General features: G+C 67.1%; 42 protein-coding genes and 1 pseudogene (2 of these 43 cut by a window edge). 16 read left to right on the plus strand and 27 right to left on the minus strand.

The annotated features are described in order from the left end of the window. Nucleotides 1-186, minus strand: the 5' end (the start) of a protein-coding gene (gene gltX / locus ACKN61_RS18075) for a glutamate--tRNA ligase (protein WP_408950693.1). The gene continues 1215 nt to the left of window position 1, outside the view; the window shows 186 of its 1401 coding nt (coding positions 1-186); it begins with the start codon at nt 184-186; its stop codon lies beyond the left edge, outside the window. Between the two features lie 268 nt (nt 187-454). On the opposite strand from gltX, the gene lpxH reads away from it, so the two are divergent. Next, on the plus strand, nt 455-1189 hold the full coding sequence (gene lpxH, locus ACKN61_RS18080) for a UDP-2,3-diacylglucosamine diphosphatase (protein ID WP_408950694.1): 735 nt from the start codon (nt 455-457) through the stop codon (nt 1187-1189). A 146-nt stretch (nt 1190-1335) separates the two neighbouring features. On the opposite strand, the gene ACKN61_RS18085 is transcribed toward lpxH, so the two are convergent. The 9 genes from ACKN61_RS18085 to serA all read right to left on the minus strand — a co-directional run bounded on the left by ACKN61_RS18085 (nt 1336) and on the right by serA (nt 14044). Beyond that, the gene (locus ACKN61_RS18085; RefSeq protein WP_408950695.1) at nt 1336-3603 is read right to left on the minus strand and encodes a TonB-dependent receptor; all 2268 of its coding nucleotides are present in this window, start codon (nt 3601-3603) and stop codon (nt 1336-1338) included. 288 nt (nt 3604-3891) lie between these two features. Then, the gene (locus ACKN61_RS18090) at nt 3892-4707 is read right to left on the minus strand and encodes a ferritin-like domain-containing protein (RefSeq protein WP_408950696.1); all 816 of its coding nucleotides are present in this window, start codon (nt 4705-4707) and stop codon (nt 3892-3894) included. Nucleotides 4708-4714: 7 nt separating this feature from the next. After that, nucleotides 4715-6184: an amidophosphoribosyltransferase gene (gene purF / locus ACKN61_RS18095; RefSeq protein WP_031372999.1), complete on the minus strand. Its 1470-nt coding sequence runs from the start codon at nt 6182-6184 to the stop codon at nt 4715-4717. 33 nt (nt 6185-6217) lie between these two features. Further along, nucleotides 6218-7057, minus strand: coding sequence for a CvpA family protein (locus ACKN61_RS18100; protein WP_408950697.1), 840 nt, complete (start codon nt 7055-7057; stop codon nt 6218-6220). A 102-nt stretch (nt 7058-7159) separates the two neighbouring features. After that, the gene (locus tag ACKN61_RS18105) at nt 7160-8257 is read right to left on the minus strand and encodes an SPOR domain-containing protein (RefSeq protein WP_408950698.1); all 1098 of its coding nucleotides are present in this window, start codon (nt 8255-8257) and stop codon (nt 7160-7162) included. 174 nt (nt 8258-8431) lie between these two features. After that, entirely contained in the window at nt 8432-9721 is a 1290-nt protein-coding gene (gene folC / locus ACKN61_RS18110; protein ID WP_408950699.1) for a bifunctional tetrahydrofolate synthase/dihydrofolate synthase, read from the minus strand. A 61-nt stretch (nt 9722-9782) separates the two neighbouring features. Continuing rightward, a complete protein-coding gene (locus ACKN61_RS18115) occupies nt 9783-10712 on the minus strand; it encodes an energy transducer TonB (RefSeq protein WP_408950700.1) in 930 nt (309 codons plus the stop codon). Between the two features lie 1122 nt (nt 10713-11834). Next, nucleotides 11835-12479, minus strand: a complete 645-nt coding sequence (locus ACKN61_RS18120) for a histidine phosphatase family protein (RefSeq protein WP_057918854.1) — start codon at nt 12477-12479, stop codon at nt 11835-11837. Nucleotides 12480-12481: 2 nt separating this feature from the next. After that, nucleotides 12482-14044: a phosphoglycerate dehydrogenase gene (gene serA / locus ACKN61_RS18125; protein WP_031374243.1), complete on the minus strand. Its 1563-nt coding sequence runs from the start codon at nt 14042-14044 to the stop codon at nt 12482-12484. Nucleotides 14045-14457: 413 nt separating this feature from the next. Here serA and ACKN61_RS18130 point away from each other — a divergent pair, with 413 nt between their 5' ends. The 3 genes from ACKN61_RS18130 (at nt 14458) to ACKN61_RS18140 (ending at nt 15504) form a co-directional block, all read left to right on the plus strand. After that, nucleotides 14458-14685 carry a DUF6289 family protein gene (locus ACKN61_RS18130; protein ID WP_031374244.1) on the plus strand — a complete coding sequence of 76 codons (228 nt, stop codon included), beginning with the start codon at nt 14458-14460 and terminating at the stop codon, nt 14683-14685. Between the two features lie 249 nt (nt 14686-14934). Further along, nucleotides 14935-15162: a DUF6289 family protein gene (locus ACKN61_RS18135; protein ID WP_408950701.1), complete on the plus strand. Its 228-nt coding sequence runs from the start codon at nt 14935-14937 to the stop codon at nt 15160-15162. Between the two features lie 36 nt (nt 15163-15198). After that, the gene (locus ACKN61_RS18140) at nt 15199-15504 is read left to right on the plus strand and encodes a hypothetical protein (protein WP_408950702.1); all 306 of its coding nucleotides are present in this window, start codon (nt 15199-15201) and stop codon (nt 15502-15504) included. A 491-nt stretch (nt 15505-15995) separates the two neighbouring features. Here ACKN61_RS18140 and ACKN61_RS18145 read toward each other — a convergent pair whose 3' ends face one another. From ACKN61_RS18145 to ACKN61_RS18155, 3 genes are all read right to left on the minus strand, one after another. Continuing rightward, the gene (locus ACKN61_RS18145; RefSeq protein WP_408950703.1) at nt 15996-18206 is read right to left on the minus strand and encodes a S46 family peptidase; all 2211 of its coding nucleotides are present in this window, start codon (nt 18204-18206) and stop codon (nt 15996-15998) included. A gap of 290 nt (nt 18207-18496) precedes the next feature. Next, complete coding sequence (locus tag ACKN61_RS18150) at nt 18497-20587, minus strand: S46 family peptidase (protein ID WP_408953853.1); 2091 nt, start codon at nt 20585-20587, stop codon at nt 18497-18499. A 309-nt stretch (nt 20588-20896) separates the two neighbouring features. Further along, on the minus strand, nt 20897-23050 hold the full coding sequence (locus ACKN61_RS18155; RefSeq protein WP_408953854.1) for a S46 family peptidase: 2154 nt from the start codon (nt 23048-23050) through the stop codon (nt 20897-20899). A 147-nt stretch (nt 23051-23197) separates the two neighbouring features. On the opposite strand from ACKN61_RS18155, the gene tdh reads away from it, so the two are divergent. The 4 genes from tdh (at nt 23198) to ACKN61_RS18175 (ending at nt 27104) form a co-directional block, all read left to right on the plus strand. Beyond that, nucleotides 23198-24232 (plus strand): L-threonine 3-dehydrogenase, encoded by a 1035-nt coding sequence (tdh, locus tag ACKN61_RS18160; protein ID WP_031374186.1) that lies wholly within the window; start codon nt 23198-23200, stop codon nt 24230-24232. 578 nt (nt 24233-24810) lie between these two features. Beyond that, nucleotides 24811-25002: a hypothetical protein gene (locus ACKN61_RS18165; RefSeq protein ID WP_408950704.1), complete on the plus strand. Its 192-nt coding sequence runs from the start codon at nt 24811-24813 to the stop codon at nt 25000-25002. A 478-nt stretch (nt 25003-25480) separates the two neighbouring features. After that, nucleotides 25481-26686, plus strand: a complete 1206-nt coding sequence (gene kbl, locus ACKN61_RS18170; protein ID WP_408950705.1) for a glycine C-acetyltransferase — start codon at nt 25481-25483, stop codon at nt 26684-26686. Between the two features lie 28 nt (nt 26687-26714). Further along, nucleotides 26715-27104, plus strand: coding sequence for an HNH endonuclease (locus ACKN61_RS18175; protein ID WP_408950706.1), 390 nt, complete (start codon nt 26715-26717; stop codon nt 27102-27104). On the opposite strand, the gene ACKN61_RS18180 is transcribed toward ACKN61_RS18175, so the two are convergent. The 5 genes from ACKN61_RS18180 to ACKN61_RS18200 form a co-directional block, all read right to left on the minus strand. Next, on the minus strand, nt 27101-27901 hold the full coding sequence (locus ACKN61_RS18180; protein WP_408953855.1) for a pseudouridine synthase: 801 nt from the start codon (nt 27899-27901) through the stop codon (nt 27101-27103). The two genes, ACKN61_RS18175 and ACKN61_RS18180, sit on opposite strands and share 4 nt — an antisense overlap. A 64-nt stretch (nt 27902-27965) precedes the next feature. Continuing rightward, nucleotides 27966-28493, minus strand: coding sequence for a hypothetical protein (locus tag ACKN61_RS18185; RefSeq protein ID WP_031374238.1), 528 nt, complete (start codon nt 28491-28493; stop codon nt 27966-27968). A gap of 315 nt (nt 28494-28808) precedes the next feature. Then, nucleotides 28809-29897, minus strand: a complete 1089-nt coding sequence (locus ACKN61_RS18190; RefSeq protein WP_408950707.1) for an OmpA family protein — start codon at nt 29895-29897, stop codon at nt 28809-28811. A gap of 390 nt (nt 29898-30287) precedes the next feature. Continuing rightward, a complete protein-coding gene (locus tag ACKN61_RS18195; protein ID WP_408950708.1) occupies nt 30288-31376 on the minus strand; it encodes an OmpA family protein in 1089 nt (362 codons plus the stop codon). Nucleotides 31377-31606: 230 nt separating this feature from the next. Then, complete coding sequence (locus tag ACKN61_RS18200) at nt 31607-33064, minus strand: bifunctional 2-methylcitrate dehydratase/aconitate hydratase (protein ID WP_408950709.1); 1458 nt, start codon at nt 33062-33064, stop codon at nt 31607-31609. Nucleotides 33065-33290: 226 nt separating this feature from the next. On the opposite strand from ACKN61_RS18200, the gene ACKN61_RS18205 reads away from it, so the two are divergent. Next, nucleotides 33291-34082: a class III extradiol ring-cleavage dioxygenase gene (locus ACKN61_RS18205; RefSeq protein WP_223620359.1), complete on the plus strand. Its 792-nt coding sequence runs from the start codon at nt 33291-33293 to the stop codon at nt 34080-34082. A gap of 982 nt (nt 34083-35064) precedes the next feature. Here ACKN61_RS18205 and ACKN61_RS18210 read toward each other — a convergent pair. Then, on the minus strand, nt 35065-35979 hold the full coding sequence (locus ACKN61_RS18210; RefSeq protein ID WP_223620358.1) for a LysR family transcriptional regulator: 915 nt from the start codon (nt 35977-35979) through the stop codon (nt 35065-35067). Between the two features lie 101 nt (nt 35980-36080). Between ACKN61_RS18210 and ACKN61_RS18215 the strand changes: the two genes are divergently transcribed. Continuing rightward, nucleotides 36081-37334, plus strand: a complete 1254-nt coding sequence (locus tag ACKN61_RS18215) for an MFS transporter (RefSeq protein ID WP_408950710.1) — start codon at nt 36081-36083, stop codon at nt 37332-37334. Between the two features lie 222 nt (nt 37335-37556). Here the strand turns inward: ACKN61_RS18215 and ACKN61_RS18220 are convergent, their stop codons facing one another. Continuing rightward, nucleotides 37557-38462, minus strand: a complete 906-nt coding sequence (locus ACKN61_RS18220) for a LysR substrate-binding domain-containing protein (protein ID WP_408950711.1) — start codon at nt 38460-38462, stop codon at nt 37557-37559. A 134-nt stretch (nt 38463-38596) separates the two neighbouring features. Between ACKN61_RS18220 and ACKN61_RS18225 the strand changes: the two genes are divergently transcribed. From ACKN61_RS18225 to ACKN61_RS18235, 3 genes and pseudogenes are all read left to right on the plus strand, one after another. Next, the gene (locus tag ACKN61_RS18225) at nt 38597-39841 is read left to right on the plus strand and encodes an SGNH/GDSL hydrolase family protein (protein WP_408950712.1); all 1245 of its coding nucleotides are present in this window, start codon (nt 38597-38599) and stop codon (nt 39839-39841) included. Nucleotides 39842-39867: 26 nt separating this feature from the next. Then, nucleotides 39868-40899 (plus strand): annotated as a pseudogene (locus tag ACKN61_RS18230) (aldo/keto reductase). Nucleotides 40900-40952: 53 nt separating this feature from the next. Beyond that, nucleotides 40953-41969 (plus strand): zinc-binding alcohol dehydrogenase family protein, encoded by a 1017-nt coding sequence (locus tag ACKN61_RS18235; protein ID WP_408950713.1) that lies wholly within the window; start codon nt 40953-40955, stop codon nt 41967-41969. 91 nt (nt 41970-42060) lie between these two features. Here the strand turns inward: ACKN61_RS18235 and fusA are convergent, their stop codons facing one another. The 4 genes from fusA to ACKN61_RS18255 all read right to left on the minus strand — a co-directional run bounded on the left by fusA (nt 42061) and on the right by ACKN61_RS18255 (nt 50045). Further along, nucleotides 42061-44124, minus strand: coding sequence for an elongation factor G (gene fusA / locus ACKN61_RS18240; RefSeq protein ID WP_408950714.1), 2064 nt, complete (start codon nt 44122-44124; stop codon nt 42061-42063). 680 nt (nt 44125-44804) lie between these two features. Next, on the minus strand, nt 44805-47606 hold the full coding sequence (locus ACKN61_RS18245) for an AAA family ATPase (RefSeq protein WP_408950715.1): 2802 nt from the start codon (nt 47604-47606) through the stop codon (nt 44805-44807). After that, nucleotides 47599-48591 carry a hypothetical protein gene (locus ACKN61_RS18250; protein ID WP_408950716.1) on the minus strand — a complete coding sequence of 331 codons (993 nt, stop codon included), beginning with the start codon at nt 48589-48591 and terminating at the stop codon, nt 47599-47601. The genes ACKN61_RS18245 and ACKN61_RS18250 overlap by 8 nt, the downstream gene beginning before the upstream one ends. Beyond that, nucleotides 48588-50045 carry a hypothetical protein gene (locus ACKN61_RS18255; RefSeq protein WP_408950717.1) on the minus strand — a complete coding sequence of 486 codons (1458 nt, stop codon included), beginning with the start codon at nt 50043-50045 and terminating at the stop codon, nt 48588-48590. The genes ACKN61_RS18250 and ACKN61_RS18255 overlap by 4 nt, the downstream gene beginning before the upstream one ends. 171 nt (nt 50046-50216) lie before the next feature. On the opposite strand from ACKN61_RS18255, the gene ACKN61_RS18260 reads away from it, so the two are divergent. From ACKN61_RS18260 to ACKN61_RS18270, 3 genes are all read left to right on the plus strand, one after another. Continuing rightward, nucleotides 50217-52265 carry an FAD-dependent oxidoreductase gene (locus ACKN61_RS18260; protein ID WP_408950718.1) on the plus strand — a complete coding sequence of 683 codons (2049 nt, stop codon included), beginning with the start codon at nt 50217-50219 and terminating at the stop codon, nt 52263-52265. 742 nt (nt 52266-53007) lie between these two features. Beyond that, nucleotides 53008-53505 (plus strand): cell wall hydrolase, encoded by a 498-nt coding sequence (locus ACKN61_RS18265; protein ID WP_408950719.1) that lies wholly within the window; start codon nt 53008-53010, stop codon nt 53503-53505. Nucleotides 53506-53705: 200 nt separating this feature from the next. Then, nucleotides 53706-54317: a glutathione S-transferase N-terminal domain-containing protein gene (locus tag ACKN61_RS18270; RefSeq protein WP_408950720.1), complete on the plus strand. Its 612-nt coding sequence runs from the start codon at nt 53706-53708 to the stop codon at nt 54315-54317. A 397-nt stretch (nt 54318-54714) separates the two neighbouring features. On the opposite strand, the gene ACKN61_RS18275 is transcribed toward ACKN61_RS18270, so the two are convergent. The 3 genes from ACKN61_RS18275 to prpB all read right to left on the minus strand — a co-directional run. Further along, nucleotides 54715-55230, minus strand: a complete 516-nt coding sequence (locus ACKN61_RS18275) for a hypothetical protein (RefSeq protein ID WP_408950721.1) — start codon at nt 55228-55230, stop codon at nt 54715-54717. Nucleotides 55231-55522: 292 nt separating this feature from the next. Beyond that, nucleotides 55523-56674, minus strand: a complete 1152-nt coding sequence (prpC, locus tag ACKN61_RS18280; RefSeq protein ID WP_057972057.1) for a 2-methylcitrate synthase — start codon at nt 56672-56674, stop codon at nt 55523-55525. A 228-nt stretch (nt 56675-56902) separates the two neighbouring features. Beyond that, nucleotides 56903-57671, minus strand: partial view of a methylisocitrate lyase gene (gene prpB / locus ACKN61_RS18285; RefSeq protein WP_031373152.1) — the 3' portion only. 119 nt of this gene lie beyond the right edge of the window; the window shows 769 of its 888 coding nt (coding positions 120-888); its start codon lies beyond the right edge, outside the window; its stop codon occupies nt 56903-56905.

The following is a 57671-nucleotide window of genomic DNA, read 5'->3' on the forward strand; positions in this document are numbered from 1 at the left end:
CTGCATCGCCTCCAGGATCGCGTCGATCGCGGCCTGGGTGCTGCGCTCCTGGTCGGTGTCCTCAATGCGCAGGATGAACTGACCGCCCGCGCGGCGCGCCTCCAGCCAGCAATACAGCGCGGTGCGCGCGCCGCCGATGTGCAGATAACCGGTGGGACTGGGGGCGAAACGGGTGCGGCAGGTCATGCGGGGCTCGGTGAATCCTGGGAGACCGGGGATTTTAACGGAGCCGGGGCACGGGCGTCGGGAAAAGCCGCGGGCGAACGCCACGACCCAGGCTGGCAGCAAGGAGCCGAGCCGGGTGCGCGCACCTGCGTCACCGCCTCCCAGTCCCGCGATTGCGGTGAAACCCAGGCCCCGCATCGATCCGGTTCCCGCCCTGCACTCGCTCGTCCATCGCCCGGCCAGCTCCCCCACAGCGCGCCCCGGCAACGACCCTGGCTAAACTAAGCCCATGACGACCCTCTTCATCTCCGACCTCCATCTCGACGCCGAGCGTCCGCAGATCACCGAACTGTTCGGCCGCTTCGTCCGCGAAGAAGCCCGCGGCGCCGATGCGCTGTACATCCTCGGCGACCTGTTCGAGGCCTGGGTCGGCGACGACGACCCGTCCGAGACCGGCGCCTTCGTCGCGCACGAACTCAAGGCCCTCGCCGACAGCGGCGTGCCGGTGTATTTCATCCGCGGCAATCGCGACTTCCTGCTCGGCCAGGACTACGCCCGGCGCGCCGGCATGACCGTGTTGCCCGACCCCGCGGTGGTGTCGTTGTACGGCCACCCGACCTTGATCGGCCATGGCGACCTGCTTTGCACCGACGATGTCGCCTATCAGCAGTTCCGCGCCCAGACCCGGCACCCGGCCTGGCAGGCGCAGTTCCTGTCGCAACCGCTGGCGGCGCGTCTGGCCTTCGCGCAACAGGCGCGCGCGGCGAGCAAGGCGCATCAGGCCGGCCTGCGCGACGACGGCCGCATGGAAACCATCACCGACGTATCGCCGGCCACCGTCGCCGAGACCTTCGCGTGTTACGGCATCGACCGCATGATCCATGGCCACACCCACCGCCCCGCCGTGCACGAGCTGGACGTCGCCGGACGCGCCTGCCGGCGCATCGTGCTCGGCGATTGGTACGAGCAAGGCTCGGTGCTGCGCGTCGATCGCGACGGCGCACGCCTGCAGACGCTGGACTGAGCGCATCGCTTACGGCTCCGCCGCAGAAACGAAAACGCCCGGACGCGTAGTCCGGGCGCTCGCATAGGCGCTTGAATCGAACCCGACCCAAGCGCCCCGCCGCATCGGAACCGATGCGGCTTGGAAGCTACTTCTCGGGAAGCTGCTTAGAAGCGCACCTCGGCGGTCAGGAAGGCCTGGCGCGGCGCGCCCGACTGCACGGTGTAGTTCAGGCCGCGCGGATCGGAAGCGACGAAACCGTTGGTGCCGAGGCTGCCGAAGTACTGCTTGTCGAAGGCATTGGTCAGGTTCAACTGCAGCTTGAACGCATCGGCCCAGGACAGCTCCTTCCACTCGTACGACGCCGAGGCATCGACCACCCAGAAACCCGAGACCGCCGAATCGTTGAGGTAGGTCAGATAACGCTTGTCGGTGTACTTGGCGCCGAGCTGCAGCAACAGGCCGTCGCGTTCCCAGCGCACTTCGGTGGCGTACAGACGCTTCGGCGCATCGACCACCTGCTTGCCCTTGGTGCGGACCAGGGTGGTGCCGTCGAGATAATCCGACTCGTACTGCGAATCGTTGAAGGCCAGCGAGTGGTACCAGCTGAAGCCGGCGAACGGCTTCCACACCACGGTCACTTCGGCGCCGCGGCTCTCGACGTCGCCGACGTTGGCGAAGCTCGAGGCGCAGCCGACGATGCCGGCGCAACGCGCGATGGCGAGCAAACGATTCTCGAAGTTGACCCGGTACACCGCCACCGAGGCCTCGATCTGCTCGCGGCTGGTGCGCAGGCCCGCTTCCAGGGTCTTGGAGCTTTCCGGTTCCAGCGAGGCGACAGCGGCATTGAACGCGGCCTGCGAGGTCGAATGCGGGCCGTTGACGCCGGTACGGAAGGCCGACAGATTCTCGCTGTAGGAGCCGAAGATTTCCTCGTGCTCGCTCAGCTGCCAGCGCGCGCCGAGCTGCGGCAGGAAGTTGTCTTCCGAAACCAGCTTGCCGCTGGCGCGGCTGGCGCCGCCGATCAGAGTCTTGCCGTCGGTCTCCACGCGCAGGCCCTTGAAGCCGGCATCGATCGCCAGGCGGCCGCCGATGAACTCCATGTGGTCCATCACGTAGTACTGGCGCGTGTCGGTATCGAAGCGCTGGCGGAACACGCGCGCGCTGGGGTTATGGTAGAAGAAGATCTCGTTCGGCGGCTCGTTGCGCTGCAGGTCGTAGAAGTTGCGCTGCACGCCGTGGGCGTTCTTTTCCAGCCACAGGCCGGCCTGCAGGCGGTGGTCGCCGATCTGCCAGGTCAGGCTCGGCATGATGCCGGTGCGTTCGATGTCGTACTCGGTGGTACGCATGCGCAGCGGCACGGTCGGCGAGACCGAGTACGGCGTCGCCCAGTGACCCTGGCCCTTGTTGTTGTGGTAATACGCGGTAGCCGCCAGCACCAGGTCGTCGCTGACGTTCCAGTCGGCGCTGAGGTAGGCCAGGTCGTCGTCGCGCACGCCGCGGGCGATGTAATACGCATCGTCGAGGCTGGTGACGCCGCCGCTGAACTTGCCGTTGGCGGCGTCGATCGCGCGCTGCCAGTCGTTGGCGTAGTTGTCCCAATCCATGCCGAGGCGGCGCGCGGATTCGAGCGAAAGATCGGCGTAGTCGGTCTCGCGGCGGCGCGAGGTCGCGGCGAAGCCGGTCACTTTGACGTCGTCGTTGGCGTAGACGAACTTACCGTTGAACTGGCCGTTGCGCTGCGGGCCGTCGCCCTTCCACTTGTCGGTGGTGTGGAACACGCCGCTGAGGTAGGCGCTGAAGCCGTTGTGGTCGCCGGTGTCGATGCGCGCATAGGTGCGGCTGGTGGCGTCGCTGCCGACGGTCTGGGCCAGGCGCAGGCCGTACTCGGCCATCGGGTCGGCGCTGAAGAAGCGCAAGGTGCCGCCGAGGTTGCCCGAGGACGCGGTGTCGATCGCGCCGCTGCCCTGCGAAAGTTCCGCACCGGACAGGTTTTCGGCGGCGATCGCGCGGCTGATGTGCAGGCCGTTGTGGTTGCCGTAGCTCATGTCGCCGAGCGGCACGCCGTCGAGGGTGAAACCGAGCTGCTGCTGCGAGAAGCCGCGGATGCTGAGCTTGCTCGACCACTCGTAATTGCCCCAGGGATCGGAGCTCTGGAAGTGCACGCCGGGCAGCTTGGCCATGACCTTGAGCGGGCTGGTGCCGGCGGCCACGCGCTGCAGATCCTGCTTGCCCAGCGATTGCACCTGGCGGGTCTGGCCGGTGCCGACCACGGAGACCGCATCGAGGGTGGTGGCGTCGTCGACCGCGCCCGCACCGACCGCGGCGGTGGCCGGATCGACAGCGGCAGTGGTGGCGGTTTCTGCGGCGAGGCTGTTGCCGGCGTACAGGCAGAACAGAATCGAGGCGGCGAGGAGCGTCGTCTTCGTCGTCATTTCAGGGGAACTTCCAAATCAGAGTGGCCGCCGCGCGTAATGCGCAGTCCGCTCTTGGGCGGCGTCAGAGCGAAGCCCGGAAGTCTGTCGACTCGGTGTGAACGGGATATTGCAGAACGGCGTCAGTTGATCGAGTCGGCGCTGACACTGTGCGCAGATTGCACGCGCAGCTGGCTGCCGTGGAGCGATGCATTGGCGCCTGCGGCGCTGCCCTCCCCCCAGCCCTCCGGTCAACGGGAACGGGTGCCAAGCGGGAGATGGGCTTTAGTTACAGGGGCCGACGGAGGCTCAACGCGCGGCGAAGGCTTCCAGCATGCGCAGTTCTTCGTCGTCGAAGCCGGCGGCGCTGCGCGCATCGAAATTGAACGGGCCGTACAGCACGGCGCGCGCGTATTCGGCGAGCAGTTCGCGGAAACGCGGCAGCGGGTCGATGCCGGCGCGTTCGCAGTACCAACGGTACCAATGCGAGCCGGCGGCGACATGGGCGACTTCTTCGCGCAGGATGGTTTCGAGGATCGTCACCGTCGCCTCGTCGCCGAGCGAGCGCAGCTTGACGATCATGCCCGGGGTCACGTCGAGCCCTCGCGCTTCCAGCACGCGCGGCACCAGGGCCATGCGCGCCAGGCCGTCGTGCGCGGTCTTCTCGGCCATTTCCCACAGGCCGTTGTGGGCATCGAAATCGCCGTAGTCGTAGCCGAGTTCGCGCAGGCGGTTGCGCAGCAGGCTGAAATGCCGCGCCTCGTCGTTGGCCACGCCGACCCAGTCGGCATAGAACTGCGCCGGCAGGCCGCGGAAGCGATAGACCGCGTCCCAGCCCAGGTCGATGGCGTTGAATTCGATGTGGGCGATGGCGTGCACGAATGCGGCGCGGCCGTCGGCCGTGCCGAAGCCGCGCTTGGGCAACTCGCGCGGATGCACCAGCGCCGGCCTGGCCGGCCGGCCCGGCATGCGGATCGGCTCGGGCGGCGGCGCATCGTCGGGCAGTGCGAGCTCGCCGCGGGCGAAGGCCTGCGCGGCGGCGAAGGTCATCTCGACCTTCGCCTCGGGGGTGGCGGCGTCCAGGCAGGCGCGCGCGGCGTCGAACAGCGAAGTCACCGCGCGCACTCCGGGCTCAGGACGCTCGACGCGTCTTCTTGGCCTCGTCCGAACGCAGTTGCTGGATGCGCTCGAAATATCCGGGCTCCACGCCGGTGACGTATTCGCCGTTGAAGCAGGACGAGTCGAAGTGGTCGATGCGATGCTTCGGCCCGGACACCGCCTGCTCCAGGGCGTCGAGGTCCTGGTAGATCAGCCAGTCGCAACCGAGCAGAGTCTGCACTTCCTCGTCGGTACGGCCGTGCGCGACCAGTTCGTCGGTCGAGGGCATGTCGATGCCGTAGATGTTCGGGAACCGCACCGGCGGCGCCGCCGAGGCCAGGTAGACCTTGCGCGCGCCGGCGTCGCGCGCCATCTGCACGATCTGCCGCGAGGTGGTGCCGCGCACGATCGAATCGTCGACCAGCAGCACGACCCGGTTGCGGAACTCCAGCGGAATCGGGTTGAGCTTGCGCCGCACCGACTTCGCCCGCTCGCCCTGGCCCGGCATGATGAAGGTGCGGCCGACATAGCGGTTCTTGATGAAGCCTTCGCGGTACTTCACCCCGAGCGTATTGGCGATTTCCAGCGCCGAGTCGCGCGAGGTATCGGGAATCGGGATGACCACGTCGATGTCGTGGTCCGGACGCAGGCGCTGGATCTTCTCGCCGAGGGTCTGGCCCATGCGCATGCGCGCCTTGTGCACCGAGACGTCGTCCATCATCGAGTCGGGACGGGCGAAATAGACGTACTCGAAGATGCACGGCGCGTGCTGGCGCGGCTCGGCGCAGATGCGGCTGAACAATTCGCCGCGCGGCGTGATCACGATGCCTTCGCCCGGGCGCACGTCGCGCATGCGCTCGAAGCCGAGCAGGTCGAGGGCGACCGACTCCGACGCCACCGCGTATTCGTCCTGGCCGCCGGTGTTGCGCTTGCCGAGCACCAGCGGGCGGATGCCGTGCGGGTCGCGGAACGCGACCAGACCCAGGCCGAGCACGGTGGCGACCACCGCGTAACCGCCGACGCAGCGGCGGTGCACGCCTTCGATCGCGGCGAACGCGGACTCGGCGGTCAGCGCGCGATGACGGTCGAGCTCGTGGGCGAAGACGTTGAGCAACACTTCCGAGTCGGACTCGGTGTTGACGTTGCGGCGGTCCTGCTCGAACACCTCGCGCCGCAGCATGTCGGTGTTGATCAGGTTGCCGTTGTGGGCCAGCGCGATGCCGAACGGCGAGTTGACGTAGAACGGCTGAGCCTCGTCGGAGCCTTCGCTGCCGGCGGTGGGATAACGGCAATGGCCGATGCCGACGCGGCCTTCGAGCAGGCGCATCGCCGTCTCGTTGAAGACGTCGCTGACCAGGCCGTTGCCCTTGTGCACGCGCAGGCGCGCGCCGTCGGCGGTGGCGATGCCGGCCGCATCCTGGCCGCGGTGCTGCAGCACCGTAAGTCCGTCGTAAAGCTGAGCGGCGACATCCGTGTTGCCGACGATACCGAGAATGCCGCACATAGCGCTTGATCCTGCTGAGAGTCGTTGTTGTTGCTAATGAACGCGTTTTTCGTCTTTGCTGCGGTCGGCGCCGACCTTGGCCGGGTCGCCCTTGATCTGCGTCGCCGTGGCGCCTTGCTGGCCCTTCTGCGGCAGCATGTCGCGCACCGCCTCGGGCAGCACGTCGGGCAAACCGTTGACCAAGCCATCGGGCAAGGCCCCGGCCATGCCGCCGGACGAGCCCTCAGGCACGGCCTGCGGCAGCGAATCCAGACCGCCGCCGCTCGGCATCATGTCCGACAGTCCGCCCGGCAATCCGCCCGGCAATCCACCGGACAACTTCGGCAGCTTGTCTTCCAGATTCTTGGCCTGCGCCTGGACCGTCGCTTGCAACGAGGTGCCGCGCCCTTCCAGGTCGACCTTGCGCGCCATGCCATCCGGCAATGCGGCGCGCATCAATTCCGCGCCCGGCATCAGCATCGCGGCGATGATCGAACCACGCCAGGCGGGTTCGCGCGGCAAGGTCGTCATGCCCAGCACCACCAGCAAGGCGCAGGCGAAGAACACGCCGCGCACCGCGCCCAGGCCCAGGCCCATCAAACGATCCATCTCCGACAAGCCGGCCGAGTGCGCGATCCGCCGCACCACCATGCCGAACAGGCCGACGCCGATCCACACCGCCACGAAAATCAGCGCATAGCCGCCGAGGTACGACAGCCAGCCCATCTCGCCGTCGCCGAGGCTGCGCCCGACTTCGCCGCCGAACACGTAGGCGGCGATGCCGGCCAGCAGCCACGCCGCCAGCGACACCGCCACGCCGATCAGACCGCGCAGCATGCCGAGCAGCGCCGACAAACCGACGATCAACAACAAACCCCAATCCAGTGCTGTCATAGCGTGACGCTCCCTCTCGTCGCTGGCGCACGCTCGAGCGGCGCGCCCTGCATCGGCGCGCCTTGCACCGATGTATTCAACTGCAGGTCACGCCGCGAACCGTCACGGATGCGGCTTGACCAGTGCGTCGCCGACGCCGAGCTTGCCGGCGACCTGCGCCTTCAACTTGTCCGCGTCGGCGCGATTGACCACCGGGCCCAGGCGCACGCGGTTGAGCGTGCCCTTGTCGGTCCGGACCTGTTCGACGAAGGCGCTGAAGCCGGCGGCCCGGGCGCGATCGCGCAGCTTGTTGGCTTCGTCGACATTGCCGAACGCACCCAACTGGACCGCGAAACCGGTGCCTGCGGCGGCCGGCTTCAGCGCGGGCTTGGCGGGTTCGACTGGCTTGGTCGCGGGTGCAGGCTTGGTCTCAACCGGCTTGGTCGTCGCCACCGGCTTGGTTTCGGCAGGCTTGGCCGCAACCGGCTTGGTTTCAGCAGGCTTGGTCGCGGCCGGCTTGAGTGGCTCCGGCTTCGACGGCGGCAGCGCCGCCGGCTTGACCGGTGCGCTTTCGGCCAGCGGCTTCGGCGCGCTCACCGACGGTGCCGATGCGGCCGGCGCGGTGGTGGCGACGGCCGGATCGGCGGCCTCGGCCGCGTCGGCGTTGAGCACCACGACCTTGGCGTTGACGTCCTTGCGGACCTTGGTCGAACCCAGGCGCGCCGCCTCGGCGTCGGCCTGGGTCGCGAACGGCCCGATCCGGACCCGATACAAAGTGCGGCCGCCGGCGCCGGCGGCGGTTTCCTGATAACCCGGCAGGCGTGCGGCGTGCAGTGCGGCGATCACCCGGTCGGCGTCGCTGGCGCTGGCGTAACTGCCGAAGCTGACCGCGTAGTCGCCGCCGGCGGTGGACGCCGGCTGCATGGCCTTGGCGCCGGCCGCGGTGTCCACGGTCGGCAAGGTGTCGCTGTCGGCCGAGGCCGGTTGCGAGACATCGGCCGGTTCCATGCCCACCACGCCGCCTTGCGGCGCATCGCCCGGCGTCACCAGCGGCAGTTCGCGGGTCTCGGTTTCGCCCGCAGGCGCGTCCGGCAAGGTCAAGGGAACATCGGAGGCGCCGCTTTCGGGCGCGGGCCCTTTGATCAGCATGGGCAGGAAGATCACCGCCAGTGCGACCAGGACCATCGCACCGATCAATCGCTGTTTCAGGGCAGGTTCCATCGCTACTCGATCACTCGCAGGGCCGGTTACCGGCGCGAATTATACCCCCGCGGCGGGCAGGCACCGGTGTGCATGCCTGGCCCGGAGCGTTGTATTCAGAATCGCCGATTGCGAAAGGCCGGTACCGCAAGGCCTCCGGCGCCGTCACGAAAGCACGGCGCGTAACGGCCCGGCTCAATTCGCCGCCAGCCAGGCCAGTGCCGCCGCCGCCGTGTGGAAGGAACCGAACACCAGGATGCGATCGCCGGCATTGGCTTGTGCCCGCACCGCGGCCAGCGCGGTGGCGACGTCGGCATGGCGGCTGCCCTCGCCGGCCGCGGTGTCGCGCAGCCGTTCGGCGAACGCCTCCACACCGACTCCGCGCGGACCGCTGTCGGCCAGCCCGGCCAGGTGCCAGGCGTCGATGCCTGCGTGCAAGGCCGCGACCACGCCGGCCACGTCCTTGTCGCCGAGCGCGGCGAACACGGCATGGGTCCGGCCCGGGGCCGGCGCGGCCGCCAGCCAGGCAGCCAGTTCGCGCGCCGCCTGCGGGTTATGGCCGACATCGACCACGATCTCGACGCCATCGCGCTCGAAACGTTGCAGGCGCCCGGGCACGTGCGCGGCCGCCACGCCCTCGGCGAACTGCTGGCGCGTGGGCGACTTGCCCAAGGCCCGCAACGCCGCGACCGCGACTGCGGCATTGCGCATCTGCGCCGGCGCGGCCAGGGCCGGCATCGGCAGCTCGACGCGGTAACCGACCTCGCGCCAACGCCAGCGCGGCCCCTCATCGGGCTTATCGGCGTCCGGCGGCAGGGCTTCGAAGAAGAAATCGCAGCCCGCGCGCACCGCCGAAGCGCCGATCGCGTAGGCATGGCGCAGCACGCTCGACGGCGGGTCGTCGTCGCCGAGGATCAACGGCTTCCAGCCGCGGGCGATGCCGGCCTTCTCGAAGCCGATGCTCTCGCGGTCCGGGCCCAGGTAATCCTGATGATCGATGTCCACGGTGGTGATCACCGCCACGTCCGGGTCGACCAGGTTGGACGCGTCCAGGCGCCCGCCCAGCCCGACCTCGAGGATCGCCAGATCGAGCTTGGCGCGCTCGAACAGCCACAGCGCCGCCAGGGTGCCGTACTCGAAATAGGTCAGCACCACCTCGCCGCGTGCGGCTTCGATGGCCTCGAAGGCCTCGACCAGGGCGGCGTCCCCGGCATCGGCGCCGCCGATGCGGATGCGTTCGTTATAGGCCAGCAGGTGCGGCGAGGTGTAGGCGCCGACGCGCCAGCCCGCGGCGCGCGCGATCGCCTCGATGAAGGCGACCGTCGAGCCCTTGCCGTTGGTGCCGCCAACGGTGATCACCTTCCGCGCCGGGCGCTTCAGGCCCAGGCGCTGGGAGACGATGCGGATGCGCTCCAGCCCCATGTCGATGGACTTGGGGTGGATGCGTTCAATGTGGGAGAGCCAGTCGGCGAGCGAGCGTTGCATGGCGCGAATTCTCGCAGATACGCCGGCCGGGTTGATCGGCCGGCGCTGGCGGTTCGGCGCCTCAGCCGCGCTGCCACGCCGGCCGCGCCGCCGGATCGGTGGGGGCTTTCGGATCCTCCGGGGCCAGTCGCGAAGGCCCTAACGGACGCTGCGTCGGGGTCTGCTTCGGCGGCAACGGCGGCTCGGCCGACAATTGCTGCGGCAAAGGCTGGCCCGGACGCTGTCGCGGCCAGGCGCGCACGCTGCGCTCCAGCTTCGCGCAGGCCGAAGCCTTGGGCGCGCCGCACAGCACGCGGCTGACATAGAAAGATTTCTTGCCGTCGCTGACCAGGCGCTGGCGGACCAGCGATGGCGCCGCCGGATGGCTGTCTTCGATCAACAGCCACTGAAACGCGCCGCGGTCGTCGGCGATGCGCAGCGCCGGCCAGCCCAGCTTGCCGCCCGGCATCTCGCCGCCGAACACCTCGCGGCCTTCGCGTCGCGCCGTGGCGATCAGCTCGAGCACACTGCCCTCCTCCATCGGCAAGGCGTCGGGCAGGAAACCATCGAGGCTGCCGTCGCGCGCGGCGGCGACTTCGGGCACCTGGGCCAGGGGCCAGACCTGGTCCCACTTGGCCTGGGCGCGAGCCACATGCGCGGCGATCTGCTCGGGCGTCGGCGCCTGGAAGTCGACCGGCACCCGCACCCGCGACGCCACCGCGACACCGTCGCGATATTCGGGACTCAAGCGCCATTTCTTCGCCGTCTCCACCGCGGCCCGGTCCAGCGCTTCATAACCCGAATCGGTCTCGATCCAGACCTGATCGACCTGACCGCAGCGGTCGAGGTCCAACACCAGCGTCACCGTGCCGGCGGCGCCGAAGATTTCCGTCGGATACTTCGGCGGCGGCCACGACTGCCCGCCGCTGGGGCAGCCGGCCGGCATCGACGCCCCCGCGCCCGCATCGATCGATTGGGCCGCGACCGGCGCGGCGAACAATACGGCCAACATGGCCGCGGTCCTGCATGCGAATTTCGACACCGCTCTTCCTTGTTTTCGCGCCGCGTCCTGCGGCGGGGTGTATTGCAACACAAGCATCGGGGTGATGGGTCGATGCGGACATGGACGGTACCGGCGTGGTCGAAGTCGGCGATGGGGCTGGCGGCGCTGTTGCCGTTGCCGTTGCCGTTGCCGTTGACGTTGACGTTGACGTTGACGTGATGAGCTTGGCGCGGCACCGAACTTGCGAGAACACCTGGAGACCCGGAGGGCGCCGCACAGGACGTGCGGCGTTTTCCGATAAGACAGGGACGTCTTATCGGAAAATCCCGGCGACAGCATCGCACTCGTGGCCTGTGCCCTTGCAAGGAGAGCCCTTTTCTTTGGTTACCTTTGACCGAAGGGAATCCAGTCGGACTTTTGGGCTTAGCAAAAGAAAGTAACCCGGCCGCGTAGCGGACGGAAGCCTTGCACTTGCTTGAAGAATGGAACATTGCGAATCCTTCCGCTGTAGGAGCGGCGTGAGCCGCGACCGCGTCGCATCAATCTCGCACCGATGCCGGCCGAAGCCCGTCAGGGTAGGAGCGGCGCAAGCCGCGACCACGTCGTGGCGGTATCGCGGCGCATCTGTCCAGCAAGATCAAACGCCAAAAGCTTCCGCCACTAAAGCGGCGGGTTACTTTCTTTTGTCATAAGCAACAAAAGAAAGGTAACCAAAGAAAAATGCTTTTCTTTGAATCAAGGGCCCGCACGAGCGATGCATACGCGGGGCTTTTTCATACGGGACATCCCTGTCCCGATGAAAAACGGCGCGCATCCCTGCGCGCCGCCCTCCGGGTCTTCGATTGCCTTCGCAAGACTTAGACGACGCACAGCAACAGCAACAGCAACAGCAACAGCAACGCCAAAGACAAAGACAAAGACAAAGACAAGACCAGATGCTTAGGCATAGGCCGAGGCCAGGCCAGGCCGAGGCCAGGCCAGGCAAATGCAACTTCAAGCTCCGATCCGATGCAACCGCAACTTCAAGATGGATCGCAGCCTCCGCGAAGATCGCGTCGCGAACACTCGCACAACCCCAAATAAAAAACGGGCGCCTCCAAAGAAGCGCCCGTTTCGGTCAACCCGAACCCATCACAAGGCCCGATGCACCGCCTCGCCGAACAAGGCGGTGTGGTGGCTGCAGTCGTTCAAGCGCACCACATCGAGGGTGTCCACGCTGTCGCCTTCGAGCAGGTTGAGCGTGGTCGGCGCTTGACGGAAGGTCCATAGCTTCGACAAGGGGATGCCGAGCACCTTGCACAACAGCACGCGATTGACCGCGTCGTGAGCGACGACCAGCAAGGTGTCGTCGGCACGCAGGCCCTCGCAAGCGCGCGCGAAGGCGGGCCAGGCGCGGTCGAGCACGTGCACGATCGATTCGCCGCCGGGCATCAACACTTCATGCGGAGTGTCGCGCCAAGCGCGCAGGCGGTCGCCGTCGCGTTCGCGGATTTCGCTGGCGAGCAGGCCTTCCCAGGTGCCATGGGCGATTTCCATCAGGCCCGGGTCGAACTGCAACAGGCTCGCGCGCTCGGCGCCGAGGGCGAGCTCGGCGGTGCGGCGCGCGCGCGACAGCGGCGAGGCGACGGCGCGGGTGATCGAAACGTCGCGCAGGCGTGCGCCGAGCGCGGTGGCCTGGGCTTCGCCGACCGGCGACAGGGCAATGTCCTCCTGGCCCTGATAGCGGCCTTCGGCATTCCACGGCGTTTCTCCATGACGGGCAAGCAAGATCCGCATGATCAGACCTGCGCCAGCGAGAGGATGCCGGGGGTCGCGCGCAGCAGCGCGAGCTGCTGCTCGTTGACGGGGCGGTCGACGGTGATCGCCGCGCGCGCCTGGCCGTCGCCGGCCGCACCCAGGGCGAAGTTGACGATGTTGACGCCGGCCGCGCCGAGCTGCGAGCCGACCGCGCCGATCATGCCGGGACGATCTTCGTTGCGCAGCAACAGCACGTGCGCCTGCGGGTCGAATTCGATCTCGACGCCATCCAGGCGCACCACGCGCGGGCCACGGTGCAGGGTCGCCTCGATCTCGCGGGTGCGCTTCTCGCCGACCACGCGCAGCTTCAGCAGGCGGTCGAAACCGTCGCCGTCGCCGCCGAGCGTCTCGGCCACGGTCAGGCCGCGCGCGGCCGCTTCCTGCAAGGCGTTGACCGGGGTCACGCGGCCCGAGGCGGTGCCGAGCAAGGCCGCCACCAGCAGGCGCGTCAGCGGACGCGTGTCGAGCGCATCGGTGCGGCCCGCGTAGGTGATTTCCAGACGCGTCGGCGCCGGCACCAGGCGTGCGGCGAGGCGGCCGAGCGAGGACATCAGCGGCATCCACGGGCCGGATTCGCGCGCGGCTTCGGCGGTTAGCGGCGGCAGGTTGACGCAGCCGGCGACCGCGCCGGTGGCGACGAAATCGATGATCTGGCGGGCCAGGATCGTGCTCACCGCCTGCTGCGCTTCGCTGGTCGAGGCGCCCAGGTGCGGGGTCAGGATCAGCTTCTGATTCGCACGCAGCGCCGAATCGGCCGGCAGCGGTTCAGTGACGAAGGTGTCGAGCGCGGCGCCGGCGATGTGGCCTTCTTCGATCAGCTGCAGCAACGCGGCCTCATCGACCAGCCCGCCGCGCGCGGCGTTGATCAGGTAGGCGCCCTTCTTCATCCCGCGCATGCTCGTTTCCGAGAGCAGGTTGGTGGTTTCCTTGGTGCGCGGGATGTGCAGGGTGACGACGTCGGCCCAGGCCAGCAATTCTTCCAGCGACTTCAGCGGCACGCTGCCCTTGCCGGCGGCGGACGCGGGCAGGAAGGGGTCGTGCGCGGCGACTTCCATGCCGATGCCCTGCGCCTTGCGTGCGACGGTGCCGCCGATGCGGCCCAGGCCGATCACGCCGAGCTTCTTGCCTTCGAGTTCGAAGCCGGTCAGGCCCGCCTTCGGCCACTCGCCGGCCTTCATGCCGGCATCGGCGCGCGGGATGTGGCGGGCCAGCGCGAACAGCAGCGAGATCGCGTGTTCGGCCGCGGCCAGGGTGTTGCCGTCGGGCGCGTTCATGACCGCGATGCCGCGCTGGGTGGCGGCATCGACGTCGATGGTGTCGACGCCGGCGCCGGCGCGGCCGATCACGCGCAACTGGCTGGCGTCGGCGATCGCCTCGGCCGGCACCTTGGTCGCCGAACGCACCAGCACGGCGTCGACGCCGACCAGAGCCTGGGCCAGGGCAGCGGTGTCTTTGATCGGATCGGATACGACGACTTCCCAGCCCGCATCGCGGAACAGGGCCAGACCGTCTTCGTGAATGCCATCGCAGGCCAGTACTTTCATCGCAAGCTCCAGGTCGTAGGGGACAGACCACGGAGCACGAGCGAGCCGGCACTACGGTTGGATCTCGCGCCCTCAGGCTGAAGCTGGGGCCACGATGCCGCTGGAAGCGGCGCCGCATGAGGCGGCATCTGACACGGGTCGGGAGACGGGGCCGGCTGGCATGGGAATCCGCGACTGCCCGCGCAGCCTAAGTCAGCGGACCGCCGCTTGGCAAGCGCGACCGCGTTCATGAGTTCGACCGCCGCCCTCGCCCGGGCGCAACGCGTTTTGTGCAGGAATTAGCAATTTGCGATTGCGCTTCGGAACCGCGTCACAAAGATACGAATCGAGTCGCGATGGCACATTGAGAAATCGCGACCCGGGTCCTAGCGTCGTTGCGCCGGCGTCCTGCCGGCATCCGAAGAGAGAACACCATGCGCAAGAAACTCGCTCTGACGCTCGGCTTCGCGGCGCTCGCCGCGGTCGGCGCCGCAGTCGCTGCAATCGGCCCCACCGGTCCCGGCCAGTTCTACACCTACTACGACGACAACGGCACCGTGGTCGGCTACTCGGCCATCCGCTGCGACAACACCCGCGAATCCTGGGGCAAGTTCACCAAGAACTACAGCGACGGTTATTTCATCTGCGACCCTGAAATCTGATCGATCCGGCGATCGCCGCCTTCGGTTTCGCCGCGGCACGATCCATGTCGCGCATCCGCACGGTAATGATCGCCTCGTTCGTCCTGCACCACCGATCTGAGCGATCGGCGCACCGGCACGACACCGTCGAGCGTGAGCGACGCTTGGCGCACAGCGCGCCCGCACCATCGAAGATCACGCCACTGTCCGGCCCCGTGTACGTCACCGCGCCGGGTATCCAATCTGCCTTTGCAAAGATGGGAGTTCGTCATGCGTAAATCTTTCGCCCTCGGTCTCGGCCTCGTCGCCGCCCTCGTCGCCACCGTCGCCCTGGCCCGCCCGCCGGGTCCGGACGAAATCGGCGAGTTCTATGTGTATTTCGACGCCAGCGGCAAGGTCGTCGGCCAGGCGCAGCTGAGCTGCGAGGGCGTCTACAGCGAGTCGGGCGTACGCACCGCCAGCTACAGCGCCGGCCACCTGGTCTGCAATCCGCGCTGATCGTCGTTTCGCATTGGGGAGAGGAAGGGCCGGCGTATGCCGGCCCTTTTTTTGGGCCGACGCGTGGCGCATGTGCGTGCCGTTTCTGTTGCTGTTGCTGTTGCTGTTGCTGTTGCTGTTGCTGTTGCCGTGATTTTGATCTGCTTTACCGCTTTGCCGGTCAAGTGGAGACCCGGAGGGCGGCGCACAGGACGTGCGCCGTTTTTCGATAAGACAGGGATGTCTTATCGAAAAATCCCGGCGCTAGCTGCGAACTCGTGGCTTGTGCCCTTGCAAGGAGAGCCCTTTTCTTTGGTTACCTTTCTTTTGGGCTTAGCAAAAGAAAGTAACCCGGCCGCATAGCGGGCGGAAGCTCTGCACTTGCTTGAAGGAGGGAGCGTCGCGAATCCACCCCTGTAGGAACGACGTAAGTCGGGACCGCGACGCCTCAATCTCGCGCCGCTGCCGGCTAGAGCCCAGGGTAGGAGCGGCGCGAGCCGCGACCGCGTCGTTTCGGTCTCGCGGCGTATCGCTCGAGCAAGATCAAGATCTAGATCCAGATCAAACGCCAAAAGCTTCCGCCACTAAAGCGGCGGGTTACTTTCTTTTGTCATAAGCAACAAAAGAAAGGTAACCAAAGAAAAATGCTTTTCTTTGAATCAAGGGCCCGCACGAGCGATGCACACGCAGGGATTTTTCATACGGGACATCCCTGTCCCGATGAAAAACGGCCCGCATCCCTGCGGGCCGCCCTCCGGGTCTTCTATGGCCTTCGCGAGGCTTAGACGGCGCACAGCAAAGGCAAAGGCAAAGGCAAAGGCAACAACAACCACTCCAACGACAGCGGACCAAACCTACTTCCCGCTTGCCGGAACCCCCATTTCCGCCAACAACCTCGGCGCCGGGAACACGTCCTGCAGCACCCAGCGCAAATAGCGCTGGTCGACCGAAATCGTCCGCGTCAACGCCGGGTCGAACAGCCAGCTCGCGCTCACCGATTCCCAGTTGCTGTCGAAGGCGATGCCCGCCAGCTTGCCCTGCCCGTCCAGCACCGGCGAGCCGGAGTTGCCGCCGCTGATGTCGAGGTCGGCGAGGAAATTCACCGGCACCGAACCCAAACGCTTGTCGACGAGATTGGCGCTGAAACGCTTGGCCGCGATCGCATCGAGCAGAACCGGCGGTGCGTCGAACGGCGGTTTGCCGCTGCTGCGGGCGGCGATTTCCTCGATCCGGGTGAACGGCAGCTGCTTGGCGCCGTTGTCCTTGGTGTAGGGCGACACCGTGCCGTAGCTGATACGCAGCGAGCCATTGGCGTCGGGATAGGCCGGCTGGCCGAGGCCTTTGCGGTAGTCGGCCAGCGCTTTCAGGTACACCGGCCGCACGCTCAAGGTCTCGCCGGCGCGGCTGCGGATTTCCCGCTCCATTTCCAGCATCGTCGGCATCACCGCGACCGCGAACTGGATGGCGCCGTCCTTGCCGGCGTCCTTGCTCTTCTCGAACGTAGCGCGGTCGGCCTTGAGCCAGGCCGCGCGCTGTTCGGGGTTGGCCAGGCGCGACTTGCCGATGCGGTCGAGCGCGCGCTTGATCGCCTTTTCGTCGTCGCCTTCGAGCCATTGGTCGAGCGCGGCGACGCGCTGTTCTTTCGGCAGCTTGACGTATTCGTGCAGCCAGTAGTTCTGCAACTGCCGGTCCATGCGCACATCAAAGCGGCGGTCGGCCTGCTTGAGCCGGTTCTCGAACGCGCCCAGGTCGCGTTGGCGGTAGCCGTTCTCGCGCTGCGCATCGGGTTTGTCGCGCTCGATCGCCAGCCGGTACAGCTGGGTCGCGGCGCTGAGGGTGCCGGTCGCGTACAACTGGCCGAGCACCAGGTCGCGGTCGCGTTCGGCGCGCGCCTGTTGGCCGAGTTCGACCAGGCGTGCGTGCGCGGCCAAGGCCGCCTCGCCGCCCGCACCCTGCTTGCGCAGCCATTCCAGCAAACCGGTTTCTTCGCTGCGCTTGGCCTGGGCTGCGTTGGTGCGGCGGAAGCTTTCGATCTGGCTTTCGTAGCTCTTGGCCGCCCCCAGCCAACCGCGCAGGGTGCCGACGTACTTGCTCGCGACTTCGGGGCTCTTGCGGCCTTCGGCTTCGATCAAGGCGGCGAGACGGCGGTAATGCGCGGCGACGGTCGGATAGGTCCAGTCGGCGTTGGCCTCGAAATCGTCGGCCATGGCGTAGCGGTTGGTCATGCCCGGAAAGCCGGCGAGCATGACGAAATCGCCCGCGCCCAGCGGCTTGTCGGCGATCTTGAGCCAGCGCTTGGGTTGGTAGGGCACGTTGTCGATCGCGAACGGCGCCGGCTTGCCGTCCTTGCCGACGTAGGCGCGGTAGAAGGCGAAATCGCCGGTGTGGCGCGGCCACGACCAGTTGTCGGTCTCGCCGCCGAAGTTGCCGATGCTCTCCGGCGGCGCGTAGACCAGGCGCAGGTCGCGGATCTCGATGCTGCGCTGCAGTTGATAGCGGTTGCCGCCGGAAAAACTGTAGAGACGGCAGCCGTAATCGGCCTGGGTTTCGCACTCGGCGACCAGTTGCTTCTCCAGCGCGTCGAGCGCGGCGATGCGCGCGAGCGGGTCGGCCGCGACGGTCAGCGCCGCCTGCACCCGCGCGGTGACGTCCTGTACCGAATCGAGCACGAAGATGCGCGCGTTGGCGCCGGCCGAAACTTCCTCGTTGTTGGTGCCGGTCTTGAAACCGTCGCGCAGCAGGCTTTTCTGCGGCGTCGAATTGAGCTGCAGCGCGGCGAGCGCGCAATGGTGGTTGGTCAGCAGCAGGCCCTTGGGCGAGACAAAGCTCGCGGTGCAGCCGCCGAACGGGACCACCGCGCCGAGCGGGTCGCCTTTCGGGTCGCTCAGTTGCGTCAGTTGCTTGGGCGTCGCCTTCAGCCCGGCCTGCTTGAGCTTGCTCGCGAGTTCGGGGAATTGCTGCGGCGTCCATACGCCCTCGACCGCCCGGGCGGCCCCATGCCAGGCCAGCGTGCACGACAACGTCCCTGCTATGGCCAGTGATCGGGCCAGCACCGTGTATTGCATCAAAGCGTCCCTTGGAAGGCGGGAGGTCGAGTCTAGCCCGGCTGTTTCTGCGAAGGCCATTCCGGATCCGTCGAAGCGCGGCTTGGCGGCGCCGCGGTTCGTCGCGCTTCAGCGTGTTTGTGGCTGCTGCCCCTGCCCGGCCCCTCGGCAATCTAAAAATTTCGTTAGTTCAAGCAAGTCGCGCCGCATGGCTTCACGCTCCTGCCCCCTTTGGATCGTCGCACTCGCACAAACGCAAACGCCGGTCGGCGAACCGACCGGCGTTTGCGGTGGCAGACGGCTGCGGCGGCTTACTTCTTCGCCGGCACGCCGAGTTCGGTCAGCAGCTGCGGCGCCGGATAGACCTCCTGCATGATCCAGCGCATGTAGCGCTGATCGACCGAGATCATCCGGGTCATCACCGGGTCGAACAGCCAATTCGAGCTCACCGACTCCCAGTTGCCGTCGAAGGCCAGACCGACCAGCTTGCCTTCGCCGTCGAGCACCGGCGAGCCGGAGTTGCCGCCGGTGATGTCCAGATCGGACAGGAAGTTCACCGGCACCGTCTTCAGGCGCTTGTCGCTCAAACCGGCGTAGCGCTTGGCCGAGATCGCGTCGAGCAGGTTCTGCGGCGCGTTGAACGGCTCCTGGCCGGTGGCCTTGGCGGCGACCTCTTCGAGCTTGGTGAACGAGGCCTGCTTGCTGCCGTCGAGCTTGGTGTAAGCCTTGACGTTGCCGAAGGTGATGCGCAGGGTCGAATTGGCGTCCGGGTAGACCGCCTGCTTCTTGCTCTTGCGATAGTCGATCACGCCCTGCAGGTAGGCCGGGCGCGCGATCAGGGTTTCGCCGTCGCGGGCCTTGCCTTCCTGCTCCAGGCGCAGCGCCGCCGGGAACAGCGCCTTGGCCATCTGGATCGCCGGATCGCGGCTCTTGTCCATGGCGGCGCGGTCGTCGTCGATCAACGCCAAGCGCTCCTTGGTGCTGCCGAGCTTGGTCTTGGCCAGCTTGTCGAGCGCGCGCTTGATCGCCTTCTCGTCGGAACCGCCGAGCCAGCGGTCGAGTTCGGCGATGCGTTCGCCGGCCGGCAGCTTGACGTACTCGCGCAGCCAGTAAGCCTGCAGCTCGCGGTCCATGCGCGGGTCGTAGCGACGCTCCATCTGCTCCAGCGCGGCCTTGATCGAGGGCAGATCGCGCTGCTGGTAACCGGGCTCGCGCTCGGTGTCGGGCTTGGCGCGTTCGACCGCGAGGCGGTACAGGGTGCCGGACGCGGCGATCACGCCGAAACGGCGCAGCTGCGAGAACACGGTGTCGCGCTCGCGGTGCGCGTTGGCGGCCTCGATCTGCTCGATCATCTTGGCGTGGCCGGCCAACGCCGGCGCGCCGGCCTTGCCGCGCTTGCCGAGCCAGGCCAGCACGGCCTCTTCGTCGGCGTGCTTCTTCTTCGCCGCGCCGATGCGCTCGAAACCTTCGAGCTGGCCGTCGTAGTTCTTCAGCGTGTTCTGCCAGCCGCGCACGGTGCTGGCGTACTTCACGCCGATTTCGGGATCCTGCTTCGCGGTCTGCCCGACCAGAGCGACCAGGTTCTTGTAGTGCTGCGACAGGGTCGGATACATCCAGTCCGCGGTGGCGTCGAACTCGGCCGCCAGGGCGTAGCGGTTGGTGCGGCCCGGGTAGCCGGCGACCATGACGAAGTCGCCGTCGCCGAGCGGCTTGTCGGCGATCTTCAGGTAATGCTTGGGCTGGTAGGGCACGTTGTCCTTCGCGTACGCAGCCGGCTTGCCGTCCTTGCCGACATAGGCGCGATAGAAGGAGAAGTCGCCGGTGTGGCGCGGCCACATCCAGTTGTCGACTTCGCCGCCGTAATTGCCGACGCTGCCGGGCGGCGCGTAGACCAGGCGCACGTCCTTGATCTCGATGCGCCGGAACAGACGGTAGGTGCTGCCGCCGAAAAAGCTGTAGACCTCGCAGGCGTAGCCGGGCTCGGCCTCGCACTGGGCGATCAGTTGCTTCTCTACCGTCTCCAACGCGTGGGTGCGGTCGATCGGTTCGACCGCCTCGGCGATCGCGCTTTTGATCTGCGCGGTCACGTCCTGGATCGAGTCGAGCACGTAGATGCGCGAAGCCGGGCCGGCCGAGACTTCATCGCCCGGGGCCGCGGCGTTGAAGCCGTCGCGCATCAGGTTCTTCTGCGCGGTCGAATTGAGCTGGATCGCGCCGTAGGCGCAGTGATGATTGGTCACCACCAGGCCGCGCGGCGAGACGAAGCTGGCGGTGCAGCCGCCGAGCGAAACCACCGCGCCCATCGGGTCGCCGGTAAGGTCGGCCAGCTGCTTGGCGCTGAGCTTGAGCCCGGCCTGCTTCAGCGGCGCGGAGATCTCGGGCAACTGCTGCGGCACCCACATGCCTTCGACGGCCTGGGCCGTCGTGGCGAGCCCGCCCAGCGTGCCGGCCATGACCATGGCCGTAGCCAGTTTCGTGTAGCGCATCGTGTTTCCCCCAAGCAATGGACGCAGACAAAGTGGCGGAAAGTCTAGCCCGGCAGGCCGGGGCTCGCTACGCGCAAACGGGCCGGTGGCGCAGCGGAAAGGCGGAATCGGGCGGAAAACGCGGGTTTCGCGCCCGGCCGCCCCACTCGGCGACGGCGGCTCCGGTCGTCGTCGCGACCGGAGCGTTTTCCGGGAAAGGCCGCGATTCGCCGGGAAAACCCCGACTTACTCGGCCGGCAACTGCATCTCGCCGAGCAGGTGCGGGGCCGGATAGACCTTGGCCAGCAGCCAACGCATATAGCGCATGTCGACGTGGATCGCGCGCTTGTAGCGCGGGTCGAACATCCAGCTGGCGCTGACCGCCTCCCAGTTGCTGTCGAAGTTCAGGCCGATCAAACGACCGTTGGCATCGAGCACGGGCGAGCCGGAATTGCCGCCGGTGGTGTCGAGGTTGGTCAGGAAATCGACGGTCTGGGTCTTCAGTTCGGGATCGACGGTGCTACCGTAATCGCCCTTGGCGATCGCATCGCGCAAGGCTTGCGGCGCATCGAAGGGTTTGACGCCGGTGTGCTTCTCGACGATGCCCTGCACCGTCGTCAGCGGCCGATAACGCACGCCGTCGCGCGGATCCATGGTGCTGACCGCGCCATAGCTCACGCGCAAGGTCGAGTTGGCGTCCGGATACACCGCGCGCCCCTGCGATTTACGGAAGCCGATCAAGGCGCGCATATAGGCCGGGCGCAGGCGCAACAGTTCGCCGTCGCGGCTCTTGGTTTGTTCTTCCAGCGCCAGAATCGCCGGGGTCAGCGTCGCCGCGGCGCGCAACAGGCTGTCGTCGGAGGCGGCCAAGGTCTTGGCGTCGGCCTTCATCGCCTGCAGGCGCACCGCCTCGTCGCCGAGCCGGGTGCCGGCATACAGCGCATCGAGGCTGCGCTTGAGGGTGGCGGCGTCTTCGCCGGCGAAGACACGGTCGAACTCCGGTACGCGCGAGGATTTCGGCAACGCCTTGTACTGAGTCAGCAGGTCGAGCAGCAGCGCCTTCTCGACTTCCGGCGCATAACGGCGCTGCACTTGCTTGAGCCGGCCGGCGATCAGGGTTTCGTCGCGCTGTTGGTAACCGGTCTCGCGCTCGCCGTCGGGCTTGGCGTGTTCCAGCGCCAGGCGCTGCAGGGTCAGGGCCGCGTTCAACAACTGCGCCTGGGTGCGGATCGCGGTCAGCAATTGATCGCGGTCGCGGGTCGATGCCGCGTCGTCGAGCACGTTCTGCGCGGCATCGATGTCGGCACGGATCGCCTTGGCATCGGCCTGCTTGCTCAGCCAGGCCAGCATCGCGGGCTCGTCGTCGCGGCGTACGCGCACCGCATCGCTGCGGCGCAGGCCGTCGAGTTCGCCCTGGGCGCGCTTGAGCGTGTTCTTGAAGCCGGCCACTTGCGCGGCATAGCGCACCTTGGCTTCGGCGTCGGAGGCAGCGGCCTGTTCGACCGTCTTGATCATGCCGGCGTACAAAGCCACGCGCGATGGCAGCTGCCATTCGATCTGCTGGGCGAACTCGGCCGCCATGCGATGACGGAAGGTCACGCCGGGGTAACCGGCAAGCATGGCGTAATCGCCTTCGCGCACCGGATCGGTGGCGATCTGCAGATGGCCCGGCGGCGCGTAGGGCACGTTGTCGGGCGAGTAATCGGCGGGCTTGCCGTCCTTGCCGACATAGGCGCGCAACAGGGTGAAATCGCCGCTGTGGCGTGGCCAGACGAAGTTGTCGACCTCGTCGCCGTAGTTGCCGATGGCGTCCGGCGGCGCATACACCAGGCGGATGTCGCGCAGTTCCAGTTGGCGGATCAGATAGAAGTCGGTGCCGTAATACATGTTGGCGACGCTGCAGCGATAACCGGCTTCGCGCTCGCATTCGGCGACGACGGCCTTGGTCGCCGCATCGACGGCTTCGTAATAAGCCCGGCCGCGCTTGCCGCGCGCGTCGGCGAGGATGCGCTCGGTGACCTTGTCGAAACCAGTGGTGACCAGCACGCGGAAATCCGGGTTGGCCGGCAGCTCGGCGGCGCGGTCGGCGGCGACGAAGCCGTTGCCGATGAGGTCGCGCTCTGGCTTGGAGTTGTACTGGATGACGCCGAAGGCGACGTGGTGGTTGGTCAGCACCAGCCCCTCGCCGGAAACGAAGGCGCCGGTGGCGCCGCCGACCTTGACCACGGCGTTCATCGGCGCGCGGGTCAACTCGGCCAGATCGGCCGGATCGCCCTTGAAACCGGCGGCGCGCAGCTGGCGCGCGATCTCGGGCAGTTGCGAGGGCATCCACATGCCTTCGTCGGCCTGGGCGGCGGTGGCGCACAGCGCCAGGGACAGGGCTAACACACGGGGGCGCATGGTCATTCCGGAACATTGCGAAGCCGCGACGATAGGCCAAGCCGGCCGGCGCGGGCAAACCCCCGCCCGGCCCGGGCGAGATCGCCGGCGTATAATTCGCGTCTGTCTCCCGCGCGGCACGGCCGCAGCTCTCAGGTATCGATTCCCATGACGCAAACGATGAAGGCTCTGGTCAAGCGCGAAGCCGGTAAGGGCATCTGGATGGAAGAAGTGCCGGTGCCGGTGCCCGGCCCGAACGAGGTGTTGATCAAGCTCGAAAAGACCGCGATCTGCGGCACCGACCTGCACATCTACCTGTGGGACGAGTGGAGCCAGCGCACCATCAAGCCCGGCCTGGTGATCGGCCACGAATTCGTCGGCCGCGTGGTCGATCTCGGCCCCGGCGTGGTCGGCTACCGTCCCGGCCAGCGCGTCTCGGCCGAAGGCCATATCGTCTGCGGCCACTGTCGTAACTGCCGCGGCGGGCGCCAGCACCTGTGCCCGAACACCGTCGGCATCGGCGTCAACCGCAACGGCGCCTTCGCCGAGTACATCGTTATGCCGGCCAGCAATCTGTGGCCGATCCCCGACCAGATTCCGAGCGAGCTGGCCGCGTTCTTCGACCCCTACGGCAACGCCGCGCATTGCGCGCTGGAGTTCGACGTGGTCGGCGAGGACGTGCTGATCACCGGCGCCGGCCCGATCGGCATCATCGCCGCGGGCATCTGCAAGCACATCGGCGCGCGCAACGTCGTCGTCACCGACGTCAACGATTTCCGCCTCAAGCTGGCCGCCGACATGGGCGCTACCCGCGTGGTCAACGTCGCCAACCAGTCGCTCAAGGACGTGATGGCCGACCTGCACATGGAAGGCTTCGACGTCGGCCTGGAAATGAGCGGCAACCCGCGCGCCTTCAACGACATGCTCGACTGCATGTACCACGGCGGCAAGATCGCCATGCTCGGCATCATGCCCAAGGGCGCCGGCGCCGACTGGGACAAGATCATCTTCAAGGGCCTGACCCTGCACGGCATGTACGGCCGCAAGATGTACGAGACCTGGTACAAGATGACCCAGCTCGTGCTGTCGGGTTTCCCGCTCGGCAAGGTGCTCACCCACCAGTTGCCGATCGACGATTTCCAGAAGGGTTTCGACCTGATGGAAGCGGGCAAGGCGGGCAAGGTCGTGTTGAGCTGGAACTGAGCGCGAGGTATCGCCCGGCAACGATAGGCGACGCTAAACCGGTCACGACGAGGGCGCCTTTGGGCGCCTTCGTCGCATCTGCGGGTAGCGCAGCGTGTTTGCCCGCTTGAAGTTCGCGCCATCGTGGCGCGCAGCGCCCGCGATTACGCGGTATCCCCGAACGCAAAAGTTCGACCGTTGCCGTTGCCATTGCCATTGCCGTTGCCGTTGCCGTTGCCGTTGCCGTTGCCGTGAAAGCTTGGCGCAGTACCTACCTCGCGAGACAGATGGAGACCCGGAGGGCGGCGCACAGGACGTGCGCCGTTTTTCGATAAGACAGGGACGTCTTATCGAAAAATCCCGGCGCAAGCTGCGTACTCGCAGGGGAGCTTCGTCAAGGAAAGCCCTTTTCTTTGGTTACCTTTCTTTTGGGCCAGCAAAAGAAAGTAACCCGGCCGCGTCAGCGGACGGAAGCTTTGCTCTGCTCTGGATGTTGTCTCGCTGCCTACGGCCGGAGGCGCCGGCGCACGACAGGGCGCGGTCGCGGCTCGCGCCGCTCCTACCCTGGCTCCAGCCGGAAACGACGAGACACTGAGGCCTTGTGGTCGCAGCTTCTAGGAGTAGGAGCGGCGCAAGCCGCGACCGCGCTGCTTCGGGCTTGCGGTGTTTCGCTCAAGCAAGATCAAGATCAAGATCAAACGATAAAAGCTTCCGCCACTAAAGCGGCGGGTAACTTTCTTTTGTCTAAAGCAACAAAAGAAAGTCACCAAAGAAAAATGCTTTTGTTTTGAATCACAGGCCCGCACGTTCGATGCCGACGCAGGGCTTTTTCATACGGGACATCCCTGTCCCGATGAAAAACGGCCCGCATCCATGCGGGCCGCCCTCCGGGCCTTCCACTGCCTTCGCAAGTGCGAATCGGCGCACAGCAACAGCAAAATCCTCACAACAACAGCAATAGCAACAGCTACAACTACAGCTACAGCTACAGCTACAGCTACAGCCACGATCACGGCTACAGCCCAGCTGCGACACCGCCCCCTACGCGTTCGATTGGCTAGCGCAATCCCGGGCCGCCGGCGGCGATTTCAAGAACCGGCCGGCGCAACATCCTGCCAAGTACGGATTGGCCGCCCACCCGCCCGCGCTGCAGAGGCAATGGGCCGCTTGGGCACGCAAGGGCCAGGCCAACGGCATGAACGCAGCCGACGGGCCTGGGTAAAGGGTCTGGAATAGAATGGCGGCTTTCCTCCCCATCGGAAGCCGCCCGTGTCCGACGCATCGAGCCTCACGCAACACTACGCCGACACCCTCGACGAGATCCGCGCCCAGGGTCTGTTCAAGGCCGAACGCATCATCACCAGCCCGCAGTCGGCCGAGATCGTTCTCGAAGACGGCCGCACGGTGCTGAACTTCTGCGCCAACAATTATCTCGGCCTGGCCGATCACCCCGAGGTGATCCAGGCGGCGAAGGACGCGCTCGACACGCACGGCTTCGGCATGGCCTCGGTGCGCTTCATCTGCGGCACCCAGGATCTGCACAAGCAGCTCGAGAAGACCATCTCGGACTTCTTCGGCACGCAGGACACCATCCTCTACGCCGCCTGCTTCGACGCCAACGGCGGCCTGTTCGAACCACTGCTCGGCGAGAACGACGCGATCATCTCCGACGCGCTCAACCACGCTTCGATCATCGACGGCGTACGCCTGTGCAAGGCCAAGCGCTTCCGCTACGCCAACTGCGACATGGCCGACCTGGAAAAGCAATTGCAGGCCGCCGATGCCGCCGGTTGCAAGACCAAGCTGATCACCAGCGACGGCGTGTTCTCGATGGACGGTTTCATCGCCCCGCTCGACGAAATCACCGCGCTGGCGAAAAAGTACGGCGCGCTGGTGCATATCGACGAATGCCATGCCACCGGCTTCCTCGGCGCCAGCGGCCGCGGCTCGGCCGAGGTCAAGGGCGTGATGGACAAGATCGACATCTTCACCGGCACCCTCGGCAAGGCCATGGGCGGCGCGCTCGGCGGTTTCACCACCGCCAGGAAGGAAGTGGTCGAATTGCTGCGCCAGCGCTCGCGCCCCTACCTGTTCTCGAACTCGCTGCCGCCGCACGTGGTCGCCGCCGGCATCAAGGCGTTCGAGATGCTCTCGGCGGCCGGCGATCTGCGCGAGCAGTTGGTCGAGAACACGCGCTATTTCCGCGAGCAGATGACCGCGGCCGGTTTCGACATCAAGCCGGGCGTGCATCCGATCAGCCCGGTGATGCTGTACGACGCGCCGCTGGCGCAGAAGTTCGCTGCGCGCCTGCTCGAAGAAGGCATCTACGCGATCGGCTTCTTCTTCCCGGTCGTGCCGCAGGGCCAGGCGCGCATCCGCACCCAGATGTCGGCCGCGCACACGCGCGAACACCTCGATCGCGCCATCGCCGCCTTCATCAAGATCGGCCGCGAGCTCGGCGTGATCAAGGCCTGAACCCCTGGCCTGATCGGCCACTGAGCGCATGCGCGTCGTCCTGCGCCGCCGCCTGTTGCAGGCCGTGCGCACCGACGCGCTGGCGCGCCTGGACGACGGCGTCTGGCGCACGCGCTGCCTGCACTGCCGGCGTGCGCTCGCCCTGAGCGAGGACGGTGCCGCGATCGGCTCGGCCTCGCTCGAACACGTCGTGCCGAGCGCCTGGTTCGGCCGCCGCGCCGCGGCGGCCCTGACCGCAAGGGTCGGCGAGGATGCCGACGACCCGCGCAATCTCGCCCTCGCCTGCACGCGTTGCAACCACGGCAAGGGCGCCAGCCACGACGCACGCGGCCCGGGCGACGCGCGCGCCTATGAGGTCGTGACCCGCTTGCTCGACGCCCGCCTCGCGCGATGGCGCGACGACGACGCGCCGCCCTAGTCCGACCCCACCAGCGACGCCGCCTCGGCAGCGCTTAGCTCGCGCCATTCGCGCTTGCCGAGATCGCCGAGCAGCAGCGGGCCGATCGCGACCCGGACCAGGCGCAACACTTCGATATCGAAGGCGGCGAGCAGGCGCCGGATCTGCCGGTTGCGGCCCTCGTCGAGCACGATCTCCAGCCAGGCATTCTTCTCGCCGGCGCGCAGCAAGGTCGCCGACTTGGCGCGCAGACGCTCGCCCTCCTCGATCACGCCTTCGTGCAGTGCCGCCAGCAAGGGCGGCGCGGGCAGCGTGTCGATCTGGACGTGATAGGTCTTGTCCGGCCCGAAGTCGGGATCGGTGATGCGCGCCGCCCATTGCGGGTCGTTGCAGAACAGCAGCAGGCCTTCGCTGGCCTTGTCCAGGCGCCCGACCGGCGCGAGCCACGGCAGGCCGGCGCCGTCGAAGCAGCGGTAGACGGTATCGCGGCCGCGCTCGTCCTGGGCGGTGGTGACCAGCCCGCGCGGTTTGTTGAGCATCAGGTAGATGCGCGGTGCGGCATCGATGGCGTTGCCGTCGACGGCGACGCGATGGCGGCCCTGCACGATCGGAAATTCGGGATCGCGGACGATGCGGCCGTCGACCGAGACGCGACCGGCGGCGATCCATTTCGCCGCTTCGCTGCGCGAACACAGGCCTTGCTTGGAAAGCACGCGGGCCAGGCCGTGTCGGGGCGGAATCTTGCTCAAGGCGCGAGAGGGTTCGGAGAGTCGGGAACGGCGTTGCGGAGTCGACCGAAACGGCCTGCCATCGCGGATCGCAAAAGCGAAACGGCCGCGAGCAATGCCCGCGGCCGTAAGCGGCGCATCGCGGTGGCGAGGCTTACTTCTTTTTCTTCTTGTCTTCGACCGGCGCCGGGGCCGGCTCGACCACCGGGGCCGCGGCCGGAGCGGCGGCGGCCGCAGTGCCGTTGCCCTTCGCAACGCGCACGCCCTTGGCCTTCATCCAGGCGCTGAACTCATCGGCGGTCATGCGCTTGCCGCCCTGGCTCATATCGAAGCGCCACGGCGTGTTGTCGAACTGGGTCTTGGGCTTGTAGGCGGCCGGGTCGTTGACCGAGGGCATGCCGGTCGATGCCGGCGTGGCCTTGGCGACGTTGCAACCGTCGAGACGGATGCGCAACAGCACCTGGTCGACCGAGAGCGCTTCGTCGAGCGCCTGCGAGAGCACGCCGGTCGGCGCGCCGAGCTGATGCGAGGGAGCGACCAGTTCCGGCGAAATCGGTGCGATCAGGGTCGGCTGCACCGGCTGCGCGCGGGCGGCGGTCAAGGCCGCGCAGTTGCTGGCGCCCTGCGCCTGCGCCGCTCCGGCGATGAGGAACAACGTCAATCCGGCGATGGCGTGGCGCATGACTCTCTCCCGTAGTTCTGCCCGGGCGCGAATACCCGGACGTCGTGCAAAGGCTATACGCCAGTGTAGGCGCGGGTGGCGGATCGAACAACCGGCGCGATCGCCAACGCGCCAGCAACCGCCGGCCGGATTCGCCTCGCACAAGAGCGCCTGCCCGGGTCATCGCCCGATCGTCACGCGCCCGTACTCGTCGTGTGACGACGCCTCTGCCGCCAGCGCGGCTCGCTGCGCGCACAGATGCGGAAAAACGAAGCCCGGCGCAAGGCCGGGCTTCGGGTGTTGCGGTGCGGGTTCCGAAGAACCCGCGGGTATCGCTTAGTTCTGGACGTTCAGCTCGGTGCGACGGTTCTTCGCACGGCCTTCCGGATTGTCCGAACCGTCTTCGTTGGTGTTCGGAGCGATCGGACGGCTCTCGCCGTAACCCACCGGACCCACCAGACGGCCAGCGTCCACGCCATTGCTGGTCAGGTAGTCGTACGCAGCCTTCGCGCGACGCTCCGACAGCTTCTGGTTGTACGCATCGGTGCCCTTCGAGTCGGTGTGACCGGCCACCTCGACCTTCAGGTCGGGGTAACGCTTCAGGATCTCAGCGGCTTCGTTCAGGATCGCAACCGCGTCAGGACGCAGCGTGGCCTTGTCGAAGTCGAAGTTGACGCCCTTCAGGTCGATCGTCACCGGCACCGGGCAGCCGTCCGGACCGATGGTCTGGCCAGCCTGCGAACCCGGGCACTTGTCGTCGCAGTTGTTCACGCCGTCGCCGTCGTCGTCCTTGTCGGCGCAGCCCGGCTCAACCACCGGAGCCGGACCGACCGGAGCGACGGGTTCCGGACCCAGCGGCACCACGATGCCGACCGAAGCCAGCACGTCGCCGAACCAGTCTTCCGACGGAGCGTTGACGCTGCTGTCGTCGAAGTCGGCGCGGTAAGCGAGTTCGGTGCGGATACCGACGCGGCCCAGGTCGCCCTGGATACCGACGCCGACCTTGGCGGCGAAGTTGCCGTCCTTGCGGTCAGCCGGCGACAGCGGCGACGGGATGAAGTATTCCTCTTCCGAACGCTGGTAGCCCAGGCCCATCAGCAGGTACGGGTTCCAGTTGCGGCCGTCGGTGACGAAGTGGCGGCGCAGGTCCAACGAGATGCCGTACTGGCTCCAGTTGGCGTCCTGGTTGGCGTCGAACTTCGGGTTCTGGTAGTTCAGCTCACCGTCGAGCGACCAGTTCTTGCTCAGGAACTTACCCAGGCCGATCGCGCCGAACGGAGCGTTGCGGGTACCGCGGTCGTTGTCCTGGATGTTCATGCCGGCAGCGCCGGTCAGGTACCAGCGGTCGTCGAAATCTTGCGCACTGGCCGCCTGCGAAAAGGCCAAGCCCGCCAGCAGTGCGGTGCTCAACATACGGATCTTCATATCTAACTCCTTCAGATCGATCGGAACGGGGGGTGATCGGGACTGTTTGATCGGGACAGTCTTATGCGGCGCTGACTCCTGTGACAGAGACACGCTCAGCACTGGCAGGGCCGGCGCCGCGGTCACTGGCGGGGGCGATCATACACTGTCAACGCGTTTGTTAATACCACTTAACGTAGTTCAGCCCAGTGAAGCCAGGTTCGTTAATTAACGTTTTCGGCAGCGGGTATGCCCGCCCTCGCGCGGATGCGCCGACGAACGGTCGAGGTTTAGAAACAAACTGGGCCGCCGGTCGGATTTTCCGAAGCGGCCGAACATAAAAACGAAGCCCGGCACGAGGCCGGGCTTCGGGTGTTGCGGTGCGGGTTCCGAAGAACCCGCGGGTATCGCTTAGTTCTGGACGTTCAGCTCGGTGCGACGGTTCTTCGCACGGCCTTCCGGATTGTCCGAACCGTCTTCGTTGGTGTTCGGAGCGATCGGACGGCTCTCGCCGTAACCCACCGGACCCACCAGACGGCCAGCGTCCACGCCATTGCTGGTCAGGTAGTCGTACGCAGCCTTCGCGCGACGCTCCGACAGCTTCTGGTTGTACGCATCGGTGCCCTTCGAGTCGGTGTGACCGGCCACCTCGACCTTCAGGTCGGGGTAACGCTTCAGGATCTCAGCGGCTTCGTTCAGGATCGCAACCGCGTCAGGACGCAGCGTGGCCTTGTCGAAGTCGAAGTTGACGCCCTTCAGGTCGATCGTCACCGGCACCGGGCAGCCGTCCGGACCGATGGTCTGGCCAGCCTGCGAACCCGGGCACTTGTCGTCGCAGTTGTTCACGCCGTCGCCGTCGTCGTCCTTGTCGGCGCAGCCCGGCTCAACCACCGGAGCCGGACCGACCGGAGCGACGGGTTCCGGACCCAGCGGCACCACGATGCCGACCGAAGCCAGCACGTCGCCGAACCAGTCTTCCGACGGAGCGTTGACGCTGCTGTCGTCGAAGTCGGCGCGGTAAGCGAGTTCGGTGCGGATACCGACGCGGCCCAGGTCGCCCTGGATACCGACGCCGACCTTGGCGGCGAAGTTGCCGTCCTTGCGGTCAGCCGGCGACAGCGGCGACGGGATGAAGTATTCCTCTTCCGAACGCTGGTAGCCCAGGCCCATCAGCAGGTACGGGTTCCAGTTGCGGCCGTCGGTGACGAAGTGGCGGCGCAGGTCCAACGAGATGCCGTACTGGCTCCAGTTGGCGTCCTGGTTGGCGTCGAACTTCGGGTTCTGGTAGTTCAGCTCACCGTCGAGCGACCAGTTCTTGCTCAGGAACTTACCCAGGCCGATCGCGCCGAACGGAGCGTTGCGGGTACCGCGGTCGTTGTCCTGGATGTTCATGCCGGCAGCGCCGGTCAGGTACCAACGATCGTCGAAGTCCTGCGCGCTGGCGACCTGGGCAAGGCTCAGGCCACCCAGCAGGGCGGCGCAGAGGAGTTTCTTATTCATCTTGTAGCTCCTTGGTTCAAAAATATGGAAACCGCGTCTGCGAGGTTTCTACCGTTCAGGACGGCCGCCTGATGACGCCATCCCGCGCAGAGTAGGTTTGCCAACGTGAAAGCGGTGTTAACAACCGTCTAACATTCGACCAAGTTCCATGAATTATGGAACCGGGTCGCAGTCCATTCAGTTTGGGCGTACCGAATCCAAACGATGGTTGTGCACATCCGGGGTGTTGATTAACGGGCCGGCTGGGCGAACAGGCTCATGAACTCGGTCACCGGCAGCGCTTCCAGCTCGGCCGGGTTGTTGGCCAGGGCCAGCAGGCGGTCGGCCTGGGCGGCCGGCAGCTTGGCGCGCACGGCGGCCTCGAACTTGGCCATCAGCACCGGGATGCCCTCGGCGCGGCGCTTGCGGTGGCCGATCGGGTAATCGATCGAGACCTTGTCGGTCGAGCTGCCGTCCTTGAAGAACACCTGCACCGAGTTGCCGATGTAGCGCTTGTCGGGGTCGAAGTAGTCCTTGGTGAACTGCTCGTTCTCCTTGACCGTCATCTTGTCGCGCAGGGCGTCGATGCGCGGGTCGGCGGCGACGGCGTCGACATAGTCGTCGGCGGTCAGGCGGCCGAAGATCAGCGGCACGGCGACCATGTACTGCAGGCAGTGGTCGCGGTCGGCGTAGTTCGCCAGCGGGCCGGTCTTGTCGATGATGCGCACGCCGGCTTCCTGGGTCTCAAGCTCGATGCGCTCGATCTGGTCCAGCTTGTCCTTGACCTGCTCGTGCAGCTTCATCGCGCACTCGACCGCGGTCTGGGCATGGAACTCGGCCGGGAAGCTGATCTTGAACAGCACGTTTTCCATCACGTAGCTGCCGAACGGACGCTCGAACTCGAACTGCTTGCCCTTGAAGGCGATGTCGTAGAAGCCCCAGGTCTTGACCGACAGCGCGCTCGGGTAGCCGACCACGCCCTTGACGGCGTTGAGGGCGTGAGTGACGGCGCGGCGGCAGGCGTCGCCGGCGGCCCAGCTCTTGCGCGGGCCGGTGTTCGGGGCGTGGCGGTAAGTGCGCAGCACGCCGTTGTCGATCCACGAGTGCGAGACCGCGGTGACGATCGCGTCCTTGTCGCCGCCGAGCATCTGGGTGGTGACGGCGGTCGAGGCCAGGCGCACCAGGATCACGTGGTCGAGGCCGACGCGGTTGAACGAGTTCTTGAGCGCGTAGCCGCCCTGGATCTCGTGGGCCTTGATGGCGTGGCCGAGCACGTCGCGCACGGTCATGGCCTGGCCGCCTTCGGCCTCGGCCTTGCGGCCCAGGTAATCGGCGACGCCGAGGATGGCGCCGAGGTTGTCGGAGGGGTGGCCCCATTCGGCGGCGAGCCAGGTGTCGTTGAAGTCGAGCCAGCGGATCTGCACGCCGATGTTGTAGGCGGCCTGGACCGGGTCGAGCTCGAAGCCGGTGTAGGGGACGCGCGCGCCGCCCTTCATCTCGGCGCCCGGCACCAGCGGGCCGAGGTGCTTCAGGCATTCCTTGTGGTCCATCGCGAGCGCGGCGCAGGCCAGCGAGTCCAGCAACATGTAGCGGGCGGTGTCGTAAGCCTCTTTCGAATCGATCTTGTAATCGGCGACGTAGTCGGCGATGTCCACCATCGGCTTGTCGGGGTCGGGACGGACGGTCGAACGGATATCGAAGTGGCTCATGTGCAAGGGGCCTGCGGGTGAGTGAGCCCGCTATTTTGCCAGACCCGGACGACGCGGCGGGGTCGGCCGTCCGCCTGTCCCACTTGCGGTTCTGTGGCGGACGTCCTTGCCTCGCGCAAGCGCCTTCAACAATGCAGCTCCATTCCGGGCATTGCGCACAACGGCAGAACGATCAGGCACAGCGGCCCAACTTGGAAAACAGCGCGAGCGGGATCACCCTGGGGTCATGGACATCCCGACCCGCCTGCCGACGCTGTTCCTTTCCCACGGTTCGCCGATGTTGGCGATCGAGGACACGCCCGCCGGGCGTTTTCTCGACGACCTCGGCCAGCAACTGCCGTGGCCGCGCGCGATCGTGATCGCCTCGGCGCATTTCATGACCGACCGGACTATGGTCGGCGGCCACGTCCGCCCGCATACCGTGCACGACTTCGGCGGCTTCCCCGAGCCGCTGTACCAGATCCACTACCCCGCCGCCGGCTCGCCGGACCTGGCCGAAGAAGTGTTCGATCGCCTGGTGGTTGCCGGCCTGCCGGCCAAGCTGCGCGATCACCACGGCCTCGACCATGGCGTGTGGGTGCCGTTGCGGCGCATGTACCCGCAGGCCGATATCCCGGTGGTGCCGCTGTCGGTGATGCCGCACGGCACCGCCGCCGAGCATTACGCCGTCGGCCGCGCCTTGTCGTTGTTGCGCGACGAAGGCGTGCTGGTGATCGGTTCGGGCGGTTTCGTGCACAACCTGGGCGACCTGGACTGGCGCCACCGCGACGCACCGATGCCGCCGTGGGCGGCCGAGTTCAGCGCCTGGATGCACGACAAACTCGCCGCCGGCGACCACGCGGCCCTGCTCGACTGGCAGGAACAGGCCCCGCACGCGCGTCATGCGCATCCGACCGTCGAACATCTGATGCCGCTGTTCGTGGCGATGGGCGCGGCCGGCGACGAACCGAGAGTGCGCACGATCCATCGTTCGCACGAGATGGGGTCGTTGGCGCTGGATGCGTTCGCGTTCGATTGAGGGACGGGTTAGCGCTATAGCCGGGCGGTCTGGTTTCGTCGCGCATGCAGTTGCGCGGTCGCGGCTCGCGCCGCTCCTACCCAAGAGCAGCCACGGCCGTTGCCGTTGCCGTTGCCGTTGCCGTTGCCGTTGCCGTTGCCGAGATTTTGATCTGCTTTGCTGCTTTGCCGGTCAACAGTAGACCCGGAGGGCGCCGCACAGGACGTGCGGCGTTTTCCGATAAGACAGGGACGTCTTATCGGAAAATCCCGGCGACAGCATCGCACTCGTGGCCTGTGCCCTTGCAAGGAGAGCCCTTTTCTTTGGTTACCTTTGACCGAAGGGAATCCAGTCGGACTTTTGGGCTTAGCAAAAGAAAGTAACCCGGCCGCGTAGCGGACGGAAGCCTTGCACTTGCTTGAAGAATGGAACATTGCGAATCCTTCCGCTGTAGGAGCGGCGTGAGCCGCGACCGCGTCGCATCAATCTCGCACCGATGCCGGCCGAAGCCCGTCAGGGTAGGAGCGGCGCAAGCCGCGACCACGTCGTGGCGGTATCGCGGCGCATCTGTCCAGCAAGATCAAACGCCAAAAGCTTCCGCCACTAAAGCGGCGGGTTACTTTCTTTTGTCTAAAGCAACAAAAGAAAGGTAACCAAAGAAAAATGCTTTTCTTTGAATCACAGGCCCGCACGAGCGGTGCCTCCGCAGGGATTTTTCATACGGGACATCCCTGTCCCGATGAAAAACGGCGCGCATCCCTGCGCGCCACCCTCCGGGTCTTCTTTAGCCTTCGCGAGTGCGAGACGGCGCACAGCAACAGCAACAGCAATGGCAACGGCAACGGCCGTCGCTGCTCTTGGGTAGGAGCGGCGCAAGCCGCGACCACGCAGCCGCGTGTTTGCGCCGAGACAAGATGGCGCCGGTCTGGCGGAAGACACGAACTAGAGAAGGATCCGACAGCCGTCGAAGCAGCAGCGACGACGAACCCTTCAATCGACCTCCTCACCCACCCCGCTCCCACGGCGGCACCTCGCCGAACCACTCGGCGAGAAAATCCACGAACACGCGCACCCGCGTCGGTACGAAACGGCGTTGCGGCATCACCGCGCTGATCGCGGTGTCGGGCAAGGTGTAATCGGGCAACACGCGCACCAATCGCCCGCTGCGCAGATCCTCGTGCACGTGCCAGACCGAGAAGTGGGCGATACCGAGCCCGGCGATCGCGGCGTCGCGCAAGACTTCGCCGAAGTTGCTCTCGAGGTGGCCGTTGACGCGCAGGCTGGAGGCATGGCCGTCGCGGTCGAGCAGGCTCCAGTACTCCATGCGCCCCTGCGCGCCGACCAGGAGCAGGCATTCGTGGTCGGCGAGGTCCTGCGGTATGCGCGGGGCGACGCGACGACGCAGGTAGTCGGGCGAACAAGCCAGCACGCGGCGGTTGTCGGCGAGCTTGCGCGCGACCAGGCTGGAGTCGTCGAGCGGGCCGATCCGGATGGCGAGGTCCATGCCGGAACCGATCAGGTCCAGGCGCTCGTCGTTGAGGTTGACGCTGAGCCGCACCGCCGGATAACGGCGCTGGAACTCCGGCAGCAGGGGCGAGATGTACATGCGCCCGAACGAGGCCGAGGTGGTCACGCGCAAGATGCCGCTCGGTTCGCTGCCGGCCTGGCGCAGGTCGGCGGTCAGGGCTTCGAGCTCTTCGATCACCGCGCGACCGCGTTCGGCCAGGGCGGTGCCTTCGGCGGTGGCGTGCAGTTGCCGGGTGGTCCGGTGCAGCAGGCGCACGCCCAGGTCGCGTTCGAGCCGCTTCAGGCGTTGGCTGGCGACCGCGACCGACAGGTCGAGGCTGCGGGCGGCGGCGCTGATCGAGCCGAGGTCGAGCACGCGCAGGAACAGGCTGAGGTCGGCGATGCGGTCCATGACATTCTCAACAAATCGTTGATAGTGATTCGTCATCTTGGGCGTTTTTCGACAAGATGCAACGGCCTAGGCTGCCGCATCGTTTCCGCGGACACGCCGTCATGCATGCCTCCTCCCCCGCTACGCCTGCCGCCCGCCGCGGCCTGCCGGTCGCGCTGTACGCGCTGACCGTCGGCGCCTTCGGTATCGGCACCACCGAGTTCGTGATCATGGGCCTGCTGCTGCAGGTCGCCGCCGACCTGCAGGTCGGCCTGGCCGCGGCCGGGCTGTTGATCTCCGGCTACGCCCTGGGCGTGTTCGTCGGCGCGCCGGTGCTGACCATCGCCACCGGGCGCATGCCGCGCAAGGCGGTGCTGGTAGCGCTGATGGTGATCTTCACCATCGGCAACATCGTCTGTGCGATCGCGCCGAACTACACCGTGCTGATGATCGCGCGGGTGATCACCTCGCTCGCCCACGGCACCTTCTTCGGCGTCGGCGCGGTGGTCGCGACCGGCCTGGTGCCGGCCGACAAGAAAGCTTCGGCGATCTCGATCATGTTCACCGGCCTGACCGTCGCCACCCTGCTCGGCGTGCCGGCCGGCGCCTGGCTCGGCCTGCACCACGGTTGGCGTTCGACGTTCTGGGCCGTGGCCGTGATCGGCCTGATCGCCACCGTCGTCATCGCGACCCTGGTGCCGAAAGAAAAGAAGGCGCCCGAGCCCGTCGCGCTGCGCAAGGAAGTGAAAGCGGTCGTGCATCCGCAGGTGCTGCTCGGCCTGGCGATGACGGTGCTCGGCTTCGCCGGCGTGTTCACGGTCTACACCTTCATCCAGCCGATCCTGACCCGCATCAGCGGGTTCGGCGAGGCGGCGGTGTCGCCGATCTTGTTGGTGTTCGGCGTCGGCATGATCCTCGGCAACATCCTCGGCGGGCGCCTGGCCGACAAACGCCTCGCGCCGGCCTTGATCTCGACCTTGATCGCGCTGGCTGCCGTGCTCGGGCTGATGACCTTCGCCCTGCACAACCAGATCGCTGCGATCGCCTTCGTCGGCCTGCTCGGCGTGGCCGCGTTCGCGACGGTGTCGCCGCTGCAGCTGTGGGTGCTGCAGAAGACCGATCCGGCCGGGCAGAACCTGGCGTCCAGCCTCAACATCGGCGCCTTCAACCTCGGCAACGCGCTCGGCGCCTGGCTCGGCGGCGCGGTGATCGAATACGGCCCCGGCCTCGGTGCGGTGACCTGGGTCGCGGCCTTGGTGACGCTGTCGGGCCTGGTGTTGGCGGTGTGGGCGGCGCGGTTGGATGCGCCCGGGCGGACGGCGATAGCCGTGGGCAAGGAAAGCGACGACGCGGTTGCCGCGTGCGCGGCGGGTTGAGTGTTGCCCCTCGTGCGCGTGCCGTTACACGTGCGTGCTTTCGCTGTTGCCCGTCATCCCCGCCTAGGCGGGGATGACGGGATGCGCTTGCGAGCCACCGGCTCGCGCATCAGTCAACGCCAGGGCGCTGTGCGCCCTGGTCGGGCCGCAGAGACTTCAGAGCCATGTCGCGGTAAAGCCCTGGATTCCCGCCTACGCGGGAATGACGGTAATCCCGACCCCTCACTCCACCGCGAAAAACCCCGGCGACTGCGTCAGCCGCTCGCCGAGGAACTGCAGAAACACGCGCGTGCGCAGCGGCTGATAGCGGCGCGAGGGATACAACAGGAAGGCCTCGTGCGGCGAAGCTTTCCATTGCGGCAACACCCAGGCCAGCTCGCCGCTGTCGATCAGATCCTGCACCAGCCAGGCCGGCGCCAACCCCAGGCCGCTGCCGATCAGGAAACTTTCGCGGATGCCGAGCGAGTTGTTGATGCGGTAACGGCCGTTGGCGCCGAGCTTGACCGTCTCGCCATCGGGGCCGTGCAGTTCGTAGTGCTCGCTGGCCCAGGCGAAGCGCAGGTAGTTGTGCGCGAGCACGTCCTGCGGCCGTTCGATCCTGGGATGGCTGCGCAGATAGCCGACCGACGCGACCAGGCCGCGCGGCGATACCGCGACGCGACGCGCGACCACGTTCGGCGGCAAGGTCGCGCCGAGCCGCAAGGCGACGTCCATGCCCTCTTCGACCAGATCGACGAAACGGTCGTTGAGGATCAGCTCGATCTCGATTTGCGGGTACAGCGCGAGGAACTCCTGCACCAGGCGGTTCATGCGCAGCACGCCGACGCTGACCGGCGCGCTGACCCGCAACAGGCCGGCCGGGGTTTCGGTGGAGCCGCGCGCGTCGGCGACCGCCTCGCCGTATTCCTCCAACACCCGCCGCGCGCGTTCGTAGAAACGCCGGCCTTGTTCGGTCGGGGCGAGGTGGGTGGTGCTCCGTTGCAGCAGGCGCACGCCGAGGTCTTGTTCGAGCGCGGCGACGATCTTGCTGACCGTCGGCTGGGTCGTGTGCTGTTCGCGAGCGACCGCCGACAGGCTGCCGAGTTCGACCGCGCGCACGAAGGTCTGCATGGAGCGGAGGGTGTCCACGGCGGCCTCGCTGTCGTTTCAAAGAATCATTCCAATATGGAATGGGCTATATGCGATTTTGCCTTCTACCGGCCAGATTCGGAAGAACCTAACTTGAACCCCGTCGAATCCGCGACGCCTACCGAACCCAAGCCATGAAGACTTCCCTGCTCAAGCCCCTGACCGCCGCACTGCTGGCCATCGCTTTCATCGCCCCGGCCCAGGCCGCCGACGCCGCCCGTTGGGTCGGCACCTGGGCCGCCAGCCCGCAGCCGACCTTGGCCCCCGATTTCGTCCTGCCCAACGGCGCCCCGGCCGAGTTGCGCGACCAGACCCTGCGCCAGGTCGCGCGGGTCAGCGTCGGCGGCTCGCGGGTCCGCATCGAGCTGTCGAACGCCTACGGCGACCGCCCGGTGACCATCGGCTCGGCGCATATCGCCCGCAGCGCCGGCGCTGCCGGCATCGAGACCGGCAGCGACCGCGCCCTGAGCTTCGGCGGCCAGCCGTCGGTAACGATCCAGCCCGGCGCGCCGGTGCTCAGCGACCCGGTCGAACTCGAGGTCGCCGCGCTCGGCGAGGTCGCGGTCAGCCTGTACCTGCCGCAGACCACGCCGCTCCAGAGCTTCCATTGGGAGGGCCGTCAAGACGCTTACCTCGTCGCCGGCAATCGCGTCGCCGACGCCGTCCTGGCGAAGGGACAGGTGCTGCAGACGCGTCCCTGGCTCAGCGGCGTCATCGTCGATGCGCCGCGCCCGACCCGCAGCGTGATCGCGCTCGGCGATTCGATCACCGACGGCGCCGGTTCCACCCCGAACCGTAACCAGCGTTGGCCCGACGCACTTGCCGCACGCTTGGCGCAACGCGACATCGCCGTGCTCAACGCCGGCATCTCCGGCGGCCAGGTGCTCAACGACGGCATGGGCGTCAGCGCCCTCGCCCGCTTCGAGCGCGACGTGCTCGGGCGCAAGGCCGATGCCGCGATCGTCCTGCTCGGCATCAACGACATCGCCTGGCCCGGCAGCAGCTTCGAACCCAAGCGCGAGGCCATGAGCGCCGAGCGCCTGATCGCCGGCTACCGGCAACTGATCGCCCGCGCCCGCACTCAGTCGGTGCGGATCGTCGGCGCGACGCTGACGCCATTCGAAGGCGCGCTCGAAGGTTCGCCGGTCCACGGCTATTACAACCTCGACAAAGACCGCGTGCGCCAGACGGTGAACGAATGGATCCGCAGCAGCGGCGAGTTCGATGCGGTGGTCGATTTCGATGCGGTCGTCCGCGACCCGCAGCACCCCACGCGTTTCCTGCCGGCCTACGACTCCGGCGACCACCTGCACCCCGGCGACGCCGGCTACCGCGCGATGGCCGCAGCCATCGACGAAACCCTGCTGTTCGGCCGCTGATTCCCCTTTCCCACGAGGACACCACCATGGATTACCGCACACTCGGCCGCTCCGGCTTCAAGGTTTCCGCACTCGGCTTCGGCGCCGGCACCTTCGGCGGCAAAGGCCCGCTGTTCAGCGCCTGGGGCAATACCGACACCGACCAGGCACGCCGCCTGGTCGACCTGAGCCTCGAGGCCGGGGTCAACTTCTTCGACACCGCCGACGTCTATTCCGACGGCGCCTCCGAATCGATCCTCGGCGCGGCGATCAAGGGCCGCCGCGACGAGGTCGTGTTGTCGACCAAGCTGACCCTGCGCGCCGGCGATGGCCCCAACGATGTCGGCGCCTCGCGTCACCATTTGCTGCGCGCCACCGACAAGGCGCTCAAGCGCCTCGATACCGACTACATCGACCTGCTGCAGCTTCATCACTTCGATGCGATGACGCCGGTCGAAGAGGTGATGTCGACGCTCGACGACCTGGTCCGCGCCGGCAAGGTGCGCTACATCGGCGCGTCGAACTTTTCCGGCTGGCAGCTGATGAAATCGCAGGCCGTCGCCGACCGTTACGGTTACTCGCGCTTCGTCGCCAACTAGACCTATTACTCGCTGATCGGCCGCGACTACGAATGGGAGCTGATGCCGCTCGGCCAGGACCAGGGCGTTGGCGCAGTGGTGTGGAGCCCGCTCGGCTGGGGCCGCCTGACCGGCAAGATCCGCCGTGGCCAGCCGCTGCCCGAAGGCAGCCGCCTGCACGACACCGAAGGCTTCGCCCCGCCGGTCGACCCGGAGCGTTTGTACCGCGTGGTCGATGCGCTCGACGAGATCGCCGCCGAGACCGGCAAGAGCGTGCCGCAGATCGCCTTGAACTGGCTGCTGCAACGGCCGACCGTATCGACCGTGCTGATCGGCGCGCGCAACGAGGAGCAACTGCGGCAGAACCTCGGCGCGATCGGCTGGAACCTCGATGCGGCGCAGATCGCGAAACTCGACGCAGCCAGCGCCGTCACGCCGCCCTACCCTTACTACCCGTATTGGAACGGACAATTCGCCGAACGCAATCCGGCGCCGGTCTGATCCCCACGCTCGCTCATCCCCTCATTCCCTCGTCTCGTCCCCCTGGAGTCTCCATGAAAGCCGTCGCCCTGACCCGTTACCTGCCCATCGACGATCCGCAGTCGCTGCTCGACGTCGACCTGCCCGCGCCGAACGCGAGCGGCCACGACCTGCTGGTGCGGGTCGAGGCCATCTCGGTCAATCCGGTCGACACCAAGGTGCGCTCGCCCAAGCCGCAGGTCGAAGCGCAGCCGCGCGTGCTCGGCTACGACGCCGCCGGCGTGGTCGAGGCCATCGGCGAAGCCGTCACCCGCTTCAAGGTCGGCGACCGCGTCTACTACGCCGGCGACATCACCCGTCCCGGCACCAACAGCGAGTTGCATCTGGTCGACGAACGCATCGTCGGCGCGGCGCCCAAATCGCTGAGCGCAGCCGAAGCCGCGGCGCTGCCGCTGACCGCGATCACCGCCTGGGAGCTGTTGTTCCAGCGCATGCCCTACGACAGCGAACACGGCGGCCGCGGCAAGACCTTGCTGGTCATCGCCGGTGCCGGCGGAGTCGGCTCGATCGCGATCCAGATCGCCAAGCGCGCCGGCTTCCGCGTCGTCGCCACCGCCTCGCGTGCGGAAACGGTCGAATGGTGCCGGCGCATGGGCGCCGATGAAGTCGTCGATCATCGCCAGCCGCTGGCGCCGCAGTTGCAGGCGCTCGGCATCGAACTGGTCGATGCCGCGCTCAATCTGGCCGATACCGATCGTTACTGGGAGGTGCTCGGCGAACTGCTCGCGCCGCAAGGCCACCTGGGCCTGATCGTCGAACCGAGCGGCGCCTTGAAGATCGGCGACCCGTACAAGGCCAAATGCATCGGCATCCACTGGGAAATGATGTTCGCGCGCCCGCGCTTCCGCACCGCCGACATGATCGAACAAGGCCGCTTGCTCGACCGCGTCGCCGAACTGATCGACGCCGGCGAACTCAAGGGCACGCACACGCAGACCCTCGGCAAGATCGATGCGCAGACTTTGCGAGAGGCGCATCGCCGCCTGGAGTCGGGGACTACGATCGGGAAGGTGGTGTTGGCGGGATGGTGAGGGGTGCGTTTCTTAGTCACCGAGGCATGACGCTGAAGTCTCTTGGGGCCGGCATGCCGGCCCCTTCCCTTTCCTCTTTACCGACTCGGCTTCATGCCGCTTTCGGCGCCGAGCGCGCTTCTTCGTAGCTGTCGAACACCATCGAGGCCGAGGCCCGGCCCTGCGTCAACGAACGCAGCGTGGTCGTATAGCCCGACAACTGCGCCAGCGGCGCGCGGGCGGTAACGTCGGTCCGGCTGCCCTTGTCCTCGATCGACAGCACGCGTCCGGAACGCCGCTGCAGGTCGCCGACCACATCGCCGACGTTGCTGGCGGGCGTGTCGACGACCAGCGCCATGACCGGTTCGAGCAAGGTCGTGCCGGCCAAGGCCAACGCCGCCTTCAGCGCGTCCGACGCGGCACGCTGGAACGCCAGTTCCGACGAATCCACCGCGTGCGTCTCGCCGTCGACCAGGCTGACGCTGAGGCCGACCACCGGGTAGCCGCGCGGGCCTTCCGCCAGCGCCGCACGCAGGCCTTTCTCGGTCGCGGCGACGAAGTTTCTCGGCACCACGCCGCCGCTGGTGCGGTCGACGAACTCGAACTGACCGTCGCTGCGCGGCGTCACATCAATCACCACGCGCGCGAACTGGCCGGAACCGCCGTTCTGCTTCGACAGCTTGCCTTCCACGCCCGACACCGGCTTGCTCGGTGTTTCCTGATAAGCCACGCGCGGCGAACCGGTGCGCACCTCGACGTTCCACTCCTGGCGCAGGCGCTCGACCATGACGTCGAGATGCAGCTCGCCCATGCCCCACACCAGCGTTTCGCCGGTCTCGGCATCCGTGCCGACGCGGAACGACGGGTCCTCCTGGGCCAGGCTCGCCAGGCCCTGTCCTAGACGGATCAGGTCGCTGGCCTTGCCGGCCGTCAGACGCCACGACAGCACCGCCGGCTGGGCCTGGATCGAATCCAGCACCAGCTTGCGTCCGACGCCGCTGAGGCTTTCGCCGCTGACCGCGTCCTTCCAGCCCGCCACCGCGACGATCTCGCCGGCATAGGCCACCTCGACGTCCTGGCCGCGGTTGGCCTGCACCACCTGCAAGCGACCGACGCGTTGCGCGCGCCCGCGTCCCGAAGCCCACACCGTGTCGCCGACCCGTAAGGTGCCGGAGTACAGCCGGATGAACGACAGCGCGCCGTGCTCCTGGTGCACGATCTTGAACAACAGACCGCTCAGCGGGCCGGTCGCGTCGGCAGCGAGGGACACCTCACCGGCTTCGCTTTCGGCCTGGACCGCAGGACGGTCCAGAGGCGACGGCAGGTAATCGACGATCGCGTCCAACAGCGTTTCCACGCCCTTGTTCTTGAACGCCGAGCCGGCCAGCACCGGCGTGCCCGCGCCTTTCAGGGTGGCGCGTCGCAGCGCCGCCTTGAGCAGCTCGGCATCGATGGCGCGCGCGTCGAGGAAGGCCTCGGCGAGCTCGTCGTCGTGGTCGGCGACCTGTTCGATCAGGCGGTTACGCAGCGGCGCGTACTCGGCGGCCTCTTCGTCGCTCCAGGCGCGCCGCAGGCTCGCGCCGGCGTCGTCCCACAGCACCACGCTGCGATCGACCAGATCGACCCAACCGCGCAACTCGCTTTCCGCGCCGAGCGGCCGACCGATCGGCCACGGCGTCGCATCGAGCTTGTCGCGCATCTGCGCGAGCACGAGATCGAACGACGCGCCGACGCGGTCCATCTTGTTGACGAATGCGATCAAGGGCACGCCGTGGCGACGCGCCTGGCGCCACACGGTTTCCGATTGCGGCTGCACGCCGTCGACCGCACTGAACACGGCGACCGCACCGTCGAGCACGCGCAGGGAACGTTCCACTTCGATCGCGAAATCGATATGTCCCGGGGTGTCGATGATCGTCAGCCGGTGTTCGGCCTGGTCCTGCGGCGTCCAGAAGGTCTGCACCGCGGCCGCGCCGATGGTGATGCCGCGACGCTGTTCGATCTCGGTGTAGTCGGTGGTCGCGGCGCCGTCGTGGACTTCGCCGACGCGATGGATGGCGCCGGTTTTCCACAACAGGCGTTCGGTCAGCGTGGTCTTGCCAGCGTCGACGTGGGCGATGATGCCGAGGTTGCGCCAGCGGGAGGGGGTCGAAACGTTACGAAGCGTGGTGTTCATGAGAATGCTTGCCTTGTTGCCAACATGGGAGGCCGCGCGTCCCTGTTGGCTCCGGGGCGCGCGGCTAGGTTTGGGTTTCGGCCGTGGAATTCATGGCACGTTCTCCTTGGTTTTCCGGGCATTGCAGTGAAGGGAATCCGACCCGGGAACCTGTTCGGCCCGGGCCGGCGAAGAACAGCGGGCAATAAAAAAGCACCCTTGCGGGTGCTCTGTTCTGGTGTGGCTTCGACCGGTCGATTACATCGACCCGGAACCGAAGATCACAGGAGGCAGGCGCACCCGGCCCGCGCTCTCGCGCTGGGCTTGCAGCGATATCAGTAGCGGGAACGACTTCATGGATGCGGTGCGACTGCGGTTTTGGGTGTGCATAGAGTAAGCCCGGCGCGGCAGGAGTCAATCGGGCCAGGCCCAGGATCGGTGGGATTTATCGTTCCACCTGAGGCACAAAGCGCGGCCCGCATCGTCTGCCTTCGCAGGTACGAGGCAGGCGCGAACCATGGCCTTCTTTGTAGAAGGGGGCGAACGCCCGACGCGGGCTTCGCTGCGGAGTGAGATTCACAGCGCGGTGGATTTGCTTTGGCTTTGAGAGGGCCAAAGAAAATCCCCCCCTTTTTCGAAAGGGGGGAACAGCGGAAGTTGGGGGCGGGTAGCACAACCGAGGCGGCACCGCCGCCTCGCGATTACGCCGCCTTGTCTTCCAGCTTGCGCTTGAGCACGGCCACCGCTTCGGCCCAAGGGTTGCCGCCGCGGCGCTTGCTGGTCGCCAAGACCAGGTCCGAGGGCTCGAACACGTTGAGATTGTGGGTGATCGGCGTGGTCAGGATGTACTGCGCATCGGTGGCGCGCAGGAAGCGGCCGACCTTCTCGATGTTGAACACGTCCAGGTGGGCGAAGGGTTCGTCGATGAAGACGAAGCCGCCCGGCTGGTCTTCGTCGCGCAACAAGGCCACCAGCAGCAACAGGGACTTCATCACCTGCTGTCCGCCCGAAGCTTCGCCGTCGTCGAGGCCGATCCAGCCCTTGCGGTCGAAATCGAAACGCACCGACAGGCCGGCCTGGGCCAGGGCGACGTCGTCGTTGGCCAGTTCGGGCATGTCGGCGTCGACGCCGATGCCGGCGAGTTCGCCGAGCGCGGCAAGGTTCTTCTTGTAGCGACGCACGGTGGCGCGCAGCACGTTGATGTAGGCGCCACGCGCTTCCTGGGTGAGGCGCTTGGCGCGTTCCAGATGCGATTCGCGGCGGCCGATGGAATTCTCCAGTTCGCCATGATCGGCCGCGATCTTGTCGCGCAACGGGATGCAGGACTCGTCGTCGACGAAACCGCCGCGGGAAAGACGGTCGTCCATGCGCTCGATCTCGCGGCGCACCGCCGAGGCGCTTTCGTACTCTTCGCGTGCGGCGGCGAGCGCGACGGCGCTGCGCCAGGCCTCCGGCATCATCGCGCGCTTGCGGCGGTAGTCGAGGATGCGCTGGATCAGGCTCTGGCGTTCGCCGTTGATCTGCTGCGCGCGTTCGCGCAGCTCGCGGGCGAGCGCGTCGATCTGGCCCTGGCGCTTGGCCGCGGCGATGCCTTCGGCCTTGTCCTGCTCGGCGGCCTCGTCGATCTTGGCGCGGGCCTGGGCCAGCGCCGCGGCGGCTTCGGCGGCAGCCTCGGCGAGACCGGGCAGCCGCGCCTGGGCATCGGCGAATTCGGCCGCGCGGGTAACCAGTTCCTGCGCGGCGTCGAGCCCCATCAGGCGCGATTGCTCGGCGTCGACGCGCTGGCTTAGTTCCTGCAGCTCGGCTTCGCGCACCTGGCTGCGCTGGGCGATCGCGGCGAGTTCGGCGCGCAACTCGGCCAGGTGCGATTGACGCGCACCGGTGCCGAAGTGGTGCTGGGTGCCACCGATATGGCGGCCGCCGCGGCTTTCGCGCAGATAGCCCTTCTGGGTGATCCAGTCCTGCCCGGCCGGCAAACGCGAGCCGTGTTCGATGTCGGTGACGCGGCGGATGCGGTCGAGCTGGCGCGGCAACCACGCCGGCGGGTCGGCCGAGAAACGCACGACTTCGAGCAAGGTGCCGGCGCCGGCCTTCGGCACCGGCGCGCGTTCGGCGACGATGAAGTGGCGGTACTGCTGGCTCTCGCCGAGCTTCCAGGCGACGCGCGCGTCCTTGGGGTTTTCCAGCACCAGCAGATGCCGATACGGCGCGAGCACGGCCTCGATCGCGACCGACCATTGCGGATCGGTGATCTCGACCAGTTCGGTCAGCACGTGGTGCTTGATGCCGGCCTGGTCGAGGCCGGCGCGGAAATCGCGCTCGAACGGCTCGATGATGCGGCCGCCGCCGCTGAGGGCGGCGATCTGCGCGGAAATCTCGCCGCTGCGCTTGCGGTCGCGCTCGGCTTCGAGCTTGAGCTCGGCCTGGCGGCGACGGCCGTTCTCGACGCTGGCGCTGAGCGCCTCGACGTCGATGGCGCCGCGCTGCGCCTGCAGCTTGGCCAGCTCGTCGCGGCGCTTGACCAGCATCTCGGCGTCGCGCGCGGCGTCGCGGGCCTGGGTGAAGGCCTGTTCGCTGGCCGTCACCTGGCGGCGCGCTTCGCGCATCGCTTCCTGCAGCACGTCGCGGCCGGTCGCGGCGATGGCGTCCTGCGCGCGCATCTCTTCCAGCACCCGCTCGCGTTCGCGCAAAGCGCGGCGCAAACCGGTCAAACGCGGCTTGGCGCCGTCGATCACCGCGCGCTGATCGGCCAGTTCGACCTTCGGCGCGATTTCGCTTTCCAGGCGCTGGCGCTGATTACGCAGGGCATTGCCTTCCTCGAACGAACGCACGTCGGCCTTGGCCGATTCCAGGCGCAGATGCAGGCCGGCCAGGTCCTGGCCGAGCTGTTGCAATTCCTTCTCGACGTCGAACTGCTCGGTGCGGGCGCGCTGGTAGTCGTCGAGCACGGCCTTGTCTTCGAACACGTCGAAGATCAGCTGCAGCAGTTCGCGTGGCGAATATTGGCAGAGCTTGTCGGTCGCGCCCTGTTCCAGGGTCAACACGCGGCAGATCGCGCGGGTCAGGCCGGCACCGGCCAGGCGCACGCGGTAGTCGCGCACGCCCAGCCATTCGCCGCCCTGCTCCAGGGTTTCCACCGGGGTGTCGCCGGCGACGATCTGATAATCGCGGCTCCAGTCGCCGCCGCGCTTGCGGATGCGGCAGGCCAGGGTGACCACGTCGTCCTTGATCGGGAAGAACGGCCGGCCGCCGCGCCGGTCGGGGCGGTTGCTGACCACCGCGCGCAACCAGGCATACGGCTTGCCGTTGTGGCGCAGATAGGTCTTGTAGTCGCGCGCGGTGTCGCGATCCTCGATCGCGAGCAGGGTGCGCAGCGCATCGAGCAAGGTGGTCTTGCCCGAGCCGTTGGGCCCGACCACGGTGACGATGGACGCATCCAGCGGCAGTTGGAAGCGCTGCCAATAGTCCCAGTGCACGACTTCGAGCGAGCGGAATTCAAACATCGGCCGCGGCCTCCTCGTCGTGTTTCAGTTCGGTGGACGCAATCGCTTCGTCGTCGCTGTCGGCGTCGGCCGCGTCGTCGCTTGCGACGGTCTGTGCGTCTGCATCGACTTCCGCTTCGATATCGGCTTCGACACCGTCGCCATCGGCCGCATCGGCTTCATCCGTGGCGAGCTCCGGCAACGGCCCCGCCGCGTCGGCGTCGAGCGCCATCGCGGATTCGTATTCGGCGTTCGCCTCGGCATAGGTGTCGAGGTCGGAATAGATGCCGGCCTCGATGTCGGCCAGCAACGCCGCGTCGGCTTCGGCTTCGGCCGCGCTCTCGCCTTCGGGTTCGGCGCTGTCGGCGCTGTAGTGGCGCGCTTCGGCGACGACGAAGGACAACGCGCCGTTCATGACCCGGCCGGCGATGCGTTCGTAGTCCAGGGCCAGGTCCAGCAACGGCCCCTCGTGGATGCGTTCCTTGCGGCGGACGATGAAACCCTGCCGCGCCAGCGAACCCAGGTTGAACTGGATGCGGGTCTTGCCGCCGAGCTTTTCGCCGAAGTCGGCGAGCAAGGTGCGCTCGTTGATCGGCTCCACCACTTCGGCGCCGACCGGAATCGGCTTGAGCTCGGCGAACATCTGCTCCTGGTCCTGGTCGCGGTCGGCCTGTTGGCGCGCGATCTGGCGCTGGCGCTTGGGCAGCACCAACAGCGCCCACAGCACCACCAACAGCGCGACGGCGTCGCGGTCGAGTTGCAGGTTGGTCGAGGACCAGGCCTTGGCGCTGCCGAACACCGCCGATTCCTGCGGGCGGGCGATGCCGACGGCGATGTTGGCGGCGTAAGGATGTTCGAGCAGGCGCATGCCGGCCGCAGCGAGGCGGCGGTCGAGGTCGTTGCGCTGTTCGGCGTCGGTCAGCAGTTCGCGGACCGCTGCGTCGTCGCGCGGCAGCCAACGCTCGGCGATCAGGCGCGCGATCAAAGAGGCGATGGGATCGTTCATCGGGTGTCTGCGGTGTCCTTGGTCGCTTTGGCGCGTTTGCCCGAGGGCGCGGCGCCGCGCCCGGAGGCGGTCTTCTTGGGTTTGGCCGCGGCCTGGCGTTCGTCCGTGGACGCGTCGCCGCCGTCGGGGGTTTCGTGCTTCGCCGCGCGCCTGCGCGGTGCGCGCGCAGCGAGTCGCATTTCCTCGGTCACCGCTTCGAGACGGCCGCGGCTCATGTAAGCCACGCCGGCGCGATCGACGATCTCGAATTCGGGCTCGACCCGCCACGACAGCGGCAACCGCGCCATCGAGGCGCTGACGCCGTTGCGGTTCTCCGCGCCGGGGTCGCCGATCAGGCCGAGCAAGGACAGGCGATAAGCGCTGACCGAGAAACTGTCCTGCGGCACCACGTCGATCAGTTCAGAAGCGTCGCCGGTCAGCGACATCAATTCGTCCAGCCAACGCTCGGCGAACTGGAAGTCGGTCGCCGCGGCCGGCGAGGCATCGGTATCCGGTGCCGCCTGCGCTGGCGGCAGGGACTGGTCTTCGCGCGCTTCGCGCTCGCGTTCGACCAGTTCGTACTCGGCCACGTCGAGCGCGATCGGCGCCAGCATGAAGGCCGGGATCGCCGAACGCGCGAGCACGTCGTCGGCATGCGCGGCGAGCGCCTCGATGTCGAGCCCGCGCAAATAGCGGTTGACGTCCGAGGACGACAGACCGCTCGCGCCGAGGTGCACGCGATGACGGTCGAGCTGGCTCAGCGCGCGCTGGAACACCGAGGCCTGGCGCAGCATCGCGCTCTGGGCGCGGCCGATCTGCTGGGCGACGCGGTGGGTGTGGCTGTCGAGTTCGACGTCCGAGGAAATCTCCTCGACGATCTCGGTGCCCTTCTCGATCCAGCGCCAGGCCGACTGCAAGGTGCCGGCGGCGCGCTGGATGCGGTGTTCGGAACCGCTGAGCACCGCCTGGTCGAAGTCCTCGCGCAACTCGTTGAGGCGCGACAGCAGATGTTGCAGATCGTCCGAACGCACCCGGCCGACCGCCTGGCCGGCGGCGATCTGCGCGGTGACGTAGGCCAGTTCGTCGCCTTCGCGGTTGAACTGCAGCAGCAGGCCGATCGACGCCAGCGCCTGGCGCCCGACCGGGCTGATGCGGTAACGCTGGGTTTCGCCGTCCCACAGCAACAGGTCGTTCTCGCGCAGGCGGCCGATCACGGTGTCGAACTTGACCGGGTCGAGGTAGCCGAAGTGCTCGCGCAGTTCCTGCGGCGTCCAGTCCGGGGCCTGGCCGCGCTCGCCGATGGCGCGCAGCACCAGCAGCCGCACCATCACCGATTCTTCGCCGCCGTGGAACAGGGTCGAGAACGCGCGCAGCAGATCGCGCGCGCCCAGCAGCGGCTGCAGGTCGGGCAGGTCGGCGGCGACGATGTCGGCGCGCAGGTAATCCTGGAGGCTGTGGTCTGGGGCGGCGTCCATGGACTCGGGACTACGGAGGGTCGGGCATGTTCGGCGATGGGTCCGGTCCGTGACAACCGTTGCAATCCGCCGCGTTCGGTGCCTGTCCTCGCGCCGCTTTGACGGGGACCTTGAATTAGCACGGCTTTCCCGGCATCGTGCACAATCCATACGCCAGCGTATCCAGCCAGCATGTCCACGGCCGCCAGCAACTCCGCCCCGCATCCGCTTTATCCGCAGCTGTTCGCGCCGCTGGACCTGGGCTTCTGCACCCTGCCCAACCGCGTGCTGATGGGCTCGATGCACACCGGCCTGGAAGACAAGGCCGCCGACTTCCCCAAGCTGGCGGCCTATTTCGGCGAGCGCGCGGCCGGCGGGGTCGGCCTGATCGTCACCGGCGGCTTCGCCCCGAACATCGTCGGCTGGCTCAAGCCCTTCGGCGGCAAGCTCAGCTGGCCCTGGGAAACCGCCAAGCACCGCCAGGTGACCAAGGCCGTGCACCAGCACGGCGGGCGCATCTGCATGCAGATCCTGCACGCCGGGCGCTACGGCTATCACCCGCTGCAGGTGGCGCCGAGCAAGCTCAAGGCGCCGATCAACCCGTTCACCCCGCGCGCGCTGTCGGCCGGCGGGGTCGAGCGCCAGATCAAGGCCTTCGTGCGCACCGCCAAGCTCGCCCGCGAAGCCGGCTACGACGGCGTCGAAGTGATGGGTTCGGAAGGCTATCTGCTCAACCAGTTCACCGTGCCGCGCACCAACAAGCGCAAGGACGCCTGGGGCGGCGACACCGCCCAGCGCATCCGCTTCTGCGTCGAGATCGTGCGCCGCATCCGCGAGGCCTGCGGGCCGGACTTCATCATCATCTACCGCCTGTCGATGATCGACCTGGTCGACGAAGGTTCGAGCTGGGCCGACGTGGTCGTGCAGGCCAAGGCCATCGAAGCCGCCGGCGCGACCCTGATCAACACCGGCATCGGCTGGCACGAAGCGCGGGTGCCGACCATCGCCACCTCGGTGCCGCGCGGCGCCTTCACCGGCATCACCGCACGCCTCAAGCCCGAGGTCGGCGTGCCGCTGATCACCACCAACCGCATCAACATGCCCGACGTGGCCGAGCGCATCCTCGCCGCGGGCGAGGCCGACATGGTGTCGATGGCGCGGCCGCTGCTGGCCGATTCGCACTGGGTGGCGAAGGCGCGCGCGCAACGCAGCGCCGACATCAACACCTGCATCGGCTGCAACCAGGCCTGCCTGGACCACGTGTTCCAGAACAAGCACGCGAGCTGCCTGGTCAACCCGCGCGCCTGCGCCGAAACCGAGCTGAACTACCTGCCGACCCGCGCGCCCAAGCGCATCGCCGTGGTCGGCGCCGGCCCGGCCGGGCTGGCCTGCGCCACGGTCGCGGCCGAACGCGGCCATCGCGTGACCCTGTTCGATGCCGCAGACGAGATCGGCGGCCAGTTCAACCTGGCCAAGAAGATTCCCGGCAAGGAAGAGTTCCACGAAACCCTGCGTTACTTCGGCGGCAAGATCGAGCAGACCGGGGTCGAGCTGCGCCTGGGCACGCGCGCCGACGCGGCCGCGCTGGCCGGTTTCGACGAGGTCGTGCTGGCGACCGGCATCGCCCCGCGCCAGGTGAATTTCCCCGGCGCCGACCACGCCAAGGTCTGTTCCTATCTCGACGTGCTCAAGGGGCACGTGGTGCCGGGCAAGCGCGTCGCGATCATCGGCGCCGGCGGCATCGGCTTCGACGTCGCCGAGTACCTGGTCCACGAAGGTCATTCGGTCAGCCTGGACCCGGCGCGCTGGCGCGCCGAATGGGGCGTCGACCTGGGCTACGGCGACAACCGCGGCGGCCTGATCGAAGCGCGGCCGGAACCGCCGGCGCGCGAGGTCTGGCTGCTGCAGCGCAGCCCTAGCAAGCCCGGCGCGAAGCTCGGCAAGACCACCGGCTGGATCCACCGCGCCACCCTCAAGGCCAAGCAGGTGCGCATGATCGGCGGGGTCGAATACGTCGGCGTCGACGACGATGGCTTCCGCATCCGCGTCGACGGCAGCGAGCAATTGCTGCCGGTCGATCAGGTCGTGATCTGCGCCGGCCAGGAGCCGTTCAAGCCGCTCGCCGCTGCGCTCGCCGACAGCGGCAAGCCGGTGCACGTGATCGGCGGCGCCGACGTCGCCGCCGAACTCGACGCCAAGCGCGCGATCGACCAAGGCAGCCGGCTTGCGGCTGCCTTGTAAAACGATACACAGCAGCCGCCTCGCAGCTGCCTTGTAGAGATACGCAGCAGCAGCCGGCTTGCGGCTGCCTTGTAAAACGACACGCAGCAGCCTGCTTGCGGCTGCGTCGTAGCCGGACATCGAAGCGCCGAGTCGCCGCTCTCCTGCGGCGATACATATATATGTCTGCAAAGTCGCGATCAGCGGCCGCAGCCGGCCCCATACAGACCAGGAACGCTCGCCTGGATCGCAGTGCCGGCACCCCACGGGTCGTGGTCGCGGCTTGCGCCACTCCTACCCCTGGGGTTCGAAGCGGCCGGACAGGCCCGAATCCAGCCGATGGCCGAGTCCACCCGGGGCCGGAGACGCCAAATCGACGCTGCGGACCGCCTCCGCCAGTCTGGATCATGAATGGCTGAGACGACCCGGGCACGGTTCGTGCCGGGCTGAAGCCCAATGAAACCAAGGGTCTAGGCCCTATTCAGAATAAAAACTCCAACTAATTTAGAAACTTAGAAATTGTCATTCAGGGTTTGTTTGGCAAGCCGTCGCTACCTTGCGCCAACTTTTCCGCCACCCCTGCAGAGGTGGCATCCCACACCGCCCGCGTCGGACAAGACACGGTTCCCGGTGACGGGGCAAAGCGCGCCGTAGAGCCGCCGCCCTCCCCAGTACGCCATGCGGCCTCACCGCTGTCGCCATCTCCCGATTCGTGGAGATGGGAGACGGAGTGCGGCCAGCGCAACGGAGCAAGGAGTCAACGATGAAACTGGCCTGGATCCTGTGGTTGGCCTCGGTATTGCCGCCACAAACCGCCGATTCGCTGTGTTTGAGCACCACCGTGTACCTGGAAGCCCGCGATCAGTCCCTGCGCGGCCAGCAAGCCGTCGCCGAGGTCGCCCTGCGTCGTCGCGACAGCGGCCTGTGGGGCACGACGGTCTGCCAGGTGGTCACCGCCAACAAGCAGTTCGCCCCGAGCCTGGTCTCGCCGGGCACCCGTCTGAACAATAGCGAGGCCTGGACCGAGTCGGTCAACGTCGCCTTGGCCGCCGAACGCAACTGGGCCCTGCCGGCCGGTCAGCGCAAGGAAATCGTGCCGGGCGCGAGCCACTTCGCCGCCCTCGCGATCGCCAGCCCGTCCTGGCGCAACGCCTACCAGGTCGCGACCATCGGCGATCACACCTTCTACAAGGTGCAGAAGCTCAAGCCGCGCCGCGTCATCGCCGAGGCCGAGTTGCCCAAAGGCGTCAGCAAAGGCTGATGCCTACATAAAGGCTGAAGCGTCAGCAAAGGCTGATGCCTTCATAAAGGCTGAAGCGTCAGCCAAGGCTGATGCCGCGTTCATGGCCCCCGCATAGCGCCGGTGCCGTAACGCTCCGTTGCAGTCTCCTCCTTGAGGATACGAAGCAGGTCGGTGATAGTCGCCGACCTGTTTTTTTTCTTTCCATGGAGGCGTTAAGCATGAAGCTCTACAGCAAGCCCGGTGCGTGTTCGACGGCCGACCATATCGCCCTGCAATGGACCGGCGGTGCGTTCGAAGTCGAAGTGATGGACAAGGACTCGATCAAGGCGCCCGCCTTCCTCGCCATCAATCCGGCCGGCGCCGTGCCGGCGGTGGTCGACGGCGATTTCGTGTTGACCCAGAACGCTGCGATCATGGGCTACATCGCCGACACCTTTCCGCAGGCGCAGTTGACCGGCGACGGCAGCGCGCAGCAGCACGCCGAAGCCGCGCGCTGGCTGGCCTTCGTCAACTCCGACGTGCATCCGGCGTTCCTGCCGATCTTCGCGCCGGGCAAGTTCCATCCGGATCCGGCCCAGGCCGACACGATGCGCCAGCACGCGCGCGAGCGTCTGCGCGGCCTGTATGCGAGCGCAGACCAGCGCCTGGCCGATCGCGAATGGATCGCCGGCTTCCGCAGCTACGCCGATCCCTATCTCTACATCACCCTGCGCTGGGCCGACTCGGTCAAGGTCGACCTGTCGGGCTACGAGCACCTGGCTGCGTTCAAGCGGCGCATGGAAGCCGATGCCGGCGTGCAGGCGGCCTTGAAGGCCGAAGGCCTGCTCTAAGGCTCGATGCATGCATTGCAGAGCGGCGCATCGCTGGATGCGTCGCTCTCGTGCAAACGCAACGGCAGCGGCCTGAGCGGCTTTTGTAGGAGCGGCGTAAGCCGCGACGAACGAAGCGGTGCCGACGCACGCCGATAGGTATCGCGAGATCCCAGTCGCGGCTCACGCCGCTCCTACAAGAGCAGCGGCATCGCTTTCGGGCAGGAGCGGCGTCCTGTTGGATTTCCTTCGGTCACGAGCAGCGATCGGCGAAGCGGCGGCATGCACCCGCCTGCGCAGCCGCACGATCTACCTCAGCGCACAGGCGGGTTGTCGGCAAAGTAAGCTACGACGCCGGTGACGGATCACGGTCGCGACTCGCGTCGCTCCTACCCTTTGCATCCGACCCAGGCTGGAATCAAGCCCCGGCCGCGAAGCGGTCTTCGATCTCGGCGGCGATATTGTCCTTGCGCACTTTGGCCAAGGCGGCGCTGAGGTCGGGCAGCAATTCGGCGAGCTCTTCGCTGTTGCCGCAGCGCTCGATCTTCAACTGCAGGAAATAACCGCGCAGCCCCAGGTGCTCGCGCACGGTCTCGGTCATCAGGTTGTACAAGGTCTGATAACGCAGCGCGGCATCGGCGGCCGACATCGGCGGCGGCACGACCGCGGCGAAGGCGATGCCCGGCGTCGGCGCATGCGCGGTCATCGTCGCGGCCACCGCCGCCGACGAAGCGATCAAGCCCATCGTTTCCAATTGCTCCAGCGCATCGGTCGGGCCGTGCAGGCTGCCGATCAGATCGCGCAGGTGGCGCACGCTGCGATCGCCGTCGACGATCAGCAAAATCGAACGCAAGACCGGCGGCAATTTGCGCGAGCGGTTCTGGATTTCGTCTCGACCGTCGTTGGTCTTAACCGGCATATCGCTGTCGCGCATGGTGTTCCCCGTGTTGAATCCCGTCGCACGACGGATGTCCGAGGCCGGAGGCGCGGCGTCTGCTCCCCAAGCCGTGCGCTTGGGCGCGCGGCCGCGCCGTTGTCCTCCCGGCTGGTCCGGGACTATGCCATGTCGCACCATGACGTTTCTGTGTCGTATTCGACGTTAGTCGTATGCGGCAATCGCTACGCTGGGCGCCGCGAGCGCAAACGCAAAAGGCCAGGCACGAAGCCTGGCCTTTTGCGTGGCCGTCCTGCGTTTATACCGCCGGCGCGAAGCCGGCGGCGCGCGCTCAGCGCTGCTCGATCGGCACGTAGGCGCGGTCTTCCGGGCCGGTGTAGTTCGCGCTGGGGCGGATGATCTTGCCGTCCTCGCGCTGCTCGATGACGTGCGCGCTCCAACCGGTGGTGCGCGCGATCACGAACAGCGGGGTGAACATCGGCGTCGGGATGCCCATCATGTGATAGGCCGAGGCCGAGTACCAATCCAGGTTCGGGAACATCTTCTTCAGGTCCCACATCAGGTTCTCGATGCGCTCGCTGACGTCGAACAGGGTCTGGTTGCCGCCGTCCTTGCACAGGCTGCGCGAGAGCTCCTTGATGATCGGATTGCGCGGATCGCCGACCGTATAGACCGGATGGCCGAAGCCGATCACGATTTCCTTGCGCTCGACGCGGGCGCGGATGTCGGCCTCGGCCGCATCGGCGTCGCCGTAGCGCGAAATGATGTCCATCGCGACTTCGTTGGCGCCGCCGTGCTTCGGCCCGCGCAGCGCGCCGATCGCGCCGGTGATGCACGAATGCAGGTCCGAACCGGTGCCGGCGATGACGCGCGCGGTGAAGGTCGAGGCGTTGAACTCGTGCTCGGCGTACAGGATCAGCGACTTGTCCAGCGCATCGGCGTGCAGCGCGCTCGGCGGCTCGCCGTGCAGCAAGTGCAGAAAGTGCGCGGCGACGCTGTCGTCGTCGGTCTCGCAGTCGATGCGGCGGCCGTTGCGGGTGAAGTGCCACCAGTACAGCAGCATCGAGCCGAAGCTGGCGATCAGGCGGTCGGCGATATCGCGCGCCTCGGAGGCGACGTGGCCTTCGCGCTCGGGCAGCACGGTGCCGAGCACCGAACAACCGGTGCGCAGCACGTCCATCGGGTGCGCATTGGCCGGCACCAGTTCCAGCGCGTCGGTGACGATCGCCGGCAGCCCGCGCAAGCGCTTGAGCTTGATCTTGTAGGCCTTGAGCTGCGAGGCCGTCGGCAGCGCGCCGTGCACCAGCAGGTGCGAGACTTCCTCGAAGGTCGACTTGGTCGCCAGGTCGTGGATGTCGTAGCCGCGATAGTGCAGGTCGTTGCCGCTGCGGCCGACGGTGCACAGCTCGGTATTGCCCGCGGCGGTGCCGCTGAGGGCGACGGATTTCTTGGGCTTGGGCAGGGTCTGTTGCGTATCGCTCATGGTCCTTCCTCTAGATAGATTGTCTTCTCTTCCCTATCCCCTCTGCGGTTTACCGCAGAGGGCAAGGGTGAGGGCGCGCGACATCCGGCTGCATCGTGGCCGGAAGTTTCGCTGGCCCTCATCCGGCCTGTCGGCCCCCCTTCTCCCGCTTGCGGGAGAAGGAAAATCAAGTACTCCTCCCGCTTGCTGGAGAAGGGAAATCACGCGTTTGTTCTCGTGTAGAAAGCGTCAACCGTTCTTCTTGGCGAACAGCGCGTCGAGCTTGCCTTCGAAGGCGTGGTAGCCGATCCGGTCGTACAGCTCTTCGCGGGTCTGCATCGTGTCGACCACGTTCTTCTGGTGGCCGTCGCGGCGGATCGCCTGGTAGACGTTCTCGGCGGCCTTGTTCATGGCCCGGAACGCCGACAGCGGATACAGCTGGATGGCGACGCCGGCAGAAGCCAACTCGTCGCGGGTGAACAGAGGCGTCTGGCCGAACTCGGTGATGTTGGCCAGCACCGGCACCTTCACCGCATCGACGAAGCGGCGGTAAGTCGGCAGATCGTAGGCGGCCTCGGCGAAGATGCCGTCGGCGCCGGCCTCGACGCAGGCGATCGCGCGTTCGATCGCGGCATCGACGCCGTCGACCGCGATCGCGTCGGTACGCGCGATCAGGAAGAACTCGGGATCGGTCTTGGCGTCGGCCGCGGCCTTGACCCGGTCGACCATTTCGTCGGCCGACACGATTTCCTTGCCCGGGCGATGGCCGCAGCGCTTGGCGCCGACCTGGTCCTCGATATGGCAGCCGGCCGCGCCGGCCTTGATCAGCGACTTGACCGTGCGCTCGATGTTGAACGCGCTCGGGCCGAAGCCGGTGTCGATGTCGACCAGCAAGGGCAAGTCACAGACATCGGTGATGCGGCGCACGTCGATCAGCACGTCTTCGAGCGTGTTGATGCCCAGGTCCGGCAGGCCCAGCGAACCCGCGGCGACGCCGCCGCCGGACAGGTAGATCGCG

This window comes from Lysobacter sp. Hz25, from assembly GCF_046097045.1.
GTDB classification, from domain to species: Bacteria; Pseudomonadota; Gammaproteobacteria; order Xanthomonadales; family Xanthomonadaceae; genus Lysobacter; species Lysobacter antibioticus_B.

Coding starts and splice junctions, on each gene's coding strand:
- lpxH (WP_408950694.1), top strand. CDS start 455: ATGACGACCCTCTTCATCTCCGACCTCCATCTCGACGCCGAGCGTCCG.
- ACKN61_RS18085 (WP_408950695.1), bottom strand. CDS start 3,603: ATGACGACGAAGACGACGCTCCTCGCCGCCTCGATTCTGTTCTGCCTG.
- purF (WP_031372999.1), bottom strand. CDS start 6,184: ATGTGCGGCATTCTCGGTATCGTCGGCAACACGGATGTCGCCGCTCAG.
- ACKN61_RS18100 (WP_408950697.1), bottom strand. CDS start 7,057: ATGACAGCACTGGATTGGGGTTTGTTGTTGATCGTCGGTTTGTCGGCG.
- ACKN61_RS18105 (WP_408950698.1), bottom strand. CDS start 8,257: ATGGAACCTGCCCTGAAACAGCGATTGATCGGTGCGATGGTCCTGGTC.
- folC (WP_408950699.1), bottom strand. CDS start 9,721: ATGCAACGCTCGCTCGCCGACTGGCTCTCCCACATTGAACGCATCCAC.
- ACKN61_RS18115 (WP_408950700.1), bottom strand. CDS start 10,712: ATGTTGGCCGTATTGTTCGCCGCGCCGGTCGCGGCCCAATCGATCGAT.
- ACKN61_RS18120 (WP_057918854.1), bottom strand. CDS start 12,479: ATGCGGATCTTGCTTGCCCGTCATGGAGAAACGCCGTGGAATGCCGAA.
- serA (WP_031374243.1), bottom strand. CDS start 14,044: ATGAAAGTACTGGCCTGCGATGGCATTCACGAAGACGGTCTGGCCCTG.
- ACKN61_RS18130 (WP_031374244.1), top strand. CDS start 14,458: ATGCGCAAGAAACTCGCTCTGACGCTCGGCTTCGCGGCGCTCGCCGCG.
- ACKN61_RS18135 (WP_408950701.1), top strand. CDS start 14,935: ATGCGTAAATCTTTCGCCCTCGGTCTCGGCCTCGTCGCCGCCCTCGTC.
- ACKN61_RS18140 (WP_408950702.1), top strand. CDS start 15,199: ATGCCGGCCCTTTTTTTGGGCCGACGCGTGGCGCATGTGCGTGCCGTT.
- ACKN61_RS18145 (WP_408950703.1), bottom strand. CDS start 18,206: ATGCAATACACGGTGCTGGCCCGATCACTGGCCATAGCAGGGACGTTG.
- ACKN61_RS18150 (WP_408953853.1), bottom strand. CDS start 20,587: ATGTGGGTGCCGCAGCAGTTGCCCGAGATCTCCGCGCCGCTGAAGCAG.
- ACKN61_RS18155 (WP_408953854.1), bottom strand. CDS start 23,050: ATGCGCCCCCGTGTGTTAGCCCTGTCCCTGGCGCTGTGCGCCACCGCC.
- tdh (WP_031374186.1), top strand. CDS start 23,198: ATGACGCAAACGATGAAGGCTCTGGTCAAGCGCGAAGCCGGTAAGGGC.
- ACKN61_RS18175 (WP_408950706.1), top strand. CDS start 26,715: ATGCGCGTCGTCCTGCGCCGCCGCCTGTTGCAGGCCGTGCGCACCGAC.
- ACKN61_RS18185 (WP_031374238.1), bottom strand. CDS start 28,493: ATGCGCCACGCCATCGCCGGATTGACGTTGTTCCTCATCGCCGGAGCG.
- ACKN61_RS18190 (WP_408950707.1), bottom strand. CDS start 29,897: ATGAAGATCCGTATGTTGAGCACCGCACTGCTGGCGGGCTTGGCCTTT.
- ACKN61_RS18195 (WP_408950708.1), bottom strand. CDS start 31,376: ATGAATAAGAAACTCCTCTGCGCCGCCCTGCTGGGTGGCCTGAGCCTT.
- ACKN61_RS18200 (WP_408950709.1), bottom strand. CDS start 33,064: ATGAGCCACTTCGATATCCGTTCGACCGTCCGTCCCGACCCCGACAAG.
- ACKN61_RS18205 (WP_223620359.1), top strand. CDS start 33,291: ATGGACATCCCGACCCGCCTGCCGACGCTGTTCCTTTCCCACGGTTCG.
- ACKN61_RS18210 (WP_223620358.1), bottom strand. CDS start 35,979: ATGGACCGCATCGCCGACCTCAGCCTGTTCCTGCGCGTGCTCGACCTC.
- ACKN61_RS18215 (WP_408950710.1), top strand. CDS start 36,081: ATGCATGCCTCCTCCCCCGCTACGCCTGCCGCCCGCCGCGGCCTGCCG.
- ACKN61_RS18225 (WP_408950712.1), top strand. CDS start 38,597: ATGAAGACTTCCCTGCTCAAGCCCCTGACCGCCGCACTGCTGGCCATC.
- ACKN61_RS18235 (WP_408950713.1), top strand. CDS start 40,953: ATGAAAGCCGTCGCCCTGACCCGTTACCTGCCCATCGACGATCCGCAG.
- fusA (WP_408950714.1), bottom strand. CDS start 44,124: ATGAACACCACGCTTCGTAACGTTTCGACCCCCTCCCGCTGGCGCAAC.
- ACKN61_RS18245 (WP_408950715.1), bottom strand. CDS start 47,606: ATGTTTGAATTCCGCTCGCTCGAAGTCGTGCACTGGGACTATTGGCAG.
- ACKN61_RS18250 (WP_408950716.1), bottom strand. CDS start 48,591: ATGAACGATCCCATCGCCTCTTTGATCGCGCGCCTGATCGCCGAGCGT.
- ACKN61_RS18255 (WP_408950717.1), bottom strand. CDS start 50,045: ATGGACGCCGCCCCAGACCACAGCCTCCAGGATTACCTGCGCGCCGAC.
- ACKN61_RS18260 (WP_408950718.1), top strand. CDS start 50,217: ATGTCCACGGCCGCCAGCAACTCCGCCCCGCATCCGCTTTATCCGCAG.
- ACKN61_RS18265 (WP_408950719.1), top strand. CDS start 53,008: ATGAAACTGGCCTGGATCCTGTGGTTGGCCTCGGTATTGCCGCCACAA.
- ACKN61_RS18270 (WP_408950720.1), top strand. CDS start 53,706: ATGAAGCTCTACAGCAAGCCCGGTGCGTGTTCGACGGCCGACCATATC.
- ACKN61_RS18275 (WP_408950721.1), bottom strand. CDS start 55,230: ATGCGCGACAGCGATATGCCGGTTAAGACCAACGACGGTCGAGACGAA.
- prpC (WP_057972057.1), bottom strand. CDS start 56,674: ATGAGCGATACGCAACAGACCCTGCCCAAGCCCAAGAAATCCGTCGCC.